The sequence below is a fragment of the Chitinophaga niastensis genome (assembly GCF_003014755.1).
In the GTDB taxonomy this organism is placed as follows: domain Bacteria; phylum Bacteroidota; class Bacteroidia; order Chitinophagales; family Chitinophagaceae; genus Chitinophaga; species Chitinophaga niastensis.
The window spans coordinates 922,273-979,943 of the sequence record NZ_PYAW01000002.1; the positions used below are offsets into that span (position 1 = coordinate 922,273).

46 protein-coding genes (1 of these 46 running past the window's edge) are annotated in these 57,671 nt (G+C 42.6%); 32 read left to right on the plus strand and 14 right to left on the minus strand.

Annotated elements, in window-relative coordinates:
• From CLV51_RS12365 to CLV51_RS12385, 5 genes are all read left to right on the plus strand, one after another.
• Nucleotides 1-585, plus strand: partial view of a phytoene desaturase family protein gene (locus CLV51_RS12365; protein ID WP_106528335.1) — the 3' portion only. It extends 834 nt beyond the left edge of the window; 585 of the gene's 1,419 nt are visible here — the last part of the coding sequence; its start codon lies off the left edge, out of view; it ends in the stop codon at nucleotides 583-585.
• Nucleotides 586-770: 185 nt separating this feature from the next.
• Nucleotides 771-1,385 carry a DUF2975 domain-containing protein gene (locus CLV51_RS12370; RefSeq protein WP_106528336.1) on the plus strand — a complete coding sequence of 205 codons (615 nt, stop codon included), beginning with the start codon at nucleotides 771-773 and terminating at the stop codon, nucleotides 1,383-1,385.
• Nucleotides 1,385-1,591 (plus strand): helix-turn-helix domain-containing protein, encoded by a 207-nt coding sequence (locus CLV51_RS12375; protein WP_106528337.1) that lies wholly within the window; start codon nucleotides 1,385-1,387, stop codon nucleotides 1,589-1,591. Before CLV51_RS12370 ends, CLV51_RS12375 begins: the two co-directional genes overlap by 1 nt.
• 524 nt (nucleotides 1,592-2,115) lie before the next feature.
• Complete coding sequence (locus CLV51_RS12380) at nucleotides 2,116-2,997, plus strand: sugar phosphate isomerase/epimerase family protein (protein WP_106528338.1); 882 nt, start codon at nucleotides 2,116-2,118, stop codon at nucleotides 2,995-2,997.
• Between the two features lie 31 nt (nucleotides 2,998-3,028).
• Nucleotides 3,029-4,393, plus strand: coding sequence for a Gfo/Idh/MocA family protein (locus CLV51_RS12385; RefSeq protein ID WP_106528339.1), 1,365 nt, complete (start codon nucleotides 3,029-3,031; stop codon nucleotides 4,391-4,393).
• 309 nt (nucleotides 4,394-4,702) lie between these two features.
• Here the strand turns inward: CLV51_RS12385 and CLV51_RS12390 are convergent, their stop codons facing one another.
• Nucleotides 4,703-5,476: an ABC transporter permease gene (locus CLV51_RS12390; protein WP_106528340.1), complete on the minus strand. Its 774-nt coding sequence runs from the start codon at nucleotides 5,474-5,476 to the stop codon at nucleotides 4,703-4,705.
• A gap of 204 nt (nucleotides 5,477-5,680) precedes the next feature.
• Here CLV51_RS12390 and CLV51_RS12395 point away from each other — a divergent pair, with 204 nt between their 5' ends.
• The 5 genes from CLV51_RS12395 (at nucleotide 5,681) to CLV51_RS12415 (ending at nucleotide 10,323) form a co-directional block, all read left to right on the plus strand.
• Complete coding sequence (locus tag CLV51_RS12395; protein ID WP_106528341.1) at nucleotides 5,681-6,682, plus strand: sensor histidine kinase; 1,002 nt, start codon at nucleotides 5,681-5,683, stop codon at nucleotides 6,680-6,682.
• A gap of 1 nt (nucleotide 6,683) precedes the next feature.
• Entirely contained in the window at nucleotides 6,684-7,415 is a 732-nt protein-coding gene (locus tag CLV51_RS12400; protein ID WP_106528342.1) for a LytR/AlgR family response regulator transcription factor, read from the plus strand.
• A 104-nt stretch (nucleotides 7,416-7,519) separates the two neighbouring features.
• A complete protein-coding gene (locus CLV51_RS12405; RefSeq protein WP_106528343.1) occupies nucleotides 7,520-8,425 on the plus strand; it encodes an ABC transporter ATP-binding protein in 906 nt (301 codons plus the stop codon).
• A 111-nt stretch (nucleotides 8,426-8,536) separates the two neighbouring features.
• A complete protein-coding gene (locus CLV51_RS12410) occupies nucleotides 8,537-9,604 on the plus strand; it encodes a sensor histidine kinase (protein WP_106528344.1) in 1,068 nt (355 codons plus the stop codon).
• Nucleotides 9,601-10,323, plus strand: a complete 723-nt coding sequence (locus CLV51_RS12415; protein WP_106528345.1) for a LytR/AlgR family response regulator transcription factor — start codon at nucleotides 9,601-9,603, stop codon at nucleotides 10,321-10,323. The genes CLV51_RS12410 and CLV51_RS12415 overlap by 4 nt, the downstream gene beginning before the upstream one ends.
• Nucleotide 10,324: 1 nt before the next feature.
• Here CLV51_RS12415 and CLV51_RS12420 read toward each other — a convergent pair whose 3' ends face one another.
• The 3 genes from CLV51_RS12420 to CLV51_RS12430 form a co-directional block, all read right to left on the minus strand.
• Nucleotides 10,325-12,064, minus strand: a complete 1,740-nt coding sequence (locus CLV51_RS12420) for a hypothetical protein (protein ID WP_106528346.1) — start codon at nucleotides 12,062-12,064, stop codon at nucleotides 10,325-10,327.
• Between the two features lie 176 nt (nucleotides 12,065-12,240).
• Nucleotides 12,241-12,870: a class I SAM-dependent methyltransferase gene (locus CLV51_RS12425; RefSeq protein ID WP_106528347.1), complete on the minus strand. Its 630-nt coding sequence runs from the start codon at nucleotides 12,868-12,870 to the stop codon at nucleotides 12,241-12,243.
• Nucleotides 12,871-13,006: 136 nt separating this feature from the next.
• Complete coding sequence (locus CLV51_RS12430) at nucleotides 13,007-13,993, minus strand: aldo/keto reductase (RefSeq protein WP_106528348.1); 987 nt, start codon at nucleotides 13,991-13,993, stop codon at nucleotides 13,007-13,009.
• Between the two features lie 177 nt (nucleotides 13,994-14,170).
• Here CLV51_RS12430 and CLV51_RS12435 point away from each other — a divergent pair, with 177 nt between their 5' ends.
• From CLV51_RS12435 to CLV51_RS12460, 6 genes are all read left to right on the plus strand, one after another.
• On the plus strand, nucleotides 14,171-15,073 hold the full coding sequence (locus CLV51_RS12435; RefSeq protein ID WP_106528349.1) for a helix-turn-helix domain-containing protein: 903 nt from the start codon (nucleotides 14,171-14,173) through the stop codon (nucleotides 15,071-15,073).
• Nucleotides 15,074-15,132: 59 nt separating this feature from the next.
• On the plus strand, nucleotides 15,133-15,558 hold the full coding sequence (locus CLV51_RS12440) for an SRPBCC family protein (RefSeq protein WP_106528350.1): 426 nt from the start codon (nucleotides 15,133-15,135) through the stop codon (nucleotides 15,556-15,558).
• A 186-nt stretch (nucleotides 15,559-15,744) separates the two neighbouring features.
• Nucleotides 15,745-16,791: a type II asparaginase gene (locus CLV51_RS12445; protein WP_106528351.1), complete on the plus strand. Its 1,047-nt coding sequence runs from the start codon at nucleotides 15,745-15,747 to the stop codon at nucleotides 16,789-16,791.
• Nucleotides 16,792-16,808: 17 nt separating this feature from the next.
• A complete protein-coding gene (gene aspD, locus CLV51_RS12450) occupies nucleotides 16,809-18,452 on the plus strand; it encodes an aspartate 4-decarboxylase (RefSeq protein ID WP_106528352.1) in 1,644 nt (547 codons plus the stop codon).
• Nucleotides 18,453-18,558: 106 nt separating this feature from the next.
• Nucleotides 18,559-19,176, plus strand: coding sequence for a hypothetical protein (locus tag CLV51_RS12455; RefSeq protein ID WP_146151273.1), 618 nt, complete (start codon nucleotides 18,559-18,561; stop codon nucleotides 19,174-19,176).
• Between the two features lie 49 nt (nucleotides 19,177-19,225).
• Nucleotides 19,226-19,792: a YceI family protein gene (locus CLV51_RS12460; protein WP_106528354.1), complete on the plus strand. Its 567-nt coding sequence runs from the start codon at nucleotides 19,226-19,228 to the stop codon at nucleotides 19,790-19,792.
• Between the two features lie 54 nt (nucleotides 19,793-19,846).
• Here CLV51_RS12460 and CLV51_RS12465 read toward each other — a convergent pair whose 3' ends face one another.
• Together CLV51_RS12465 and CLV51_RS12470 are read right to left on the minus strand one after the other, a co-directional pair.
• Complete coding sequence (locus CLV51_RS12465) at nucleotides 19,847-20,278, minus strand: GNAT family N-acetyltransferase (protein WP_106528355.1); 432 nt, start codon at nucleotides 20,276-20,278, stop codon at nucleotides 19,847-19,849.
• 16 nt (nucleotides 20,279-20,294) lie between these two features.
• Nucleotides 20,295-20,735, minus strand: coding sequence for a carboxymuconolactone decarboxylase family protein (locus CLV51_RS12470; RefSeq protein ID WP_106528356.1), 441 nt, complete (start codon nucleotides 20,733-20,735; stop codon nucleotides 20,295-20,297).
• Between the two features lie 99 nt (nucleotides 20,736-20,834).
• On the opposite strand from CLV51_RS12470, the gene CLV51_RS12475 reads away from it, so the two are divergent.
• The 4 genes from CLV51_RS12475 to CLV51_RS12490 all read left to right on the plus strand — a co-directional run bounded on the left by CLV51_RS12475 (nucleotide 20,835) and on the right by CLV51_RS12490 (nucleotide 27,516).
• The gene (locus CLV51_RS12475; protein WP_106528357.1) at nucleotides 20,835-22,325 is read left to right on the plus strand and encodes an aminotransferase-like domain-containing protein; all 1,491 of its coding nucleotides are present in this window, start codon (nucleotides 20,835-20,837) and stop codon (nucleotides 22,323-22,325) included.
• A 91-nt stretch (nucleotides 22,326-22,416) separates the two neighbouring features.
• Nucleotides 22,417-23,229 carry an alpha/beta fold hydrolase gene (locus tag CLV51_RS12480; RefSeq protein ID WP_106528358.1) on the plus strand — a complete coding sequence of 271 codons (813 nt, stop codon included), beginning with the start codon at nucleotides 22,417-22,419 and terminating at the stop codon, nucleotides 23,227-23,229.
• Nucleotides 23,230-23,563: 334 nt separating this feature from the next.
• Complete coding sequence (locus CLV51_RS12485) at nucleotides 23,564-26,278, plus strand: TonB-dependent receptor (protein WP_106528359.1); 2,715 nt, start codon at nucleotides 23,564-23,566, stop codon at nucleotides 26,276-26,278.
• Nucleotides 26,279-26,295: 17 nt separating this feature from the next.
• Nucleotides 26,296-27,516: a right-handed parallel beta-helix repeat-containing protein gene (locus CLV51_RS12490; protein WP_106528360.1), complete on the plus strand. Its 1,221-nt coding sequence runs from the start codon at nucleotides 26,296-26,298 to the stop codon at nucleotides 27,514-27,516.
• Nucleotides 27,517-27,685: 169 nt separating this feature from the next.
• Here CLV51_RS12490 and CLV51_RS12495 read toward each other — a convergent pair whose 3' ends face one another.
• The 5 genes from CLV51_RS12495 to CLV51_RS12515 form a co-directional block, all read right to left on the minus strand.
• Nucleotides 27,686-30,268: a WG repeat-containing protein gene (locus tag CLV51_RS12495; protein WP_106528361.1), complete on the minus strand. Its 2,583-nt coding sequence runs from the start codon at nucleotides 30,266-30,268 to the stop codon at nucleotides 27,686-27,688.
• A 9-nt stretch (nucleotides 30,269-30,277) separates the two neighbouring features.
• Nucleotides 30,278-30,814 carry a hypothetical protein gene (locus tag CLV51_RS12500; RefSeq protein WP_146151274.1) on the minus strand — a complete coding sequence of 179 codons (537 nt, stop codon included), beginning with the start codon at nucleotides 30,812-30,814 and terminating at the stop codon, nucleotides 30,278-30,280.
• Between the two features lie 232 nt (nucleotides 30,815-31,046).
• On the minus strand, nucleotides 31,047-32,180 hold the full coding sequence (locus CLV51_RS12505; protein WP_106528363.1) for a glutathionylspermidine synthase family protein: 1,134 nt from the start codon (nucleotides 32,178-32,180) through the stop codon (nucleotides 31,047-31,049).
• A 35-nt stretch (nucleotides 32,181-32,215) separates the two neighbouring features.
• Nucleotides 32,216-32,569 carry a hypothetical protein gene (locus CLV51_RS12510; RefSeq protein WP_106528364.1) on the minus strand — a complete coding sequence of 118 codons (354 nt, stop codon included), beginning with the start codon at nucleotides 32,567-32,569 and terminating at the stop codon, nucleotides 32,216-32,218.
• Nucleotides 32,553-32,888, minus strand: a complete 336-nt coding sequence (locus tag CLV51_RS12515; protein ID WP_106528365.1) for a hypothetical protein — start codon at nucleotides 32,886-32,888, stop codon at nucleotides 32,553-32,555. Before CLV51_RS12515 ends, CLV51_RS12510 begins: the two co-directional genes overlap by 17 nt.
• A 313-nt stretch (nucleotides 32,889-33,201) precedes the next feature.
• On the opposite strand from CLV51_RS12515, the gene CLV51_RS12520 reads away from it, so the two are divergent.
• From CLV51_RS12520 to CLV51_RS12575, 12 genes are all read left to right on the plus strand, one after another.
• A complete protein-coding gene (locus CLV51_RS12520; protein ID WP_106528366.1) occupies nucleotides 33,202-33,765 on the plus strand; it encodes a sigma-70 family RNA polymerase sigma factor in 564 nt (187 codons plus the stop codon).
• Nucleotides 33,766-33,864: 99 nt separating this feature from the next.
• Nucleotides 33,865-35,019: a FecR family protein gene (locus tag CLV51_RS12525; protein ID WP_158266986.1), complete on the plus strand. Its 1,155-nt coding sequence runs from the start codon at nucleotides 33,865-33,867 to the stop codon at nucleotides 35,017-35,019.
• A gap of 395 nt (nucleotides 35,020-35,414) precedes the next feature.
• Nucleotides 35,415-38,858: a TonB-dependent receptor gene (locus CLV51_RS12530; RefSeq protein ID WP_106528368.1), complete on the plus strand. Its 3,444-nt coding sequence runs from the start codon at nucleotides 35,415-35,417 to the stop codon at nucleotides 38,856-38,858.
• Between the two features lie 18 nt (nucleotides 38,859-38,876).
• Nucleotides 38,877-40,301 (plus strand): RagB/SusD family nutrient uptake outer membrane protein, encoded by a 1,425-nt coding sequence (locus CLV51_RS12535; RefSeq protein ID WP_106528369.1) that lies wholly within the window; start codon nucleotides 38,877-38,879, stop codon nucleotides 40,299-40,301.
• A gap of 36 nt (nucleotides 40,302-40,337) precedes the next feature.
• On the plus strand, nucleotides 40,338-41,423 hold the full coding sequence (locus CLV51_RS12540; RefSeq protein ID WP_106528370.1) for a TlpA disulfide reductase family protein: 1,086 nt from the start codon (nucleotides 40,338-40,340) through the stop codon (nucleotides 41,421-41,423).
• Nucleotides 41,424-41,447: 24 nt separating this feature from the next.
• A complete protein-coding gene (locus tag CLV51_RS12545; protein WP_106528371.1) occupies nucleotides 41,448-42,656 on the plus strand; it encodes a TlpA disulfide reductase family protein in 1,209 nt (402 codons plus the stop codon).
• A gap of 112 nt (nucleotides 42,657-42,768) precedes the next feature.
• Nucleotides 42,769-43,341: an RNA polymerase sigma factor gene (locus CLV51_RS12550; RefSeq protein ID WP_146151275.1), complete on the plus strand. Its 573-nt coding sequence runs from the start codon at nucleotides 42,769-42,771 to the stop codon at nucleotides 43,339-43,341.
• Nucleotides 43,342-43,409: 68 nt separating this feature from the next.
• Entirely contained in the window at nucleotides 43,410-44,465 is a 1,056-nt protein-coding gene (locus tag CLV51_RS12555; RefSeq protein ID WP_106528373.1) for a FecR family protein, read from the plus strand.
• 197 nt (nucleotides 44,466-44,662) lie between these two features.
• On the plus strand, nucleotides 44,663-47,851 hold the full coding sequence (locus CLV51_RS12560; protein ID WP_158266987.1) for a SusC/RagA family TonB-linked outer membrane protein: 3,189 nt from the start codon (nucleotides 44,663-44,665) through the stop codon (nucleotides 47,849-47,851).
• Nucleotides 47,852-47,875: 24 nt separating this feature from the next.
• Nucleotides 47,876-49,279, plus strand: a complete 1,404-nt coding sequence (locus CLV51_RS12565) for a RagB/SusD family nutrient uptake outer membrane protein (RefSeq protein ID WP_106528375.1) — start codon at nucleotides 47,876-47,878, stop codon at nucleotides 49,277-49,279.
• 60 nt (nucleotides 49,280-49,339) lie between these two features.
• On the plus strand, nucleotides 49,340-50,797 hold the full coding sequence (locus CLV51_RS12570) for a glycoside hydrolase family 30 protein (RefSeq protein ID WP_106528376.1): 1,458 nt from the start codon (nucleotides 49,340-49,342) through the stop codon (nucleotides 50,795-50,797).
• Nucleotides 50,798-50,893: 96 nt separating this feature from the next.
• Complete coding sequence (locus CLV51_RS12575) at nucleotides 50,894-52,051, plus strand: metallophosphoesterase family protein (RefSeq protein WP_106528377.1); 1,158 nt, start codon at nucleotides 50,894-50,896, stop codon at nucleotides 52,049-52,051.
• Between the two features lie 54 nt (nucleotides 52,052-52,105).
• Here CLV51_RS12575 and CLV51_RS12580 read toward each other — a convergent pair whose 3' ends face one another.
• The 3 genes from CLV51_RS12580 to CLV51_RS12590 all read right to left on the minus strand — a co-directional run bounded on the left by CLV51_RS12580 (nucleotide 52,106) and on the right by CLV51_RS12590 (nucleotide 57,604).
• Nucleotides 52,106-53,266: an exonuclease/endonuclease/phosphatase family protein gene (locus tag CLV51_RS12580; protein WP_106528378.1), complete on the minus strand. Its 1,161-nt coding sequence runs from the start codon at nucleotides 53,264-53,266 to the stop codon at nucleotides 52,106-52,108.
• Between the two features lie 80 nt (nucleotides 53,267-53,346).
• A complete protein-coding gene (locus tag CLV51_RS12585; protein ID WP_106528379.1) occupies nucleotides 53,347-54,744 on the minus strand; it encodes a hypothetical protein in 1,398 nt (465 codons plus the stop codon).
• A gap of 37 nt (nucleotides 54,745-54,781) precedes the next feature.
• The gene (locus tag CLV51_RS12590) at nucleotides 54,782-57,604 is read right to left on the minus strand and encodes a TonB-dependent receptor (protein ID WP_106528380.1); all 2,823 of its coding nucleotides are present in this window, start codon (nucleotides 57,602-57,604) and stop codon (nucleotides 54,782-54,784) included.
• Nucleotides 57,605-57,671 lie beyond the last annotated feature (67 nt).

Sequence of the window (57,671 nt, forward strand, 5' to 3'; positions counted from 1 at the left end):
TTGTCCCATTACCGTTATGGTCCGGGCGTATTTAAAATTGACTGGGCCCTTAGCGGCCCTATTCCTTTTACTGCGCCGGAATGCAGGCAGGCAGCGACGGTGCACCTGGGTAATACATTCGAAGAGATTGCTTTGTCGGAGCATAATGCCTATGCCGGAAAACATAGCGTGGCACCTTTTGTACTGCTCTCGCAGCAAAGTTTATTTGATGAAAGAGCACCCGCCGGAAAACATACTGCCTGGGCTTATTGTCATGTGCCCAATGGCTCGGAGGTAGATATGACCAATGTTATTGAAAGACAGGTAGAACGTTTTGCACCCGGCTTCCGGGAACTGATCCTGGCAAAACATACCATGAATACCCGGCAAATGGAGGCTTATAATCCAAATTATGTAGGTGGTGATATCAACGGTGGCATCATTGATATCAGGCAACTCTATACGCGTCCTGCATTGCGTGTATCTCCTTACCGTACTTCTGCCAAAGGAATTTATATCTGTTCTTCCGCTACACCTCCTGGTGGTGGCGTACATGGCATGTGCGGGTATCATGCTGCTAAAACAGTACTGAAAGATATTTTTTAGTATTTATTATCCGGGAAAGAGCAACAGCGTTAAGAAGCAGTATGATTTATATTAAAGTACACGGAAAAAATGACGACCGTATATCTTCACAGATATACGGTTTATTTATATTTTTTTACGTAAAACATAAAAAAATAGTTGTTTTGGATAAAATAATTGTCGTAGATTTATAAAAAAATAAAACTATGAACCGTCTGTTTATTAAGATATTGAAGTTCGTGGTGAATGCAGCCTGGTATATATTTATACCATTAATGGGCATTGTGAGTGTAGTAATTGCTGTTAAGATCTGGCAAATGGGTTATCTGATCTGGGATATCCCGGTATACATTAAGCAGGTAAATAATTTACCTGCGATTCAATCATCGGGTGCTTCTTTTCAATACCTGGGACTTAACAATGCGGCAGCTGTATTGAAAGTAAAAGTAAAGCTCACGCCTTTGCTGGTAGCAAATGTGGTGATATTTTTCAGTGCTTCCATGTTCCTGTTATTTGGCATCTTACATCAGCTCCGTAAAATTTTAAATTCCCTGAAGGCCAATACTCCTTTTGCCTTTGAGAATGTAAGACGGCTGCGTTTAATCAGCCTGTTTGTTTTCATGATGACGGTGCTGCAGTTTATTGATAGTGTGCGCAACTATTTCCTGCTGCCACCTGATTTCCCCGGCCTGGCCGATGTTTACCGGATTCAGATCTACTGGGGCTTTCAGCCCATTATAATCAGCATTGTGGTGTTTGTATTGTCTGAGATTTTCAGACAGGGATATCATTTGAAAACGGATAATGAATCTTTTGTATAATGGCTATTATCATTAACCTGGATGTGGAAATGGCAAAGAACAAAATGTCTTTGACAGAACTCGCCACGCGCGTAGGCATCTCTATGACTAATTTATCATTATTAAAAACGGGTAAGGTAAAGGGGATTCGCTTTGAAACGCTGGAAGCTATTTGCAGGGTGTTGAACTGCAAGCCCGGAGATATATTGGATATTACAGCAGAGTAGCGGAAATTGTCTTTCTCCCGATTAGACTGATTATGCTGATTACACTGATTTTATTTTTTTATTTTGAAAGATTTTAAAAGATGAGCGGAGGTTGTCTGAACTGTGATTTTTGTGATTAGAATGATTATTCTGATTAGCGGAGATTTTAGCGGAGGTTGTCTGAACCAGGATTTTTAGGATTGAATGGATTACCCTGATGGATGCCGAAGATCGAAGCAAAGATAGTCGCTGATATCTTCCGGATAAAACAACATAACACCCATCAGGGTAATCCATTCAATCCTAAAAATCCTGGTTCAGACAACCTCCGCTAAAATCTCCGCTAATCAGAATAATCATACTAATCACAAAAATCACAGTTCAGACAACCTCCGCTCATCTTTTAAAATCTTTCAAAATAAAAAAACAAAATCAGTGTAATCAGCATAATCAGTCTAATCGGGAGAAAGACAAAAGTTTTGATTTTCCGGAATTTGATATTATCTTATACCATTCCATTTTCCATTTAAACCGGATCAAACGTTATGAAAACACAGCTGGTACTAGTCTTTTCCCTACTCATTGGTTCTTTTTTGCAATCGAATGCACAATCACGGGAACCTGTACTTCCTGTCATTGGTATTGCCACTTCTTTTGAAAATGATAGTTTAGCCGCGGCGAGTGGTTTTACCTGCCTGGAAGAAACCGTGAAAAAAATTCTGTCGCCCGCTGTGAGTGATTTGCAGTTTAACGCTCAACTGCAAATCATCCGGCATGCCCGTTGTAAAATTCAAACCTGTAATGTATTCATTCCCGGATATATTAAAATTGCCGGCAAAGAGGTGAATGAAGCAAGGGTACTGGGTTATGTAGATTCTGTGATGCAGCGCGCTAAAATAGCCGGTATACGGCTGATTGTATTAGGTAGCGGAGAAGCCCGTAAAATATCTGCAGACGCCGACAAGGCCGTGGTGGTAAAACAATTTGTGTTGCTGGCCCGCAAAATGGCCACCATTGCAGCGCGGTACGATTGCATCATTGCTATGGAAAATCTGAACAGCTCAGAAACAAATTTTGTGAATACCCTCGCGGAAGGCAATGAAATTGTTACCGCCGTAAATCATCCCAACTTCCGGCTCACTGCAGATATCTATCATATGCTGAAAGAAAATGAATCGCCTGCCAGCATCGAAAAGGCAAAAGGCAATTTAGTGCATTGCCATATTGCCGAAAGAGAAACGAGAACGGCACCAGGTGTAACCGGGCAGGATTTCAGGCCTTACTTTGCAGCACTCCGTAAGATCGGCTTTCATGGCCGAATTATGATGGAATGCCGCTGGGATGATCCTGCCAAACAATATAAACAGGCATTTGATTACCTGCAAGGACAGCTGAATGAAGCTTATCAGGCTACCAACAATAAATAAACACACTACTATAAACAAAAACTAATTCCACATGTCAGCATCAAAAAAAACAAGGCGGGAATTCCTGCAACAATCATTACTGGCAGGTGCCGGTATTACTATCAGCGCTATGGGCATGCCGGCCAGCAGTTATGCCCGCATTATGGGCGCTAATGATCGTGTAAACGTAGGACTGGTAGGCTTCTCCGACCGTGCCCGGCAAGCGCTCCTGCCTTCTTTCTTTAATAATAATAAAGAACTGAACTTCGACCTGATAGCGGTGTCTGATATATGGAACAGGAGAAGAGAGGAAGGAAAAGCTTTTTTGCAGGAAAAAACAGGTCATAACGTGCAAGCCTGTATGAATAATGATGAACTGTATAACATCAAAGGACTGGATGCTGTATTTATTGCTTCTGCCGATTTTCAACACGCTTATCACACCATTGAAGCAGTAAAAAATAACTGCGATGTATATAGCGAAAAACCATTTGCAGAAACTATGGAAGAAGCGCGCAATGCGCTGAAAGCGGTGAAAGATTCCAAACGGATCATGCAGGTGGGTACGCAACGCCGCAGTGGTGCCAGCTATCACTCCGCTGCTAACTTTATCAAAGAAGGAAAGTTTGGCCCCATTACGATGGTGGAAATGACCTGGAACGTAAATCAGCCGGGCCGCTGGCGTCGTCCTGACCTGGTAAAATCTATCCGTGAATCCGATACCGACTGGAAACGTTTTCTGGCCGGTCGTCCGCAGGATAGCTGGGACCCGCGCAAATACCTGGAATTCCGTTTATTCTGGCCGTATTCCTCCGGCATCTTTGGGCAGTGGATGACGCATCAGATAGACACGGTGCATTGGTTCAGCGGTCTGAAACATCCACGCAGCGCGGTAGCCAATGGAGGCATTTATATGTGGAAAGACGGCCGTAAAAATCCGGATACCCTCACCGCAGTATTTGATTACGGTCCGGAAAACGACCCCAGTGACGGATTCCAGGTGATGTATAGCAGTCGCTTTCATAATTCTGCCGGAGGCACAAAAGAAATATATTATTCCAATGGCGGTACTATCGACATGTCTACCAACAAAATAAGCGCCACTGGCGGTCTTACTGAAAGAGAAGCGCAGGAAATGGGCATGCACGCCAATCTCTTACCAGACCTCATACTCAGCAATGCAGAAAAAGTTACCACCAGCGCCAACACCGGCGGTGATGCACTCACCAATGCGCATGTACGCAACTGGATGTCGTGTGTGCGTGAACGTAAGCAACCCAATGCACCCATTGAAGCCGCTTACTCACATTCTATTGCCCTGATTATGGGCAACGCTGCCTATCGTACCGGCATGAAAGCCACGTTTGATGAGGCTACACAGGAAGTAATGGTAGGAGGGAAGGTGTTTAGGATGTGATTTTTTTGATTATCCTGATGAGCGAAGATCTCAGCGGATATTGTCTGAACCAGGATTTTAGGATTGAATGGATTACCCTGATGGGTGTTATGTTGTTTTAATTATCAGAGATATACGCGAAAATCTTTCATTTGGTCTTCGGCACCCATCAGGGTAATCCATTCAATCCTAAAATCCTGGTTCAGACAATACCCGCTGAGATCTTCGCTCATCAGGATAATCATACTAATCATAAGAATCACAGTTCAGACAATATCCGCTGAGATCTTCGCTCATCAGGATAATCATACTAATCATAAAAATCACAGTTCAGATAATTTTCCTGCGCGGAACAAACCCCGGCATCAATAGCAGCAAGAAACCTCCCAAACAATAAGTAAATGCCGTTCCTTCCGCATGATTATACCGGTTACCTACAATATTTATCGCAAGCATTATCCGCGGATATACATAAGGATAATAAAGACCATACCCCAGCATATTGACTACCGAACCCGCCGCCAATAGGCCCAGTCCAATAAAAACAGGGACGATGAAATTCCGGAGATGAATGCTCAGCCAATATTGCAGGGTACTTAATGCCAATGCACCAATATAGATCCTGAGGAAGTGCGTGAGCAGTAGCTGCCAGTGAATGTTTTGCCAATACAAAGGAAAAGCTGCATCCATGGCATGTAGCAGGAAGCCTTCTGTAAGACTGGATATAAAGGAGCAAATAAAATACAGCAGCAGATAATATTGTACCACAATAAATTTAGAAAAGTAAATATCCGCATGCGACCGGGGCTGGCTGTACACCTGCTTCCAGGTGTTATTCCGTATTTCTATGGAAGCTATTGTGGCGCTCAGTAAAATACAGAAAACAGGTAAGGTAACGGTGGCTGCATTATCAAGATTTATCATAAATATCAGATCCCATGGATCTCTTTTCATCATTTGGATAAAGCGCTCCCGGTGTTCCATTAACATGAAATAATTTAGTGGAGGCAGCAACGCTGCTACCAGTATGGTTAACCAGATGACCACCGTTTTCCGGCATTTCAAAAATTCTGCGGAAGTATTTAATAAAAAAGATCGGTTCATGTTATTTTTTTAAATTCATCAGATGAAAATATCTGATAAGATAGTTGGGGAGGAATGAATTCAACCAAACAGGCGGATATATCCGTTAACAGGCAATAGTATAAGACCAGAGATTGGTTTGGCAAGAAAAGGAGTTGATAGAAATAATGCCCGCGTTTATTGAAATGGCAATGGACATGTTCCTGATATGATTACTTTTATAACATGGCAAAGAAACTGCTGATAGCAGGACATATTATTTTCTGGATGTTGGTAGCCGTATTTGCTGCGGTGGCACCCGGTTTTATACACGGTAAAATCAGCTTTCTTCCGTGGTGGTTTACTGTTTTTGCTTTATACGTGGGTAATTTTTATGTGAGCCTGCTCATTATTTTTCCCCGCTGGATGAAGAACAGAAAGGTATGGCCCTTGTTGCTTAGCTGGTTAGGCCTGATGATGGTAGACACGCCTTTGATCATTTTTATCAATTACCTGTTTGGCACATATCCTGGTGGCAGCCTGGGATTCAAATTAGTGAAGTTCTTTTTCCATAGTGGCTGGGTTCTCAGTATGGTATTGCCAGTGAGTGTGGCTTACCAGTTTGCGCTCGACTGGTTCCGCAACGACCGGGTTAAACGGCACCTGGAAAATCAGCAACTGAAAACAGAACTGGCATTTCTGAAATCGCAGATCAATCCGCACTTCTTCTTTAATACACTCAACAGTATTTATGTGCTGGCTTATCAGCAATCTCCCAAAACAGCCGATGCTGTGATGCGGCTATCAGATATGATGCAATATATGCTGTATGAAAGTAACAGTGAGCAGGTGCCACTATCAAAAGAAGTAGCCTACATCGAACAACTGATTGCCTTGCAGCATTTAAGAATGTCGAACCCAAACGCATTGCAGTTATCCGTGGAAGGAGATATTTCCCGGACTAACATCTCCCCGTTATTACTCATTCCTTTTGTGGAAAATATTTTCAAACATGCGGTGCTTAATGAAGAAGGAGAACCAGTGATCATGCAGCTGAAAATGGAGCAACAGCAATTATCTTTTTATTGCAGGAACAAGATCAACCGGGAACATAAAGACAGTGCCGGCGGGATAGGACTGGCAAATGTAAAAAGAAGACTGGGATTATTATATCCCGATAAGCACACTTTAGCAATAACAACAGATGATACTTACTATGCCATAAAATTAATGTTAATACCTAACTGATATGCATGTTTTAAAATGTATGATTGTTGATGATGAACCGCTACCACTGGAGTTATTAACAGATTATATAAAAAAAACGCCCTTCCTGGAACTGGTAGCTACCCATAAGAATCCGCTGGAAGCATTGAATACAGTGCAGCAACAAAATATCGACCTGGTTTTTTTAGATATTCAGATGCCGGAACTGAGTGGTATCCAGTTTATTCAACTGGCCGGAGAACAATGCAAAGTGATTTTCACTACCGCTTACCGCGACTTTGCACTGGATGGTTACGACCTCAACGTAGTGGATTATTTGCTGAAACCTATTTCTTTTGAGCGCTTCTTAAAAGCGGCGACCAAAGCATTACATACCATTTATCCGGTTGCTGTTGCCGCCCCGGAACAGCAACCAGTGCCCGCTGCTGCAGCAGCACAGGTATTGTTCGTGAAATCAGATTATAAGCTGGTGAAAATATCAATACCGGATATTTTATATATCGAAGGGCGCAAAGAATACATTGCTATTCATACCACCACAGGCAAAATAATTACCCTGCAAAATGTAAAGAAAATGGAAGAGGTATTGCCGGCAGCAGATTTTGCACGGGTGCACCGGTCCTTTATTGTAGCCATTAACAGGATTGAAGCGATTGAGCGCAATACCATCCGCATCAAAAATGAAATGATACCCATTGGCGAAATGTATAAAGAAGCATTTTTGAAATTAATCAATAGCAACAATTTATTGTAGCGATAAAAGGATAACTATTGGTATAAACAATTGATCGGTTAGTTGAATAACTATTTTATTGCAGGATATTATCTCCAGTTTTATACCGGAATAAATAATATCTCATGTCTACGCCTATCGTTCAGATTGAACATTTATCCTATCATTTCGGGCAGCAACTGGTGCTGGATGATATTACGCTGGAAATTCCCGGTGGCAGCATTTACGGCTTCTTAGGTCCTAATGGCGCCGGTAAAACAACCACACTCCGGCTGCTCCTGGGCTTACTTAGAAAAAGGAATGCCTGCATTCGTTTATTCGGAGCAGATATTGCCACTAACAGGATCGCTATCCTTAAAAGAGTGGGATCGCTGATAGAGCAGCCATCCCTGTACCTGCAACTCACAGGGCGCGAGAACCTGGAAGTATTCCGGCGCAGCTATCAATGTCCGAAGCAACGCATTAATGAGGTGCTGGAAATGGTTGATTTGCTGGATGCAGGCAATAAAAAGGCCGGGTCTTATTCATTGGGAATGAAACAAAGACTGGCCATTGCCGTTGCGCTGTTGCATGATCCGGAATTATTGGTGCTGGATGAGCCTACCAACGGACTGGATCCTAATGGCATCATTGCCACCCGTGCATTGATTCACCACCTGAACACTGCACATGGCAAAACCATCCTCATTTCCAGCCATCTGCTGAGTGAAGTGGAGAAGATGGCCACCCATGTGGGTATCATCCATAAAGGGCGACTACTGTTTAATGGTACATTGTCCGCACTGCAACAATTAAAATCCAATCATGCCCGTATTGAAATTGAAGTAAACGACCCCGATAAAGCAATGCTGTTACTAAAAGATGATTTTGAGCCACTGTATGCCAACGGAAAAATATCAGTGGCATTTGAAAGTCAGCAACGCACCGCGCAGTTGAATGCCTTGCTGCATCAGCAAGGTATTGAAGTGTATAAGATTTTTGTGATAAAAGATGACCTGGAAAATCTTTTTGTTAAGATTATAAATAACTAGCTGATTTTTCCTGCTTTAGTATACTTTCCCGCTGCTTTGGTCTAAAAAATAGGGGAATATGTAGCTGGTTGCTTATTTTTATACTATCAGCACCAAATCACACTAACAGCAATGAATGATGCTCCTATAGACACGCTGCAGGATATTTATAAAAATCCTTTTCTGAATTTTTTGCTGAAGCCCCGGATGCGGATCTATCGGCATTTATGCTATTTTTTTGTGCTATTGATCATTCTGTTTCCCGGTAAAACAGGATTGACACCGTTTGGGACAATATTACTGAAAACAGCCGTCTTCTCTTTATTGGTGATGATTCCTTACATAAACATTTATTACCTGGTGCCACAATTTTTATTCAGGCAGAAATACCTTTTGTATATACTGTGGGTACTGGTGGTTATTATAGGTTGTTTTTGTATCGTACTTCTTTTAAAGCCCATCCTGGCGCAATACCGGCTGGTGCCCGATAAAAATGACAGTACTGCTATGGACATACTTTCTTTCGGTATTATTACCAGCATCTTCATTGCTGCTTCTACAGCGGTAAAGATCTTCCAGCGCTGGGTATTGGACAGTCACAGGATCAACCAGCTGGAAAACGCACGACTCAGTGCTGAATTGGATGAGCTGAAAAGCCAGATCAATCCGCACTTCCTGTTCAATATGCTCAACAACGCGCATGTGCTTACACAGCGGGATCCGGTGAAGGCATCACAGATCCTGCTCAAACTATCAGACCTGCTGCGTTACCAGCTATACGATAGTAACAGAAGCCAGGTGCTGCTGAGTGCCGACATCCATTTTTTGAATGATTTCCTGAACCTGGAAAAGATACGTCGTGATTATTTTGACTTTACAATTTCCTATGATGCTACCAACAGCGACTTGCTGATACCACCATTCCTGTTCATCACTTTTGTAGAAAATGCGGTGAAACACAGTGTTGATTCCATCAAAAAATCGTATGTTCAGTTGGATTTTGAGCGGCAACGGGATAAGCTGATCTTTACCTGTATTAATTCGAAACCCGCTGCTGCACCCGAGCTGATGAAAAAGTATGGCAGACTGGGATTAGCCAATGTGAAACGCAGATTGGATTTGCAGTATCCGCATCGGCATACATTACAGATAGATGATCACAGCGATCATTACAGCATCACTTTAACCATACCCGTATGAACTGCATTATTGTAGATGATGAACCCCTGGCACGGGAAGGCATAGAATTGCTGGTGGCAGCCAATCCGCGGCTGAATCTGAAAGGTTGTTTTAATAATGCGGGGTCTGCTGCGGAATTTTTATCGCTGAATAAAGTGGACCTTGTTTTTTTAGATATTGAAATGCCGGGTATGAACGGACTTGATTTTGCAAAGTCTATTTCTCCGCAAACCCTGGTCATATTTACTACTGCTTATGCTGAATATGCGCTCAACAGCTACGAAGTAGATGCCATCGATTACCTCGTAAAACCCGTTCACCAGCAGCGGTTTGAAAAAGCTGTGAACAAAGCCCTGGTGTACCAGGGATTACTGGACGTACAGCATACCAGCAACAGTACTGCCTCTGTAGCGTCTGATTCTATGTATGTAAAAGCAGACCGTAAATTCTTTCATGTACTGTTTAAAGATATTTTATTTATTGAGGGGCTGAAAGACTATGTAGTGCTGCAGGTACAGGATAAGAAAATAATCACTGCCATGAATATCAAAACTATTTATGATCAGTTGCCATCGCATTTATTTGTGCGGGTAAGTAAATCATATATCATCAATGTAGGCAGTATCACCACTTTCGATAATAATACTATTTATATTAACCAGCATGAGATTTCCATCGGTAATAATTACCGTGCTTATTTTTTTGATGAATTTGTAAAGAAGAAATTATTAAGCAGATAGTTCAAAAGAAAATATCCATCTCCAGTCCTGAATAATAATTAGTGGGTTTATGTGGTGAAAGCACAGCGCAATAGGTGAACTTTAATGGAAGGAAGTATTGCGCCGGTATGCGCAGCCATACAGGCATATTGTAATAGTTCAGGTTAATTAATGATGCCAGCTGAAAACCTATTGCCGGTACAAATACAAAGCTGGCTCTTTTATCAATGAATTGTATCCCTGCTTCTGTATAGTTATACAACCCGATAAATTTTTTATCTGTTACCCAAAGGTCGAAGTTACTTCTGACGCCTGCCCGTACCTGCTGTGTGAGCGGAAGGTCCCGGATACCTTTCTCCGGGCCTGTTTTAGAAAGACTGTAGCTCACCGTATAACCAAGCCAGTAATCGAAAGTACCTTTTTTACCGCCTTTACTGTTGTAGGAATAATTGTTGCTGAAATTACCGATATTAAATCTGAAATCTACTCCCTTGAAATATGCATTGGTAAAGCCATTGCCGTAAGTGCCTATCACCAGCGAATTAGCTACGCGGCTGCGTACAAAGTTGCGGTATGCCAGGGGTTGATTGGCTTTTCGCATGGCAGGGGTAATCTGCTGCTGATCAGCAAATAAAGTAGACAGATCAGAATTGTAAGGTATCGGAACAAGTGCCAGGCTGGGAATATTACTGATCAGGAAATTTGCCTGTTGCTTCTTGTCATCCGGAATGGTATTGATAAACGGGGTATAACGTGTATCTGTATACGATTTGTGGAAAGCCTGCCAGATATCGTCCAGCGATAAGTGTACCGCTTCTATGACCCTTTCTGATTCCTGGGTGTAGGTGGTATATTGTACATTTTGCAGTGATGATTGTCTTGCCCAGCTACTATGGTCGTTGTTAAATTCTCCATCGCCGTAGGCATGCCAGATCTCTGCTTTTTTATTCACCACCACACAACCGTTTTTGCAGTAGAAGTCGTGCAGCGCTTTATTATTGGTGATGGACGCCAGTATTGTTCTGTTTACCACCAGGTGCCCGGCGGCAAAAGCATCTTCCAGAAAATGATCCGCAAATCCATTAAAAAGAAAAGCATAGAACAATAATTTTTTAGCTTCTGCGGGATGTGTTGCTGCCAAACCACCGCTTTGCTCCGCTAAGTCAATGGCCAGCGTATGCAATGTTACATACATATTGATGGCATTGGTCTTGCCCAGTTTCTTAAACACTTCCGCTACCAGCGATGGTGTTTCACATTGTTTAACGATGCTTTTATCAAACAAACGCAGTTGTTCCTGGAATGTTTTTTTATACTCATAAAAATGAGAGATATTAAAGGCTGCCTGCAGGGCGTAATTAAAATCCAGCTTGGTTAGTTTACTATCAGGCGCCGCCGGATTTCCGGTGGCGATATACAGGTTATGTAAAGCGATAATACGTTGAATAACGGAATTCCTGAATCGCAGCTGTTCCTCCAGCACTAAAGGATTACTTTCGTGGTCGCCACTAAGGCCATTTAAAACGCCATAAGAAATCAGGTGGCCGCCTTCGCAGGAGAGCTCCCGGAAATAATAATTCCCCTTAAGACTGTCACTTTCCATGTTCAGGTACTTAAGAAACAACGCTGCATAGGGACTGTTATGTATACCCAGTATAAATTTTTCAAAAGCTTTATCGCCTATTTCCTTATGCTCTCCATACTTGTACGCAAATAAATCAGTGGAAGAAAAGAGTAGTAAAAAGAAAAGGATCTTCTTCATAGTAACTAAGTTGTAAGGCTGTTTTGGGTCAATCCTCTAAATGTACGGGGATCCGGGTGTACAGGGAAGGATTTTATACGAAAGGGGGATGTTTTTATACCAATGGCCATAATCAAACAGGTTGGCGGGCAGTAAACTAATCCAGCTGAATGCTGTCTTTTGGGTGATAGGCTGTTTTATTTTCCTGCTATTATCAATAAATCTGTGGTTTTTGTTCCATCCTGCGATGGATAATCCTTACGCTGTACATCTATAATTTTAAAACCATTTTCTTTGAGGGCACGCGTCAAATAATCTGCCTGATGGTAATTGATGTACATTTGGTCACCGGCAGCTGATCTTTTGAATCCTGATTTGCTATAATCATCCTCCATTGTGCTTAAATAAAGTACACCATTTGATTTTAATAATCCGGCGGCATCACTTATTAGTTTTACAGATTCTTCTTTTGACAGATACGGTAAACAAAAACCGCACATTATCGCATCATATTTTTTATCAATCTTACCAATATCTCTACAATCCATCAACTGAAATTCAGCTGTGGGATTATTAATTTTAGCAAGGCCGATCATATTGGGTGATAGATCAATTCCCAGGATTTTAAAGTCAGGCCGCTTTTTCAGTAGATATTTAGTGATATTACCTGGTCCACAAGCTATCTCCAGAATATGGGCATTCTCTTTTACAATGTTGTTGCAAAACAAATCGAACGTATCATTGTATAAATCTATATCCATAAATTTATCCTGATATTCGTTCGCACATTTATTGAATATACTTATTGCAGTTTTGTTTTTATCCATATGCGGGTATTTTTCAAATGCTGACCAAGGTTTCAGGAAGTCACTGATAGGGCCGGTAACCCGGTTGATGATCTTGCCCCGTGATCATAATATTTAGCTGTTAGCCTGCCGAAAGGCTAACAGCTAACAGCTTTTTTTAACTTCTATCTACCAGTTTATAATGTGATTCGTTGTACCGGTCGCCGGTATCAGGGAAGGCTTGCAATAGTGCTTCAAGGCTTTGCAGGTCTGCCGCATTCAGGGTTACCTCTACGGAGCCTGCGTTATCCAGTAAATATTTTCTTCTTTTGGTGCCCGGAATAGGGATGATGTATTCGCCCTGTGCCAATACCCACGCCAGTGCTAATTGAGCAGGGGTGCAGTTTTTGGAAGCAGCCATATCAGCAAAGCCGGTTATCAGCTGTTTGTTGTTTTCGGCATGTTCTTCCTGGTAACGGGGCAGCGATTTACGGAAATCGTTGTCGCCAAGGTGTGCAATGTCCACTGTATTGGTCACCAGGCCTCTTGCCAGCGGGCTAAATGGTACGAATGAAATGCCCAGTTCCTGGCAGGCAGGTAATATATCTTTCTCTACATCCCGTGTTAACAAAGAGTATTCGCTCTGTAAGGCACTGATGGGATGTATTGCGTGTGCTTTGCGTAAGGTGTTAGCGGATGCTTCGGACAGGCCGAGGTAGCGTACTTTGCCTTCTTTCACTAAATCAGCCATAGCGCCAACCATCTCTTCCACGGGTACGTTAGGATCTATGCGATGTGCGTAATATAAATCGATCACATCAGTTTGTAATCTTTTTAAACTGGCTTCCACGGCCTTTTTCATGTAAGCAGGGGAGCCATCAAAGGCAACACCTTTTTCCGCCGGATTGCTTACAAATCCAAATTTAGTGGCAATGAAAATCTTGCTGCGGTTGGGTTTCAGTACTTTGGCTACCAATTCTTCGTTTTTGCCGTTGGCGTATATGTCGGCGGTATCCCAGAAATTGATGCCTATCTCCAGTGCTTTTTCCAGTGTGGCTATTGATTCTACATCATCCGGCTCGCCATATGCATGACTCATGCCCATACAGCCCAATCCTATGGCTGATAACTGTACACCTGTTTTTCCTAATGTTCTGTATTTCATATAGCAGCTTATTTTTGAATGGTAAAGTTTGATCTGACAAAGGTAGCGCGGGGAAGTGATGGTCACTTGTGAAAATAACAGCAATAATTGTGCATGTCAAAGATTATTAAAGTTAAGCATTATTCCTGCTCCTGTACAATTATTCAGTAATTTTACCTGCTGAAATCAGCTTATTGTATGGATAATAAACAAGCCATTATTACAGATCATTTCACCACTACCATCACCGACTGGTATTGTGATGATATCAGGCTGACCCATACCCTCACCAACTACACCAGGCCTGATCAGCTGACAGCCAGTAATCTAACGGATGTGGTGCGGCTGCATTTCGGATTGAAAGGAGATTATAGGTTTACCTACCGGCAGCTGGACCGGTCGTTTGATTTGATCGGCGGGCACCACAATATCATGTACTCCAACGGTTTTGATATTGTGGTAGATAATAAAACACCGGAGATTGAAACATTTGGTATTCAGTTTCCCAAAGCACTGTTCATCGGGTTTACAAAAGATGGTAACGATTATATGAAACGTTTTTGTGAAGATGTGATGAATGGGAAAAGTGTATTGCTTTCTGAAAACTGGGGACCTATAGATGTTTCCATACAACAGGTGATCAGCCAGATCCTGCATTGCAGGTATAATGATCATCTCAAAAAATTATTCTTATTATCAAAAAGTATCGAACTGCTGGTGTTATCTGTGGAAGCCTATAATTATGCGGCTGACAAGAAGGATATCTTTATAAAAAATAAAACTGATAAAGAGAAGATAATAGCCGTGAGAGATTTAATCAACGGGCGTTTGGATAACCCACCCGGCCTGAGTGAAATAGTACAACTGGTAGGGCTAAACGAATACAAACTAAAGCGTGGCTTTAAGGAAACGTTCCAGACCACCGTCTTTGAATATCTTACCGGGCAGCGGCTGCAGCTGGCTACCCATTATTTGCAGGATACCCGCAAAACCTCGGCAGAAATAGCCTATGAGCTGGGATATTCTACCCCACAGCACTTTAATAATGCCTACAAGAAAAAATTTGGCATCACACCTAATTCTGTTAGAATTAATCCGTAATGTGCAATCGGCATAAAAGCCGGCTGCTTAATATTGTAATCTGTTAAAACAACAATATTATGGATAAACAACTGAAATTAGCGGAATCAATCGGGATCAATGCCCCAGCCTCAAAAGTATGGACCGCTTTAACTGACAAAGCACTCATTAAACAATACTTTTTTGGAACAGATGTAAATACCGATTGGAAAAAGGGAAGCCCTATTACTTTTTCCGGCGAATGGGAAGGAAATACCTATGTGGAGAAAGGGGAAATCCTTGACATAGAAAAGGAAAAATTATTATCATTCAGCTATCTGAGTTCCGGTACGGAAGATCTTCCGCAGAATTATGCCACTATTGTTTATCATCTCGATAACCACAACGGGGAGACCAACCTCACCGTTACGCAGGTGAATTTCAAAAATCAGGAGGCATATGATCATTCTGTTGAGAACTGGAAAAATGTGCTGGCCGGACTGAAAAAAATAGTGGAAGCAAATTAATTGCTGCTGATAGCAGGTATTGATGGAGCAGGAATGGCCGGGCGGCATTTCCTGCTCCATTTTTTATTTATATAACTCCAGGCCTAAACAAAAAAATCAATTATCCTTAACAATCCCATTTCTTTTTTGTTCTTATGATTTGACAAGTCCTACCGTAACAATCTTTTGGCCATAAAAGCAATATATATGAAACCCTTATTTGCGCTCATTATCGTATTATTTGTTTGCTTAACATCGTTTGCCCAGAAGCCCCGTATTATCATACTGGCTACTGGCGGTACCATTGCAGGAGAGGGTGCTTCAGCCGACAGGGCAGCTTATACCGCCGGGAAAGTGCCCATTAAATCGCTGCTGGCTGCGGTGCCAGGTATTGAAAAAATTGCTGATATCACGGGAGAACAAATTGCCAATGTGGGCAGTCAGGATATGACGATAGAGATCTGGATGAAGCTGAACAAAAGGATCAACGAAATATTTACCAATAACGAAGCAGAAGGTATTGTGATTACACATGGTACGGATACACAGGAAGAAACCGCTTATTTTCTGAACCTCACCGTACGTCATGATAAGCCGGTAGTCCTCACGGGTTCTATGCGTCCTTCTACTGCTATCAGTGCTGATGGCCCCAAAAATTTATATGATGCCGTAACGGTGGCTGCTTCTCCCAAATCCAATGGCCGCGGGGTGTTGGTGGTGTTTAATGAAAGTATTTTTGATGGCCGGGATGTGGTAAAAGGAAATACCACCAAGGTAGATGCTTTTAGTTCTCCTAACCTGGGGCCACTTGGACAGGTATATGACGGTAAAGTAATCTACTATTTAAACGCTGTTCGTGCTGCTAATAAAGCTACCCCGTTTGATATTAAAGGATTAACAACACTGCCTAAAGTTGGTATTGCTTATATGGATGCAGATGCTGATGGAGGTGTTGTTGCGCATTTTGTGAAAGAAGGTTACAAAGGTATTATCATAGCGGGTGTTGGGAATGGTAATTTTAATAAAGCCTTTTACGATGCTATTGATGCTGCCGTTAAAAAAGGAGTGATAGTGGTGAGATCTTCTCATGTAGGCTCCGGCAGGGTTACGCTTTATGATGAAGTGGATGACAAAACATTAGGCACCCTTGTGAGTGATGATCTTAATCCGCAGAAAGCAAGGCTATTATTAATGCTCGGGCTTACGCAAACCAGCAATAAAGACATTTTGCAGAGTTACTTCTTCAAGTATTAACCGATCAAAAATAAGTTATGTCACTGTCTTATATAAAAACTACCGTTGCAGAGCAGCTTGCGTTGCAGAAACTGAGCCCTTTTGAATTAAAAAATACGCTGATATCGCTGGCGCAGCACAAAGCAGAAAAAAGCACAGAAATAATGCTGAATGCGGGACGTGGCAATCCCAACTGGGTGGCTACAGTACCCAGAGAAGCATTTTTTTTACTGGGGCAGTTTGGCATTGCAGAATGCCGCAGGAACATGGCGGAAAATAATGGCTTTGCCGGCGTACCGGAAAAGAGCGGGATAGCAGAACGGTTTAAAAGTTTTTTAGCGCTGCATAAAAATGTATCCGGTGCGGCTTTGTTGCAGGAAGCCTATTTATATGGTTTGCAGCAGCATGATTTTGTAGAAGATGAATGGGTATTTGAATTAGCGGAAAGTGTGATCGGGAATGAGTATCCGGTACCGGGACGTATGTTGTCGCACATGGAGGCCATTGTACATGATTACATTGTACAGGAAATGTGTGGCGATAAATCAGTCAAAGGTAAATTTGATTTGTTTGCGGTGGAAGGCGGCACAGCGGCTATGTGCTATATTTTTGATTCGCTGATGCAGAATAAGCTGCTCACGCATGGCTGCAGAATTGCATTGATGGTACCCACTTTTACACCATACCTGGAAATTCCTGAACTGGAACGTTACCAGTTTGAAGTGGTATACATCAACGCGGCGGGTGAAACCAAAGAAGGACGGCATAGCTGGCAATATCCGGATGAAGAACTGGAGAAATTGAAAGATCCGAAGATCAAAGTATTGTTTACGGTGAATCCCAGCAATCCACCGTCAAGGGCGATACAGCCTTCTACTATGACTAAGCTGGCAGACATTGTGAAGCGGGATAACCCTCACCTCATGATTGTAACGGACGACGTTTACGGCACTTTTGTAAACGGATTTCATTCTCTGTTATCAGCCATCCCGTTCAATACTATTTGTGTGTATTCGTTCTCTAAATATTTTGGATGTACCGGTTGGCGTTTAGGCGTGATCGCTATTCACCAGGAAAATATTTATGATCAGCTGATAGCAGCATTGCCAGCTACAGTCAAAAAGGAATTGGCGAAACGTTATAGCACCACTACGCTGCATCCTGAAAAATTGAAGTTCATCGACCGTATGGTAGCCGATAGCAGGCAGGTAGCGCTGAATCATACAGCAGGGTTGTCTTTGCCGCAACAAACACAAATGACTTTATTCAGTTTGTTTGCTTTGCTGGACAAAGAAAATAAATACAAGCATCTCACGCAGGAGCTGGTGCATAAACGCTTAAAGTTATTGTGGGATCAGTTAGAACTGGAGCAGGTAACAGATCCGTTAAACACCGGCTATTATTCAGAAATAGACATTGCGTCCTGGGCCAGTAAGGTTTATGGAGATGACTTTACCCGGTGGCTGAAAAAGAAAATGCAGCCCACTGATATTCTTTTCCGGCTGGCAGAAAAAACAGCGGTGGTATTATTGAACGGTGGCGGCTTTGGTGGGCCGGAATGGTCTATCCGCGTATCACTGGCCAATCTGCCCACAGATACGTATACCCTGATAGGGCAAAGCATCACAGAGATCATGCGCGAATATGTAAGCGCATTTAAAGAAGAAGCTAAAAAACAATAATCAATTATTTCGTGATGATCAGATAATCAGCGGGTTGCTTCACAAGAGCAGTCCGTTGATGCTTTTGGGATTTGGATATTCGTTAATAAATCCTCAACTTGGTGACATGAATCCCTCCGCAAAAATTTTCCCAAAACCAGTCGTTCGGGCTATAGCCGGTGGCATGTTACTAATGGCTCTTTTTACATCGATGTGGGCTGGCATCACAACAGGCGGATTTGAGGGTCGTGATCACCACCTGGTACTGATTATATTTGCGGTCCCCTGCCTGATAATGATTGGTTATGGCAGCTATTTATTCGTCATTTCAAAACGTTTTCCTGATGTGGTTACAGCAGCTGATAAACAGAAAGGAAAACGAATAAGCAAGTGGTATGGGATCATTTTCGGTGCAGAAGGTGTTGCTATTCCAATAGTATTAATTCCACTCTACTTATCAGGCCAGGAAAGGTTTGCTATCCCTGCTGTCGCTTTAATTGTAGGCCTCCATTTTTATCCTATGGGAGTGATTTTTGAAAGGAAAATAGATTATTATGTGGCTACCTGGGCTTGTCTTTTTGCACTGGGCGGCATTATTATGACGCTGTTGCATACTATATCAGATGCCGGTGTATTAATTTTTGTGGGCCTGGGACTTGGCACTACTACTACATTTTACGGGATGTATTTGGTATATCTGGGCTATCATCTGGCAAGACCGGAGCATAACCCAACTTTGCCTTAATTATTTACTGGCATCATTATAGCCGCATAATTGTTATAAACTACCTTATATGAGCATACATTCGTCCATCAGCCGCATACTATTGTTGAGCGTATGCATATTGGCCGCAGTTAAATTATCTGCACAGCACTATATCCCTGCTGATGAGGGCTCAAAAGTGCAGTTCAAAATTGTGAATCATCTTATCTTCAGTACTACCGTTAACGGTTACTTTAAAGGGTTGAAAGGAGATATTAAATTTGATCCGAAGGATCTCAAATCTGCCGCTATTGAAGCCACTGTAGCTGTTAAAACAATCAGTACCGGTATTGATAAGCGGGATAAGGATTTGCAGGCGGAGAAATATTTTAATACAGATAAATATCCTGCTATACATATTTCTTCTACTTCCATCACTGCCACAGATAAGCCGGATACTTACCAACTATTGGGCAGCTTAACGATAAAAGGCATCACAAAAAAGATTGCCTTCCCGTTTACGGCTACTATGTCAAATGGGGGATGCCTTTTTAAGGCAACTTTCACGATCAATCGCAAGGACTTCCAGGTGGGACCTGATAATGCGATTGATGATAAGCTTACTGTGGTATTGGCCATTTTAGGACATAAGCAATAAGCAGGCAACAGACGACCGGCCCGTTGGTCATCCATCGCCCACTATTGGCTTTATTTACAATGGCTGTGTGAAATGATGTGCAGAGATCCGAAACCCCTGCCGGTGATACAGGCGGTGCGCAGGAAACAGCGCATGTCCTGAGTCGAGCTGTACAGAAGATAATCCTTCCGTTTTTGCAAGTGCCTTGATATGGTTCAGCAAGCTGGCTGCATATCCGCGACCCTGATAGTCTGGCAGGCAAGCCAGGTCATCTATATAAATTGTTTTACCGCTGAAGAGCTTTTGCATATGGCGGTAACCCGCGAAGGCTACCACTTTGGAAGGGTCTTCATCTGCGGTGATGTACACAATCCGGTAGTCTTCCTGCTGCATTTCTTTTATTTGCTGTAACAGTTGTTGTTGTTGCAAATGTGGTCGCAGGAAAAGTATTACCTCGCTGCAGGCCAGCAGCGACTTATCATCCAGGGCTGTTTGAACAGATGGCATATCTTTTAGTTTTAGTTTATTCTCCGGCCACCCGGTGTGTGGAAACACCAATCCGGTTCCAGGCGTTAATAATATTGATGGCCATGATCAGCTGTGCTGTACCATTTTTACCAAACTGCTGTATCGCTTTCTGATAGGTTTCTTCTGTTAAACCTTTCTGGTGGATGTACGTAATTTCTTCCGTCATTGCCAGTATGGTTCTTTCTTCTTCACTGAACTGTGGTGCTTCCCGCCATGCACTGAGCAGGTAGATGCGCTGTTCTGTTTCACCCATTTTGCGGGCTTCCTGTGTGTGCATATTGATGCAATAGGCGCAGCCATTCAGCTGTGAGGCTCTTATTTTGATCAGCTCTTTGTGCAATGGCGCTATACCGGTGGTTGATAAATATTTTTCCAATGCTAACATCGCTGAATAAGCACCCGGCTCCACGTCTTTCATTAAAAATCTTTCGGTCATCTTTATCGTTTTGTAACTGTTGAATGAATAATTATATCACAAAAGTAAGATTTGCTGGAGTATCTTAGTAGTCCACATAACAATTGATAAGTAGTCCAGATGTTACCGTATAAAACACTCATACAAGTTGATAAAGCGCTGAAGCTGCCTGTATATCAGCAAATTGCTAACCGGTTAATAGGATTGATCCAGGAAGGCGTTTTGAAGCCCGGTTTATTCCTGCCCGGTAGCCGGGTGCTGGCGGAGCAATTACAGCTGCACCGTAAAACGGTGATTGCTGCTTATGAAGAGCTGATCAGCCAGGACTGGATAGTGCCTATTGCGCGTAAAGGGGTGATGGTAGCCGCTAATTTACCGGTTATCAAGCCGAGATCATTCAGTGTGCTGGCCTCTCCTTATTCGAAGGGGCCAGCCTTTTCATATCCTGCCGTACCATCTTTGAATTTATTACCGCCAGGACCAGTTACCGCCACCAGCCTGGTGATCAATGATGGTTTCCCGGATGCGCGACTGGCGCCACTGAATGCCTGGGTAAGAGAATGCCGGTCTATCATTCAAAGTCCGCGCTACCATAAGATACTGATGTACGGCGATCCTACGGGCAGCGAAACATTGCGGAAGGAGATGGTGAAATACCTTACTGATACCCGTGGATTGAATATTGAAATGGACAATATCATGATTACCCGTGGCGCACAGATGGCTATTTATGTAGCTGCTGCCATGGTAATAAAGAAAGATGATTATGTGATCGTAGGCAGCCCCAATTATTTTTTTGCAGATATGTGTTTTGAGCAACTGGGCGCCAGGTTATTGCGTGTGCCGGTAGATGAGGATGGGATAGACGTAGATGCGGTGGAACAGTTATGTCGCACTAAGAAAATAAGGATGCTCTATATTATTACGCATCATCACCATCCTACCACCGTTACCCTGAGCGCTGCCCGCAGAATGAAGCTGTTGGCTATTATCCGTACCTACAAACTCGCCGTGATAGAGGATGATTACGATTATGATTTTCATTATAGCTCTGCGCCCATCGTTCCGCTGGCCAGTGCTGATCACGGCGGCAACGTTATTTATATAGGATCGTTTACCAAGTCGCTCGGACTATCCATACGTATTGGTTTTATGATTGCGCCGGCGGCATTTATTGCGGAAGCAGCTGCGTTGCGTCGTTTGATAGACTTGCGGGGCGATAACCTGTCGGAAGAAGCACTGGCTAATTTACTGGCTGATGGCACCATTGCACGGCATTTGAAAAAATCCAACAAGGTGTATTTAGAAAGGCGTGACCTGCTGTGTCACCTGTTACAAACACGACTGGGCGCTGCCGTACATTTTACGGTGCCTCCGGGTGGTATGGCTATCTGGCTTCACTTTTCCAAAAAATTCCCTTTGAAAATGATATCCGCTAAGGCTGCTGCATTGGGCCTGCGGATGAATACAGGGGAACAATACCGGTATGGTGCAGTATCACATAATGCTAATGCCTTGCGTTTTGGTTTTGCATCACTTAATAATAAAGAGATCGCCATGGTGGTAAACATCCTGGAGCGTATTATTAAAGGAAAAGATGGATTGTCGTGAAAAGGTAAATGATTGTCGTATAAAGGTAAGTAGTAAAGGTTGTGGGCAAGCTAATTTTACATAAAATATTAATCATCTAAAATTAGTTTTTATGCCTTTTATACAAGCCAATGATCAGACACGTCTTTTTTACACAGACTGGAAAGGTGGTAATCCCATTGTATTTGTACATTCCTGGGCGATGAACTCCGATATGTGGGAGTATCATATGCTTCACTTTCATGATAAAGGCATGCGTTGCATAGCCATGGATCGTCGTGGTCATGGTCGTTCAGACAGGCCGGGACATGGTTATCATTTAGACCAGCACGCAGATGATCTGGCGAGTTTACTGGAAGCGCTGGATCTTCACGAAGTAACGCTGGTAGCTCATTCTATGGGTGGTGCCGAAGTGGCCCGTTATTTTGAGAGATATGGCACTGCACGTATTGCACGGGTCGTATTTATTGCGGCAGCTATTCCGTTCCTTTTACAAACAGCGGACAACCCGGAGGGTATTGAACCGAAGATGCTGGAAGCTACCATCCATGCATTCCGTACAGATTTTCCAAAATGGCTGAATGATGGCGCCGATGCCTTTTATCTGCCGGATACTTTGGGTACTTCACCCGGCATTACACAATGGACCATTAATATGATGTTGCGAACTTCATTGAAAGCTGTAGTAGAGTGCAGCCGCGTGCTTACCAGCAGCGATCTGCGGGAGGGCTTGCGCAAGCTTACCATTCCAACCCTGATCATTCATGGCGATACGGATGCTTCCGTTCCTGTTAAATTTGGACGAATGGCAGCGGCACTTATTCCGGGTTGTATTTATAAAGAGTATGCAGGTGCTCCGCATGGAATATTTTTTACGCATATGGCGGAACTGCAAAAAGATATAGCGGAGTTTATAGCGGAATAAATGTCTGAACCAGGATTAAAGGATGATTGTCTGAACCAGGATTTTTAAGATTGAATGGATTACCCTGATGGATGCCGAAGATCAAAGAGAAGATTTTCGCGGATATCCTCGATATAAAACAACATAACACCCATCAGGGTAATCCATTCAATCTTAAAAATCCTGGTTCAGACAATCATCCTTTAATCCTGGTTCAGACAGTATTTTCATAATAATTACTTAACATTAGCGCCTCAAATGTTAACTAATAATTATGAAATAATTAAGCTTTTGTAATACTGCCAAAACTACAGATTATACTCAGAATTGGCCGATTGTTTTGTCAAAAAAAACAATGATCAACCACCGTTGCTGTCTACTATTTTTTCTGTTGTTTCTTCCTGGTTTATTGTTCGCACAAAGTGCTACCGTAAAAGGGGTAGTGTTTGATGCAAAAAACAACACGCCGTTAGTGGGTGCATATGTTCATCTCGACGGATCTCATCAGCGTGTTACAACAGATGCTGAAGGTAAGTATGAGTTGACCGGTATCAAGCCCGGCGCTTACAAAATGAAAGTTGAGTACATAGGTTATCTGAAGTACGAAAAGAAAGTTCAGATTACCGGTTCTCAGTCGGTAGCGTTAAATATCAGCTTGTCGCCTACCATTGCTGCACTGCACAGTGTGAGCGTATTCGGTAAAATTAATGGTGAAACGGATGCGGCATCCAGGTCTGCTGAAAAAACGGCCAACAACATCACCAATGTAATCGGCGCACATGCCATGGAGCGATCGCCGGATATTAATGCGGCCAATGTATTGCAACGGGTGTCCGGTGTTACTATCGAGCGCAACAGCGGCGCTGATCAGGCGTATGCTATTGTAAGAGGACTGGAACCACGTTATAGCAATACATTAATTAACGGCATCAAAATTTCCAGTCCTGATGAAAAGTCGAGGTACGTTTCATTGGATGTGGTACCATCAGATTTATTGCAACGTATTGAAGTAAGTAAATCACTGTTGCCGGAGATGGAAGGAGATGCCATTGGTGGTACGGTGAATCTTATTTTTAAAGATGCTCCGGATGCTCCTTTATTTAAGGCGATGGCTTCTGTGGGTTACAGTAATATATTTTTCGACAGAAAATATACCAGCTTTTCGAAATCGGATATTCAGAAAAAGAGTATGTACGATAAAAATGGTGCGGCTTATGTAGCCAAACCAGGCGATTTTAGCCGCTCTAACCTCGATTTTAAGGATAAGACGGCACCGCCTACCACAACGGTCGGATTTACCTACGGACGTCGTTTTTTAAAGAACAAGCTGGGCTTGCTCATCGCGGATAATTTTCAGAACCAATATTACGGCACCAATTCGGAGTTTAATATTGTAGCACCGGATAACAAAAATAATTTCAAGCCGGGCATCACCGACGTGGCCAACAGAACTTATTCTACCCAACAGTTGAATAATGGTTTGAGTGCCCACCTGGATTATAATATCAACGACCGGAATAAACTCTCGCTGAATAATGTGTTCCTGTATAGCTACATGGCACAGTCGCGTTTAAGCATTGATACTTCCATTACCGGTGGTAATGGCGGTCGTGTAGGTCCGGGTACCGGATCTGTATTCAATGATAACAGATCGCTGACAAATCATCAGTACCTGGAAAACCTGAAGCTGGAAGGTAAGCACATACTTTCCCGTCACTTCTTATTTGACTGGGCCGGCGTTTATTCCAGTGCTGCTAAAAAATCTCCAGACAGAGCAGACATTGCCATTGATCATAAAATAAATGCGGACTACACCAGTACTCCTTTTTATTTTGATGGTATCAGCCGGATCTGGCAGCATAACACGGATAGGAACGACCAGGTACAGGCCAATCTTACTTATAAACAGAGCATTGGCAGCGCCGTACTGGAATTAAAGGCAGGTGGCTTGTATCGTCATAAGATACGGGAGAATGCGCAGGATCAATACCAGCTGCGTCCTATACTGGGCAGCAGTAACACCAAGCAGCCATTTACAGATATTTATGCTGCACAATGGGAAGTGTATAATCCAAAAGGCACCGCTGATTATGATGTGAATGCTTATCACGCTTTTGAAAATATTTCAGCTGGTTTCGGACAGGCAAAATTGTCTTTCCATAAGCTGGATGTTTTTGGCGGCGTACGTGTGGAAGGCACTTCACAGGGATTTGATTATGCTAACTATATTGCCACACTCGCTAATAATGTCCGGATAAAATACCGCGACTTATTACCCAGCGCCATGTTGAAGTATAAACTGAATGAAAAAACAAATCTGCGGGCATCTTACTATAAATCTATATCCCGCCCTAACTATTTTGAATTAGTACCATATACTATTTTAGGGACAGATTATAACCAGATGGGTAACCCTAATCTGAAACACACCGTGGCAGATAACTATGACATCCGTTATGAGTTATATCCGAAGGAAGATGAAGAATTTTTTATAGGTGGTTTTTATAAGAGCTTAACCAATCCTATTGAAAATGTGTTGCAATCCTTAAGCAGTGGTGATTTAGTGTATCAGCCGCAAAACGCTGCTGCCAAAGCTAAGATTGCAGGTGCGGAACTTGCCTTCACTAAGTTCTGGGGCAATATAGGTATTACCGGCAATTACACTTATATCTATTCAGATGTGTTTGCGCCTAAAATTGATCCGCTGGCACCTACTGTGGATAAACGAACCGTATATCAGCACCGGCCTTTACAGGGACAGGCAAACAACGTATTGAACCTGTCGCTGGAGTATAAAAATACCAGGAAACAAATATTTGCACAACTGGCTTATCAGTATGTGGGTAAAACCTTATCAGATCTGTATTTCAACACGGATTATGATTATTACCAACAGCCACAATCGTTCCTGTCGCTTTCCGCAGATAAAACATTCAACAAACATTTTACTTTATTCGGAAAATTCAATAACCTGTTGAATACCCCCACTATTGTAAGGATCAACGGTATTACTGTTGGTAAGGATATTTACAAGGCCAATTTCAATATCGGCGTGCGTTATTCACATTAATTTTCAAAAATCAGTTTATGAAAGCAATTTCACTTTCTTCAATATATATGGGTATTGTTTTAGCAGTTACCCTGAGTGCCTGTTCAAAGATGGAAGAAGTAACGTTTATACCACCGGATATTCCTACTTCTAATCCTATCACTTCTGATACCATTCCTGCTTTTGCGAAGGGAACTTTATTGGCCAATCATAGTTATACCATCCTGCAGGATGTTACCGTGAAAGCGGGCGATACTTTGCTGGCGCAGCCCGGTGTTACAGTGAAGGTGATGAATAATTCACAGATCATTGTACAGGGCGTATTAAAATCAGTAGGAACAAAAGATCAGCCTGTCAGCTTTAATTCTGATACCAAACAACCCGGTTCATGGGGAGGCTTTAAATGTGATCTGGCGCAGGCCGTAACAATTTTGTGGACGCGTGTGGAAAATACCGGCGGACCAGATCCAACCGGTAGTGCCCGACCTTCATTAACAGTGAAGTCACCTATTGTTGTAGATATCGAAGATTCCTGGTTCAGCAACGGACAGGATGATAATATTCTCGTAACAAGCGGCGCTAAAGTTACCATTGTCAGAAATACCATTACTTCCTCTGGTAAAGCTGATGGAGAAGGGATTAACCTGAAAGGTGCTGTAACAGGAGATGTGGCATACAATGTTGTTTTTAGTCAGGCTGGTACCGGCATTAAATTAGAAACAAGTAAATCTGCTCCTTTACCGCAAACCATTGTGAATATTTATAACAATACGCTGTTGTCCAACGGATGGCGCAGAGGTGCTGCAGAACCGGGCAGGGGAGTGTCTATAGGTTTAAATGCTATTGGTCATATTTACAATAACATCATTGTAAATTGTTACCAGGGGATAGAGATTTTTGGAGATGCGGATGCAGTTAATACCACGTACGGTAATAACCTGTTTTATGCAACTGCTGTCAGTTACACAGATAACACCGTTACACCTACGATTGATATTAATTTAAGACAGAATTTTTATCCGTCTGATGGTGTGGGTAAACCACAGGCATCTGATTTGATATCCACCAGTGTTGGTAATATGGATCCGCTGTTTAAAAGCTTTACAGGTGTATTTGCATCTCCTAATGGTGCACCATTGACGGCTGATCTTACCTTACAGGCCAGTTCGCCGGCTATCGGAAAAGGGAATGCAAAGTATAACGTGGATTTAGGTGCTTATACAACTGATGGTAAAGGAAATCAGCATACAAGTAATTAATGGGTAGGGAAGGCCTTCGGCCTTTGTCTTTTTCAGGATTAGATTGATTAAGATGATTTTTCTGATTTTATTTTTTTCTTATAAAGAACCCAATCTCATTTCAATAATCTTATAGAAATCAGATATAGATATTTTATAAAGAAAGATAAAATCAGAAAAATCATCTTAATCAGTCTAATCCTGAAAAAGACAAAGGCCGAAGGCCTTTAATAGAGCTGATCTTTTTTTGGATTCCTGGATGGAAGATAGCAGAATCATGTACACCGGGGGCTGGTTCAGGTGCTTCCTCAACAGGTATGCCGGCAGCTTCATTTGTGGCCACAAAGAAGTCAGTCACTTCTTTCAGTTTAAGCGGCAATGCTTTTCCGGTAGCAGTAATGTATTGAAAGGTATTTGCTTTAGCACAAAGCAATGGAAAGCGGAAGCTGGTTTTTGTGCTGCCATAATACCTCCTTTCATTCAGCATTATATCGTCGTAGATAGTTGGTATAATACTGTTACCTGCTTTATCCAATACACCGTATTTCCCTTCTTTTTTAACTAAAAAACCATTGCCGGAATCGTCCTGGTATACCTGGTCATATTCAACAGGAATAATGATCTGTCCGTAGTTGGTGGCATAGCCCATGTAGTAATCCAGTTGATTTTCTTTTGCTTTATAGAGGACCAGGAAGGAGTCTGCGCAATAATCATGGCTATTGCTGTTGGGCATGTAATCATATTTTACCGGAACAATTATTTTCCCTGTAGAATCCACAAAACCGTATTGGTACATATCTGTACTATCTTTCTTTTGCATCACCAGTGCGGTGCCGTGATCAAAGGAAAATACCCCGTCATAAACAGCAGGTACAATCACATTTCCTTTAGGATCTATAAAGCCAAATTTATCCTGCTGCTGAAAAGATGCCATTCCACCTGAGAATGTGCTGATATCAACAGGTAATCCCTGTTTTGTATAATCACCGGAAATTACTTTGCCGGTGGCGGCATCATATAGTTGTCGTTTGCCTTGCAGGGAAACAATCAGCAGCGCATCCTGGTCTGCGGGTGTTATGGTATCATAAGGCAGGGGATACAGTTGCCGTGTGATAGTATTGAATACACTGTAAGTGTTTTTGCCGGCATTCAGTGGCTGGCTCAATAACAGGACCTCCGGTGTAACTTTAGTAATGCTGTTAAATTTATCAGGATAAATCAGTTCTCCTTTTGCACTCCTGAGACCATACAACGTAACTGCTCCATGATAATTTGTGGTTTGTAATAATTTAGCAGTATCGTTCAGCTCTTCTATATAATCATATTGTGTCGGAACAATTTCTTTGCGTTCCTGCAAATCAAAATATCCTTTTTTGTTATTTCTTTTTACCTCCAGGTAATTACGGTTGTTGCCATATGCGGAGGAAACCTCATCGTATATAGCAGGCACCACTACTGCACCATTGGCATCAATAACACCATTTTTTCCCAGGTGTTTTACAGCGAAATAACCTTTTGATGCATAGTTGTAATCCGCTGCTTCCAGCTTCGTGTATTGAGGAGGTACTAATTTTTTTGTAAGAGGATTATAAAAGCCATGTAATCCTTTTTTCTGCAATCCCAGGAGTTGATAGTTTCTTTTGCCTTCGTAATTATCTATCGTAATATTGTCAAGCTGATCGTAAAGATCAGGAAAGCCTGGTTGGCCGTTCTTATCAAATACTACGTCTTTATCGTGTAGTTTTCCGGTAAAATACTCACCGGAATAGGAGTAAAGCCAGTCATCATATTTTGGCGGAATAATAATTTTTCCTGTGGTATCGGCTATGCCGTATTTACCGCCCACATTGATGCCTACATGATGATGGTCCTCATCAGTGCTGTCGTAAATGATATAATCATAGCGATAATCCAGTACTACTTTTCCTGCTGCGTTGAGTAAGCCGTATTTGTCTTTTTTTCTATGCATTACAAAACCATTGGCCAACTGTTCATCATCCTCTTCTTCCTCAGCAGGAGCGGTTTTTGCTTCTTTTGTATGGAGATTGATGACCATTTGTTTACCCTCTTTGAATAAACAATATACCCACTCGTCGCTGCGCATTTGTATATGTTGGTGGTCGTATTCAAAGGGTATCAGTATTTCATTATTGAAACTCACCACACCCCATTTGCCATTTTTCTGTGCAAATACATAATCAGATTTTGTTTCGCAGCCACCGCAATAATCGAAGCCTTCATATTCAAAAGGGATAACCACCTGATCTTTTTGATGGTCATAAACGCCCCATTTGCCATCCTGTTCCACATCAAAATAGCGACCATCCAGGTAGCCCACCCCATTAAAACGAAAGGGCATACCCAGCCCCGAAGGCAGGTAAAGTGATTTTTTGCCATTCAGGGAAACGGTCCACATATAATCCCAGCGGGTATCAATGGTATCATAAAGCGGTTGCAGGAGCCATCTTCCCTGGCTACTTAATATGCCCAGTTTGCCTTTCCTGCTTACTACCACGTGGTTTTTATGCAGATAGAGGGTATCGTCATCCTGGTCCTTTTCAGTAAAGTTGCCGGTGCCGTAATCGTTGCTGTTAGGCAGTATATTATCAAAGGCGTATTGGCCGGTACTATCTATATAAAAATGATCATTGCCTTTTGTGATGCGTGCAAATCCTTGTACAAAGCGGGAGCCGCCATCATAAGCAGGTACCTGTGCCCGGGTAATTTTGAACATAAACAGGAATATGGAGGAAACAAGGAAAAGGTGTTTCATATGTTATGATTATTTACCAAAAGTAGCATCGATGCTATTAATGAGCCAGCTGTTATTTTCTTTTACCAGTTTGTAAATTAGTTTGTAATGATCGGAAGTTTTAAAATCGATGGTGACAGTAGCCGCATTGCCGGATATTAACGGCGTTACTTTTTGCAGCCTGGCCAGTACTACTTTGTTATCTGGAGGGTCCTGGCTGAGGGTATACATATCAGCGTCCCTGGCAGTGCCGTAGCCATCTTTTTTGATGTCCTTTTCTATATCCAGGTAATATTCCTTTTGTGCTGATAAGTAAGCGGACGAAAACAGCCCGGTATTTTTGAGGTTATTTAAGTATACTTTTATGTAAGGTTTATTCAGTTTCAGGATATCCATGGCATCCATTGCTGCATAACAGCTATCCTCTTTATTTATAAAGCTGTTAGGCTTGCTTATTAAGGTAAATAGTTTTTTTACTGTTGTAACAGGATCACTTTGTTGGGCATACACTGCACGGGAAACAAATGACATTAAAATAATGGAGATAAATAATACAGACTGTTTCATTTTTTTTGTTTCTTTTTTAATATTGATTAAACCTCCCCAAATCAGCGATCTGCGGAGCCATAGTATCAGCATGCTTTTATTTTCGTTTTAATATCTGTTAAAACGAAAGGGCTGCTAAAATAAATAATAAAGAGGTATAAAAGATTTCCAAAGTTGGGGATGGAGTATCAGTTGTTGTGAGGAGTAAAGTGGTGGTATCACATTTTGTGATACCACTAAAGAATTATTTACATCATCCATCAATCAAATGTGGTACAAAGCGGCTTTTATTATCTGTGATCAGCGTATCGGATTCGCGGATACCAATACCTGCCGGCTGTTGTGCAATGACCCAGCTGCCAATTACAGGATATTTGCCATCATAGCAAGGTAGTTCAAACAGTTCCTGGAAAATATATCCTTCGCGGCCGTAGTTACCTTCGGAGTATTGCAGCAATTTTCCGTTGTCTACCAGGTCAATATTGGCCCCTTCGCGTGACAGGATCGGCTTTTTTACAAAGCGTTGCATGCCGTGCGCATCAAAATAAGCGGGCAGGAGATTGGGATGGTTAGGATACAGTTCCCATAGAATGGGCAACAGTGCCTTGTTTGAGAGCAACATCTTCCAACCTGGTTCTATCCAGAAAGTACGGTTATTATCTTCCGGGATATGCCGGCCAAAATCTTCTCTAACCATCCATTCCCATGGATAAAGTTTGAACATATTTGTGATGGGCTCTTCTTCCATATCTACAAATACGCGGGTATTTTCATTCCAGCCGAGGTCGTCCACGAATACGAGTTTGGTATCCAGACCGGCCTGCATAGCGCAATCGCGTATATACTCTGTATTGGTAAGATCTTCTAATGTTTGTTTAAGACAGGTGAAATGCAGTTTACCCGGATGTAGGTATTCTTTCAGGGTTTTCCAGCCATCGATCAGTTTTTCGTGGATAGAGTTAAACTGGTCTTTTGACTTGTCCATGTCCTGTAGCCAGAACCACTGTACGATGCCGGCTTCATAAAGAGAGGTAGGCGTGTCGGCATTGAACTCCAGTAATTTCAGCTGTCCGTTTTTATAGCAGAAGTCGAAGCGGCCGTAGATAGCCGGATGGTCTTCCTGCCAGCTGGCTTCTATATAGGGGATCACCCATTCAGGGATACCAAAGCGTACATACAGGTTGTTGTCCATGATATGCTGGGCAGCACCCAAACACATTTCCCACAGCTCCTGTGTGGCTTTTTCTATGTTTGTTATTTCACCCATGGTGAAAGAGTAGTAAACGCTTTCGTCCCAGTAAGGTACATCGGTTGTATGAAATCCAAATCCCAGCTTTTCCACCGCGGCCTGCCAGTTGTTGCGGGGCGCTGTTATTATTCTTTGCATGTAATTACGTTAATGGGTATACGTTAATAGCGGCATCAGGAAGATACGCTGAAGCCATTACCACCAAATCCGCCGCGGGAGACAGCGCCTTTTACAGGGTTGCTGCCCATATTGGCATGTTCGCTGATACCGCCGGAATAGTAGCCTGCGCGGTAGTAGTTGCCGCCATAATAAGACCCGTAAGGGCGGAAAGCATAATACCACATAACTGCACCAAGCCCCCCACCATAATGGGTGCGGTTGTACCCGGCGGTGCTATCGCCACGCATATACACCTTACGCTGATGATCAGGTGTGGGTCTGTGGCAGCTGGCCAGTACCGCCGTGATCAGTATCAATTGTATATGTACTGATTTTTTCCTGTTTACTTTTCTATTGGACGGTGACATAGATTTCGTAATCCTTTTGCAGTTTAATTTCTTTGGTATCGCCATGCTCATTTTCCCCTGTTTCGGTACCAATGCCAAGTGCCGGCACGGTATCGCGATGTACCACTGTTTTATACAGGTTGTAGTTAGCCCAGATCTTGTGTGTGGTGATCAGTACATCGTGTGTACTATCGAGGTGATTAGTGGTGATCATGGTTTCCACTGATCCTGCTTTGTTGATAGTAGTGGTAATGTCTTCATTGTCATTTTTATCATTGCAGCTTCCCAGTAGCAGGAAACTTGCAGCGATGCTACTAATCAAGAAAAATTGCCTGTTCATTTACGAATATTGGTTAGGTTCGAGATATAACAACATTATACAAAATTGGCCGGTATTCATTTGTTTGGGTGAAACTATCATGCGTCCCCTGGCAGTCATAAAAGTATTCATTTTTTTGATATCCTATATAGCTATTATGTCTGAATAAGATGCGGATATCTTATTTTGTTATATCCCTGGTTTAAAAGGACATTACCGGCTGGCAACAGTAATCATGAAAATTATAGATAGCTTTATATACCTTTGGAAACAACGATAGGTTTGCTATACTTATTTCAGATTTGGATTCGTTTTATATTGTATATCGTAACAGATGATGACTGATTACTCCAACCTTAGTGACGCTGACTTAGTACAAATGATAAATGCAGATGATCATCACGCGTTTACAGCCATCTATTACCGCTACTGGAAACGTTTGTATGTATTGGCGTATGACCGGTTACGCTCGCGGCAAATGGCGGAAGATGTGGTGCAGGATGTGCTGACTGGTTTGTGGCAGCGCAGGGGGCAAACTGTTATCAGGTCTTTACCTGCCTATCTGGCTACGGCCAATCGTTATGCAGTGTTTACCCAACTTTCCAAAATGATTCCGGTTACCACAGTAGAAGCATTGCCGGAAGCGGTGCAGGCAGTAGCAGATGATACTGCCCAGTTGCATTTTCTGCAGCAGTCTATGCAGGAACAGCTGCAGCAGTTACCAGAGAAATGCCGGCTGGTATTTGATTATAGCCGTAATATGGGCATGTCTAATAAAGAGATTGCCACGGAATTACGGATTTCCGAAAAAGCGGTGGAAAAACATATTACCAAGGCCTTGCAGCGTTTGCGTGTACAATTCCGGAACTATTTTCATATTTTATCTGCCCTTTTCTGACCCATCACTTCCCTGCCAGAAAATTTTTTTTCTTCAGAGGTAGGGTACCCGTCTTAATTTCAGACTCTACTATACAGGGAATATAAATCACTCATGCGGATGGAAATCAAAGAATTGGCCGTTTTATCAAAAAAATATCTTGCCGGCGAAGCCAGTGAAGCAGAAATTGCCCGTTTGCTGCATTGGTATAATGCTTATGATGAGCAAGCGTTAACAGCGCATATAGCCGCGGCTGATGATGAAACAGAAGCCATATTGGAGCAGCGTATGCTGCAGCGCCTGCATGCTGTTACTTCGCCTGTTCGCGTTCGTAAAATGTATTCCCTGCAACACAGTAAATGGTGGGCAGCAGCAGCCGTGCTGGCGCTGCTGGCAGTTGGCAGCATTTATTTCTGGCAACAGGAAAACAATAACACAATCGTTAAAAACCTTTCGCTTCATATAAAACCGGGCAGGGATCAGGCCATACTTACCCTGGCAGATGGGAGAGAGGTGAACCTGGATAGTACGGCCAATGGTTTACTTTCTTTACAGGGGAGTACAAAGGTAAATAAAACAGCAGCAGGACAAATTGTATATGATCACAACAGCGCAGGGGAGCCGGGTACAGCCATTTCCTACAATACATTGCGTACACCACGTGGAGGCCAGTTTAAAGTAACGCTGCCGGATGGTACACAGGTATGGTTAAATGCGGCATCTTCCATTACCTATCCTACTTTATTTACAGGATCAGAAAGAGCAGTGACCATTACCGGAGAGGCTTATTTTGAAGTAGCACAAAGTGCAAAACAACCCTTTTATGTAAAACTGAAGGATATGGAAGTGATGGTGCTGGGCACACATTTTAATATCAATGCCTATACTGATGAAAGTACTATTAATACCACCTTATTGGAAGGAGCGGTGTTGGTAAAAGCGGGAAGCAAAGCGCAGCACATTACACCGGGCCAGCAAACGAGGGTGAAGCGGGGAAGTGAAGACATTGCATTGTTGAAGCAGGTGGATGTAACACAGGCTGTTGCCTGGAAAAATGGTGTTTTTGCTTTTGATAATGCTGATATACCTACTGTAATGCGGCAATTAGCAAGGTGGTATAATATAGAAGTAAAATATACAGATAAAGTACCTCCCGAAACTTTTAATGGAGAAATCGGAAGAAGTTTGAATGAAGAAGAACTACTGAAAGTATTAACAAAAGCTGGAATACACTTTAAAATTGAAGAAGGAAAACGTATTGTCATTTTGCCGTGATTTAAAACCGATTATCAACCATTGCTGATATAGTAGTCAGCACTATTGTGCCGGGAACCACCAACACCTGCACAGATAGCATTCCATCCATGCCTGTAATGAATTTTTTTTGAGGTCCACCGGGCACGGGCATCTCATTTTTATCCATAAAAAAAACCTGGTGGTAAGATTGGCGTCTACACCAGGTTTTGATTAAAGGTTAACCCATTTAGGTAAGCTTTTTTCCGCTTTGATAAGCGGAAGAAAAACAAATAGTCAACCAAAAACCAATCTAAGGTATGAAAATTAATGTTGTTCGCAGCCCGCTTAGGCTTGCTATGCCATTACCAGGGGCTTTCATTACCAGGACATCCTATCAACCAGGGATTCTTTGTACAACCAAAATCAGGAGAGTGATGAAACTGACCGCAATTTTACTGACCATTTTTGCTTTACAGGTGAGCGCCAGGGGATTTTCCCAAACAGTGAGTGTTACCTGTAAAGACATGCCGCTGCCGGAAGTATTTACCGTTATCAAGCAGCAAACCGGTTTCCTGTTTTTTTACCGGAGTAAAGATTTATCGGACATCAGTCCTGTTTCCATTCAGATACGGGAAGTGCCTTTAAAAGTGGCGCTGGAGAAGCTGTTACAGGACCGGCCATTAACTTTCGATATTCAGGGGAACACTATTGTAATATCCCGTAAAATAGCCACTCCTGCAGAGCTTATGCTGTCGCCTGGTATTCCGGTGCCAGCAGATATAACCGGACATGTAGCGGATGAAAAGGGCAATCCGCTGCCGGGCGTTTCTGTGCATGTAAAAGGAAGTACGGCAGCAGCCATTACAGATAAGGATGGCCGGTTTATCCTTAAAAATGCAGATAGCCGCGCGGTGCTCCTCATCACCAGTGTGGGCTTTGAATCGCAAACGATTCTGCTGGATGGTAAAGTGAAAATTGAGGTAGTATTAAAAACGAAAGTAGATGAGCTGGAACAATATGTGGTAGTAGGTTATGGTAGTACCAAAAGAAAAGACCTCACCGGCTCCGTTGCTTCTGTGAATGTAGAAGAAGTAAAGAATGTTCCCTTTGCCAGCATTGACCAGGCGCTGGCCGGCAAGGCAGCCGGTGTGCAGGTAGTTCAGGCTGATGGCTCTCCGGGTGGAGTAGCTAAGATCCGTATTCGTGGCGGCACCTCCTTATTGGGCGGCAATGATCCGTTATACATTGTAGATGGTGTACAGATCACTATACAAAACAGGTACATTCAAAACCAGGCGGAAGCAGTAAATCCGGTAGAGCGTTTTGGTGGCGATGATCCTAACTCCTCTGTGGGTGGTTCCTTTGCAAGAGGACTGAATAGCCTGGCAGGATTGAATATCAGCGATATTGAAACGATCGATATCCTGAAAGATGCTTCTGCTACCGCTATATATGGTTCCAAAGCGGCTAACGGTGTGGTGATCATCACTACCAAAAAAGGAAAGCTGAACCAGAAGCCGGTGCTGGAAGCAAACTATTACACAGGCATGAGTACGCCCATCAAAGAAAAACTGCTGCATGCAGATCAGTACCTTACCCTGTTAAAAGAGGCAGCAAAAAATTTGAATGATGCCAGGGCAGCTGCGGGTAAAGCACCAGATGCGAAAGCCACCAACATTTTGACGAAACCGGATTTTCTGGGTACTGCCAATACAGACTGGCTTGGCCTGGTGTTACGTAACGGCATGTCCCATAATGCAGATATTTCTGTACGTGGCGGTGGAGCCGGTTCCCGTTATTATACCTCTCTCGCCTATACGAAACAGGATGGCGTATTAAGGGGTACCGATTTTTCCCGTATCTCCGGAAAGACTAGCCTGGATAATGAAATTACACATCGCTTCCGCGTAATTACAAATCTTGATTACGGGTTTACCAAAAACAATATAACCAACGGCATTTATGCACAGGGATTGTATGCGCCGCCTACATTGCCGGCGTATAATCCGGATGGCAGCGTTCATCAATTTCTGGGATCACAGATAGGCGGGGATGACTACCAGGGCTTCCAGAATCCCATGGCGCTGCTGAGTGGTATCAATGAAGGTAAAACAGCTTCACTCATAGGATCGTTGTCGGGTGAATATGATATCCTGAAAGATCTGAAATTCAGGAGTACGGCTTCTGTTAACTATAATAATTATCATCAGCTGAACTATGTGCCGAGTACAGCGGTGATTGCTTCTCCTTATGGTGTTGGCACCTCCAATGGCGGAACAGCTACCCAGGCGCAATCAGAGGATATCAATGTTTTTTATGAAAACACACTTACCTGGGATAAACAGTTCAGTGAAAATCACCGGGTGAACGTAGTGGCCGGAACTTCCTGGCAGAAGTACCGTTTTAATTCTTTCTCTGCCAGCGGACAAGGATTTCCGGATGATAAATATCTTAATAATATTTCCTCTGCTGCTGTTACGCTTCCGGCAACGGGCGTTTCCGGGCAGAACTCTTTGCTGAGTTTTTATATGCGCGCTAACTATGCCCTGAAAGAAAAATACCTGTTCACTTTTACCGGTCGCTCTGATGCATCTTCCAAATTTCCGGCTAATAACAGGGTCGGTTATTTTCCTTCCGGTGGTATTGCCTGGCGTATCTCTGAAGAACCATTTATGAAAAAAGCAAAATGGGTAAATGAACTAAAATTAAGAGCCAGTGCAGGTTATACCGGTACGCAAAATTTTGGGGATAACCTTTTTTATACACTGTATACACCCGGATCATATGGAGGTACCAATGCATTGGTGCCTACGCAGTTAGGCAATGATAAAATCAAGTGGGAGTCTACATTACAAAAAGACCTGGGGCTTGATTTCGCACTCTTCGGATCACACCTGCGCGGTGTAATCGGGTATTACGAAAAAAACACCACGGGACTGTTACTGACGGCTACTCTTGCACCCAGTTCTTCTTACAGCAGCGTAATTTCCAATATTGCTACCATCAATAATAAAGGTCTGGAGCTGGATCTGCGTGCCGATTTTATCAATCATAAAAATTTCCAGTGGTCAGGTGCATTGAATATTTCCGGCAACCGGGCCATTGTTCAGGATATTAATTATGATTTTACCAATCCTGCTGATGATGCAGCAACAGCGCAATATAATCTGGGCAACAGTATTGTAAGAAAAGGACAACCGCTGGGATTATTGTATGGACGGCAGTTTACAGGCATCATCCGCACCGAAAAGGAACTGGCAGATTATAAAAAGGCCTTTGTGTATGCTAAATATTTTGCGCCCTACCTGGGTATCGGTGATCCTATGTATAAACTGGACAGCACCGGATATTTTGCAAATGATGTGATTGGACATGCACAGCCTAAATTTTACGGTGGATTCACCAATACGTTCACGTTTAAGAATTTCAGCCTGATTACTTTGATGACCTTCTCTTACGGCGGACAAATATTTTACCTCGCAGATGGACAAAATAAATTTATCAGCGGATATACAAATAAAGGGGTAAGGATTTTAGACAGATGGACACCGGAAAATTCCACATCAGAAAGACCCAGACTGATATTGGGTCAAAACGGTACTGCTTATTCTGCCAGCAATGATGTATATGATGGCTCTTACCTAAAATTAAAATCCATCACACTTACTTATCAGTTACCAGCTAGGGTAGCCACCAGGATGCATATCAAAGATGCTTCCCTATACGTATCGGCCACTAACCTGTTTACCATTACCAGGTATCCGGGACCTGATCCTGAAGTAAGTAACAACCCGTATAGCCTGATCAATAGCAGTAATGATGTGAGCACTTTTCCTACTGTGAAGCAATATAGTGTAGGTCTGCGTTTCGGATTTTAAACAGCAAAAGAAATTATTATGAAAAGGATCATATATATAGTTATCAGCGCATTGTTATTAACAGGCGCTTCCTGCAAAAAGGATCTTGGCAAACTGCCGGAGAATGCAAAAGTAGATGGTAATACTATCCTGGATCAGCGTACAGCTGAGATTGCGCTAAATGGTGTTTATTATCGTTTTGCCAATGTAAGCACCAACAACAATAATACTACCAGCTGGTTTGAGCATGAAGTAGTACCCGGTATGTTTGCCGGTTATCTCGGATATGGCTACGGCCCTGATCCTGCAGAAGATAATGACTATGCCAATTCCGGTTACAGTGATATTTACTGGAGTTCTTCCTATGCGCTTATCAATGCTGCCAATGGCATCATTAAAGGTGTAACAGCATTGGAGGACAAACAATTTACCGGCAACCGTAAAAAAGAAATATTGAGCGAAGCACGCTTTATGCGGGCATATGCACATTTTAAATTATTAAGTTATTATGGAGAATGGTATGATCTCAGCAGCCCGCATGGCGCTTTATTACGCAACGAGTTTGTAACATTGGCAAATATTGCAAAGAAACGCAGTACAGTAAATGAGAGCTATGCATTTATCCTGCAAGACCTGGATGATGCTATTGCCAATGCAGCTGCAGACCGTCCTGATTATTATGCAACGAGGTGGACAGCGATGGCTTTAAAGATGCGGGTGATGATGAGTCATGGGCAACCTGCTGATTATACAACCGCTATTAATCTTGCTGATAGTATTATACTGAATAGCCATTATGCACTGGAACCTAAAGCACAGGATATTTTTTATACAAAAGGGCTGGGCAGCAAAGAAGTAATACTGGGCATTCAACCGCAGCAGAACCAGGAAACTTACTACTATAACCTCAGCAGTCAGTACTGGCCGGGTGCCTCTGCTTTGTATGTAGCCAAACAGGCCTTGAAAGATTTGCTGAAGAATGATCCCCGTGAAAGCTGGTTGACAGGAAGTGCCAATCCAAGTACAGACGGCACTTATTATTTCCTTAAATACATTGCTGAAGGCACCAAGGCAACGCCGCTTTCTGAAACTGCTTATGCCTTCCGCTTAACGGAAGTATACCTGTTGAAAGCAGAAGCCATTGTACGTTCCGGTGGCAGCCTGGCGGCCGCCCGCGATATCCTGAAAAATATTATGGGGCATGCAGGCGTGGCAGATTTTACCGCAGTGGATAATGCCGTTAGCCAGGACCAACTATTGAAACAGATCTATTTTGAAATTGCAAAGAACCTGGTAGGAGAAGACGGACAGGAATGGATGGCTTTACTACGTTTGCCTTTTGCCACCGTACAGCAACTACGCCCGTCTATCACCGATAAGATCCGGTACATATTACCTATTCCACATGCAGAGTTTGTAAGTAATCCTGCGATCGGTGATCAGAATACCGGCTATCAGAAATGAGTACACCTATTTTATTAAAACCATAAAACTTCATTCATGACGATCCACACAAAAACAATGATTGCAGCCCTGTTACTGACTGGTGGCTGTAAGCCGGCTAACAGCAACCAGGCTTCCATTACCGCAGACCTTTCCGGACTGAAAGACTCCGTTGTTTATGTTTCCATACCCGTAGCCGATTCCGCTAAAACGGATACGGTGAAAGTAAAGGATGGCAAATTCACCTGGAGCGGACAAATAACGGAACCGCAAAAAATATTTATCGGTACCTCTGCCCGGTACATAGAACTGTTCATGGAGAATGCAGCTGTGCAGATCAAAGGCAACATCGATTCTGTTGACCAGTTAAAGATCACCGGCTCTGCTATTCAGGATGCTTATAAAATATTCGAAACATCCATTGCAGATATCACCGGCAAAGAAAATGTATTGTATAACAGGTATGACGAAGTAAAAGGGAATGATACCGCAAAAGCCGCTCTGGAAGGACAACTGGAAACGCTGCGTGCACAAAGGCATGAACGTACCAAAGCATATATCCTGGCGCATCCGGAGAGCGCAATAAGTGTGAGTATGATTGCAGATATGGCTGTTATTGGTGAATATGCACCGCTGGACAGCCTTTACCGGCAACTGACACCTGCTGCACAGCAAACCGCTACCGGTCAGCGTTTGGCAAACAGGTTAGCCATATTGAAGAAAAGTGCTATCGGTCAGCCAATGATTGATTTTACGCAGGCGGATGTAAACGGTAAACCCGTGCGCTTATCCGACTACAAGGGAAAGTATGTGCTGCTGGACTTCTGGGCCAGTTGGTGCGGCCCTTGCCGCGCAGAAAATCCTAATGTACTGAAAGCCTACAACACATTTAAAGATAAAAACTTCACAGTAGTAGGCGTTTCCCTGGATGAGAAAGCCGATAAATGGAAAGAGGCCATTACACAGGATGGGATGCCCTGGATGCAGGTATCAGACCTCAAAGGCTTCCGTAATGAAGTGGCGCAGCAATACGGTATCCAGGCTATTCCCTGTTCTTTCCTGATGGACCCGCAAGGTATCATCATTGCAAAGGAATTAAGAGGAACAGCACTCCATACCAAACTGGCAGAAATACTGAAATAATCATCATTCATAAAAATTACAGCGATGAAGTATTGCATTTTCACATGTAGCATCTTCCTGCTCCACCTTAATTTGCAGGCACAGGAAACCAAACCATTCACCCTTACAGGACAGGTAGCGGGCCTGCAAAACGGGTATATCTACCTCAGCTACAGTGAGGGAGAAAATAAGTATCATACAGATAGTGTGTTGTCTAAAACCGGGCAGTTTAGCTTTCATGGACAATTATCGCAGCCGCTAACGGGAAGGCTTTATCTCAACTCAAAAGCTGCCATGTATGGGGAAGGTGACGTAGCCTCTTTTTTTATGGAGCCAGCCAACATGCAACTGAAAGTACAGAAAGGACATTTCAGTGAAGCAAAACTCACCGGCTCAAAAGTACAGCTGGAGCAGGAAGAACTGGAAGCGGAGCGGGCGCCTGTAATGAAAAAGCTGAAACCATTATCAAAGGCCTTTGATAAACTTAATAAGGAATATATAGCCGGGCATAGGGCAAAAAAAGGGGACGCTGCACTGGAGCCATTGAAAACAAAATTAGATAAGCTGAAGGAACAGATGGAGCCTTATTATGATGAAATGGAAAAGGCAGATAAAGTATTTATGGATAAACATCCCAACTCTTATGTTACAGCCGACCTGCTTCGTTACCGCGTTAGTAATATGCCTTTACAGGAAGGAGAAGGTTATTACGCCAGGATGTCGCCGGAGTTGCAGCAAAGCATGGACGGCAAAAACCTGAGGAAAGAGCTGGATGCTTTGCGTGCCGGCTCTCCCGGTAACCCTGCGTATGTTTTCAGTAAAACTGATATCAACGGGCAGCCGCTTAGTTTGTCTGATTTTAAAGGGAAATATGTCATCGTTGATTTCTGGGCAAGCTGGTGTGGTCCCTGCCGCAAAGGCAATCCGCATCTGAAAGAATTATATACCCGATACAAGAGTAAAGGTTTTGAAGTGATTGGTGTATCAGACGACGATAGCAATACAGCTGCCTGGAAAAAGGCCGTAGAACAGGATGGAATTGGTATCTGGAAACATGTGCTCAGAGGATTGGACTGGAATAAGAGAAAGACGGGCGTGGAGAATCCGGAAGATTTGAGTGATCATTTCGGTATTCATTCTTTGCCTACCAAAATACTCATTGATCCGCAGGGCATGATCATTGGGCGCTATGGCGGCGGTGGCGAAGATGATGACGCCATGAATAAAAAATTGCTGGAGATATTTGGTGCATAAGGTTATCTGCCAACTGAAAAATAAGGAAAGTTGCCGGCATACTGGCAACTTTCCTTATTTTGGACCATCCGATAAAAACCGTTATTTTGGCTTTTACGTTTGGCAATGCAATATGAGAGACGATAGTAGTAATTATTCCCTGTATGAAGATGATGATTTAGTAAAGGCATTTCAGCTAAATGCTGATATCCGCGCGTTTGAAGAGATCTATAAACGTTTCTGGTTCAAACTATATAATGCTGCGCTCAAAAGAACCACCTCCCGGCAGGAAGCAGAAGAATTAATACAAACTATTTTTGAAAGACTCTGGGCCAACAGGCAGAAAGCAGTGATTAATAACGTGGGGGCCTACCTGGCAGTTTCTCTGAGAAATATCTTAAATGACTTTCAACGGAGAAAAATTACGGCAGAGAAGTTCAGGCAATCGCTGCACACCCCGCCGGTGTCCAATAGTACAGAGGAGGATGTGAACCGGGACCTGTTGCTGAAAGCTATTGACAGCACCCTCAAAGAACTGCCGGAGAAAACCCGGACCGTTTTCCTCCTGAGCCGTTTTGAAAATAAGTCTGTCCGGGAAATAGCCGGCAACCTGGATCTGACCGAAAAGGCGGTTGAATACCATATCACCAAAGCCATTAAACTGCTCCGGCAGCGCCTCAAAGGCTACCTGCCTTTTTTCTTCTGAAAAAATTTTTCAAATCTTTTAGGGATTTCTTTCACTACTGCGTCAGTATAATCAGACAAACTGATTGCATGAGCCAATACGAATTTGACGATTTACTGGAAAAATACCTCGCAGGACTGTGTTCTCCACAGGAAGAAAAGGTAGTATTGGAATGGTACAAATCATTTATTAATGAAAGTGAGATAGCACTTTCTTCCGAAGAAAAGCAGGATATAGAAAGTAAAATATGGTCAAATGTATACGCTACTGTTAACAGGGAGCCGGTAACCACTGAAACGCCTGTCATACCATTACGGCCACGAAAGTTGTACCGCCTGGCTATTGCAGGGTGTGCCGCGCTGTTAGTAGCCGCTGGCTGGTATTGGGCCTCGCACCGGTCTGCCGTACAGCCACGGGTACTGTTTACACAGGAAGCTATTCCCAAAAATTATTCTTTTTTTTATAATGAAGAAAACAAGAACAGGGAGGTAACATTAAACGACGGATCTATCGTGCAGCTGCAGCCGGGCGGTGCGGTATATTATCCTGAAATGTTCAGCGGCAAAACGCGGGATGTTTATCTCTCCGGAAATGCATTTTTTCAGATCACACATGATAGTACCAAACATTTTATAGTTCATACAGAGGAAGGTATTGTAGCCGAAGTACTGGGCACCAGCTTTTACGTGATCCATGATAAAAAGACCAGCAAAGTAGAGGTATCGGTAGTAACGGGTAAAGTATCTGTATACGAACGGAAAAAGAAGAATGATTCAATCGCCGGTTTGCCAGCCAACAGCATCATTATCACTCCTAATCAGAAAGTAACTTTTAAGCCGGAGAACAACCAGTTTGTAACATCACTGGTGGATGATCCTAAACCGGTAATATCCGCCACTAACGGGGTGCCGCCGGCACGATTTATATTTGAGGAAACCTCCCTCGATGACGTATTAGCTACATTGGAAGGGACGTACGCCATTACGATAGAAACAGATAATCAACACTTCAGTAATTGCCACTTTACAGGAGATATAACAAAACAAAATCTATATGAGAAACTGGATATTATTTGTGAATCTATCCAGGCGTCTTACGAAGTAAAAGGAACAACTATTTATATCAAAGGGAAAGGATGTAATTAACCCGGCGATCGTAATAATATTGCCTATGTAAATACGAATGTTATAAAGAAAAGCTGGTAATGTAGGGCATTACCAGCTTTATGAAAATTAACCGTTTGCAGCGGTTAAGATGCCTCATGTCCGCAAACTATCATTAACGAACCAAAGCCACTCAAGTTATGAAAAAAAAGCGATTTGCTGTCGTAATCTACTACGTTATGAGAATAACTGCTATTCAAATTATTCTTGCTACTATTTTTTCACTGTCCACCTACGCAAACAAGGCCCGGTCCCAGTCTGTGCTGGAAAAGCCGATCAGTATTTCTGCGGATCAGACATCCGTACGAAAGCTGCTCAGCCAGATCAGGAACCAGATCGGCGTAAAGTTTACCTATAGTAGCGATATTGTTGATGTAAACAGGAAAGTATCCTGTAAGCTGGAATCAAAAAAGCTGAAAGAATTTTTTGATAATGTATTAAAGCCGTTGGGCATTGATTTTAAGGTGATAGATAATGAGCAGATACTGCTCTATCTTTCTCCGTCAGATCACCTGTCTGATAACGGAATTAATAACGTTACGGTCACCGGTAGGGTAATGAGTGATGGTAATGAACCTATGCCCGGCGTATCCGTAAGGATTAAGGGCAGCAATGTGGGTACCACCACAGACGTGGACGGAAAATTTACATTGACGGTACCAGACAAACATGCAGTGCTGGTGGTTTCTTTCATCGGATTTCAGCAACAGGAAATTGCCATCAACGACCAGGTATTTATTCCTATAAAACTCGTTACGGAAAACAGCAAACTGAATGAAGTAGTGGTAGTGGGTTACGGTACCCAACGTAAAAAAGATATTACCGGTGCGGTGTCTGTAGTAAGGGCAGATGCTTTTGACAGCAGGCCCATTGTGAGTGCTGCCGCAGGTTTACAGGGACAGGCAGCCGGTGTAAATGTATCTGCTCCTTCCGGCAAACCCGGATCAGGATTGAGTATCAGCATCCGCGGTAATACTTCCCTGAATGCTAAAAATGATCCGCTGTTTGTAGTGGACGGCGTAATAGTAGAAAACATCGACTTCCTGAATCCCAGTGATATTGAAAGTTTTTCTGTATTAAAAGATGCTTCCTCCGCCGCCATTTATGGCGCCAGCGGTGCGAATGGCGTGGTGCTGGTAACGACTAAAAAAGGGATCGCCGGAAAATCAAAGATATTTGTTAATACCTACACAGGCACGTCTTCTTTCGCAAAAAAAGTAGGTGTACTGAACACCACAGACTACAAGGTACTGATGACAGAAATGGGATATACCGATCCTAATAATAACAATACCGACTGGCAGAAAGAAACCTTTAAAACAGGCAGGGAACAAAACGTACAGGTAGGTGTGTCCGGCGGTACTGAAAGCGGCCATTATTATATCTCCGGTGGTTATCAGAAACAGAAAGGTGTAGTAGCACCTGCCGATTATGATCGTTATTCTGTACGTGCCAACCTGGATAATAAGGTAAAGAACTGGTTAACAGTAGGCGCTAACCTGGCATTTACAAGAGCTGTATTTGTAGATGTACCGGATAACATGGGTGTAGCAAAAGGCGGTACTATCTTATCTGCGTTAACATCTCCACCAACACTGGGCATCTATAATCCTGATGGTACCTACACCAATAATGTGAATCAGCAGAGCTGGCAAAACCCTATTGCATATGCGTTTGCGCCGGATCAAAAAAGTGTTGACAACCGCTTCCTGGGAAATGTAAATGCTGATTTTACCATCTTGCCGGAGCTGCATTTCCGCTCCAACCTGGGGGTGGAATCACAGGGCAACCGTTATGATTATTTCCTGGACCCTTATTCCACTGACTTTGGCAGATCGAAAAAAGGATATGGTAAATCACAATCCAAAGAACGTTTTGTATGGCTTTGGGAAAATACCCTCAACTACACCAAACAGATCGGCAAACATAATATCACGGCATTGATTGGTCATACGATGCAGGAATCTGATTATAACTACACCAACGATGTGGCCAGGGGATATAGTGATGGTGCAGTAGGTACACTCAATGCCTCCAGTATCAGGGAAACACAGGAAACCACCAAATCTCAGTGGTCCAAACGTTCTTACCTGAGCAGGGTAAATTATGGTTATGCAGATAAATATTTATTAACGGCCAATCTCCGTTATGATGGCTCTTCCCGGTTCCCTTCTAATTCAAGATATGGCTGGTTCCCCTCTGTTGCAGGTGCATGGCGGATCAGCAATGAAAGCTTTTTCAACCAAAATGTTTTTTCTGATTTAAAGCTGCGTGCAGGCTGGGGTAAAACAGGTAATGATGGTATCGGTGATTACGATTACTATGCTACTTTTTCTCCTAACGGAACAGGTGGATTTAATTTTAATAACTTACCGAAAGATCGTTTAACCTGGGAAACCACTACACAAACAAATATTGGTGTAGATGCCGCTTTGCTGAAAGGTCGTATCACCGTTACCGCAGATGCATATCTCAAGAAAACCAGTAACATGCTGGTATTTGTACAAACACCTCCTTCTTCCGGTTTCGGTGAGCAGCGATATAACGTGGGCAATATTGAAAACAAAGGAGTAGAATTAGGTATAACAGCATTGGCCATTGACAAGGAGTTGAAATGGAATATCAACGGCAACATTTCCTTTAATCGTAATGAAGTAACCAGTCTGGGTGCGTTTTCTAAAAACCTGAGCTATGGTGATGTATATGAAAGAGGTAAAGCAATCCGTGTAGAACCGGGCAAACCACTGGGTTCTTTCTATGGCTATAAATCTGAAGGGGTAGATCCTGCTACCGGTAATATTAAATATGCAGATCTGGATGGTAGCAAAACCCTTTCTGATGGCGACCGCACCTGGATTGGCAATGCACAGCCTGATTTTATTTATGGGTTAACAAACACTTTCAGCTACAAAAATTTTGAACTCAGCTTTTTTGTGCAGGGAGTTCATGGTAATGATATTTTTAATGCTTCCCGCATAGAACTGGAAGGATTGTATGATTCTAAAAACCAAAGTACGGCAGTGTTAAGACGCTGGAAAAATGCGGGAGATGTAACAGATATTCCCAAAGCCACCAAAGGTAATACCGACAACAGCCTGGTGTCCTCGCGCTTTGTAGAGAACGGTGCCTATGTAAGAATGAAATCCGCCACTTTAAGTTATAAATTCACCGGCGCTATTGTAAAAAAAGCAGGCTTCAGCCGTCTTAATTTATATGTAACCGGACAAAACCTTTTCACGATCACCAAATACAGTGGTATTGACCCGGAAGTAAGCCAGAATAGCCCGAACGGACCGGGAATGGGTATTGATTACGGTACTTATCCACAAGCCCGTGCTTTTATTTTTGGTTTGAATGCTGAGTTTTGATTTTTACAATAAAATATTCCATTTATGAAACAATTTACTGTCTATATAACAACCGGATTAATCAGCATGGCCTTGTTTGCCTCCTGTACAAAGGATTTCCTGGATAAAAAACCTGTTTCGGATGCATTGCCTGAAAAAATGAAATCTGCGGAAGCCCTGTTACAGGGCGCTTACGACAACCTGTACGATGAATATTATACTTCCGATTTTGTGGTGAACGGTGATGTGATGTCAGATAATTGTTATGCGGGAGGAGATAATGCAGCGAATTTTTCTATAGATAAATATACCGTTAATTCTGCCAACGGGAATTTAAAAAGAGATTGGAATTATCTGTATACAGATATCAAAAACTGTAATCTTGTACTCAGTTTTGTGCCCACTATGAAGGACCCTAAACTGACAGATGAACGCATGCAGCAAATATTGGGAGAGGCTTCCTTTCTACGTGCCTGGCATTATTTTAACCTGATCAGAACATGGAAAGAAGTGCCTGTTGTAATGAGCCTGCCTACTGATGTAACCGGTATGTTTTCTTCAAAAAAATCAGCCGGTGAAGTATATGCATTCATCATAAAAGATCTGGAATTTGCTTTGTCACGTGTACGTGCTACCGTTCCAGATAAAGGCCAGGTATCAAAAGGATGTGTAAATGCGTTACTGGCCAAAGTGTATGCACAGCAGCCAACTCCTGATTGGAATAAGGTAGTTACCTATTGCGATGCCGTTACTGCATTGGGTTACGACCTGGTACCCGATTTCGCCAGCCTGTTCCAGGTATCCGGTAAAAATAGTATTGAATCCATCTGGGAAACACAAAACGATGGTGTTATACATCAGAACTGGCTAACGGGCATGACTACACCGTGGATGTGGGGCAACTGGAAAAAATTCCATATCCCTGCCCATGCTTTGGTAAACGCCTGGGATGCAGAAGGTGACGCGATCAGAAAAAATGCCAGCATACAATATGTTACTACTCCCTGGACAGACGACTACTGGCCACAACCAGTACCGGTTATCAACAAGTATCCAGATGGAGATGGTAAAAGCGATACCTATCGTTTACGTTATGCAGATATCCTGTTGCTGAAAGCAGAAGCATTAACAGCATTAAATAAACTGGATAATAGTGTCAACGGCGCACAGTACTATATTAATAAAATCAGGAATCGTGCTAAATTAGGTAATACACCTGCTAACACACAAGCTGCACTACAACTGGCTGTTGAAAAAGAAAGACAGCTGGAACTGGCATTTGAAGGCCATCGCATGTATGACCTGATCCGCACTAACCGTGCAGTAGCCGTGATGAATGCGGTAAAGGATGGTAATGGCAATTTGCTGAATTATAATGTAACAGCCGATAAACTCTATTTCCCGATATCACAGGATGAAATAGATAATAACCCGAATATTAATAAGTGACCTGAAATTAACACCTCCTCCTGTCTGACAAGGAGGGGGGAGGTGTTTAAATAACCACACATGAAAACAACGCTCGCTATCATCATACTTTTTGGGAATATTATTTTTTCATGTAGCAGTTGCTCCGGCGGTAAAGTAGCCAGCCAACCAGCGCCTGCTGACACTTCGCGTCAAACCACCATCAAGGCAGACTACTGGCTCACAAAAGGTGATCAGCAAAGTTTACTGCAACAACAAACAGGTAGCCTGTTGTTTGGCAATACCAACAATAACGGTTATGCTACGATTGAAGTAGACAGTACACAGGCCTTCCAGGAAATAGATGGATTTGGTTACACCCTCACCGGCGGTAGCGCGCAGCTGCTGAATGCCATGAATGGAGCAGATAAAAAGCAGTTGTTGCAGGAGCTGTTTGGGAATGGCAGCAACGGCATCGGTATCAGCTATCTGCGGATCAGTATCGGCGCATCAGATTTAAACGCGACCACGTTTTCTTATGATGATATTCCTGCAGGACAAACAGATCTGCCTTTAGCGCATTTTTCGTTGGATGCAGACCAGGCCGGCGGAACAGGATTAATTCCTTTGTTAAAAGAAATCGGATTGATTAATCCGCAGATAAAAATTTTAGCTACGCCCTGGAGTGCGCCAGTATGGATGAAAGACAACGGAAGCTTTAAAGGGGGCAGTTTACAAAAACAATACTATGATGTATATGCCCAATATTTTGTAAAATATATTCAGCAGATGAAGGCAGCTGGTATTACCATTGATGCCATTACGCCGCAAAATGAACCATTGAATCCTGATAATAATCCCAGCCTGAAAATGGCGGCAGAAGACCAGCGCGACTTCATCAAAAATAACCTGGGACCCGCTTTTACTGCAGCAGGATTATCTACCAAAGTTATTACCTATGATCATAACTGCGACCATCCTGATTATCCACAGACGATTCTCGCCGATGCCGCTGCCGCAAAATTTGTAGATGGCAGCGCTTTTCATTTATATGCAGGAGATATCAGTGCTTTGTCTGCCGTACATAATGCGGCACCTGGTAAAGCTGTTTACTTCACGGAACAATGGACTAGCTCAAAAGGCGGATTTGAAGGCGACCTAAGATGGCATACTAAGAATGTGATCATCGGTGCCATGCGCAACTGGAGCCGGGTAGCGCTGGAATGGAATCTGGCAAATGATCCTAATTATGGTCCGCATACACCGGGTGGTTGTACGGAATGCAAAGGCGCTTTAACTATTAGTGGCTCCACAGTGACCCGTAATGTGGCCTATTATATCATTGCACAGGCATCTAAATTTGTACCGGCCGGTTCAGTGAGGATCAGCAGCAGCAATAGTGGCAACTTAGCCGGCGTGGCCTTTAAAAGGCCCGATGGAAAGAAAGTATTGATTGTATTGAATGATGATAATGCCGCCGTTTCCTTTAATCTGAAGTACCAGGGTAATTGGACAACGCCGGTATTACCTGCAGGGAGTGTGGGCACATTTGTTTGGTAAGGAGCGCCGCTTATCATTAATGATTAAAAGTTAACAGTGTGGGTTAGTTCCCTGCACAAAATCGTTTAGTTTTACGGCTTGCTAAACAATCATTCAATGAAGATCAGTCATTTACTGCTATTACTGTTATTATTCCCTTTTACCAATAGAACAAACGCACAGGCTAAAGACAGCCAAAAAATTTTACAAATAGTATATACCTCTGATCAACATTATGGCATTACCCGGAAAAATTTTCAGGGAGCAGAAAATGTAAACAGCCGTATAGTAAACAAGGTCCTGGTAGCTAAAATAAACTCCCTGCCCGGACTTAGTTTGCCGCAGGATAACGGCGTTGGCGCCGGAAAGAAGATTGGTTATATTGACTACCTTGCCCAAACCGGCGACATTGCCAACAGGCAGGAGGTACCCCTGCAAAGCGCCACTGTATCATGGCATGAGTTTGCGCATGATTATTTGAAGGGGCTGACCACTAAAGATCATCGTAACAAGAAAACAAGGTTTTTAATTGTTCCGGGTAACCACGATGTTTCCAATGCTATTGGTCACTATAAATCTTTACAGCCATTAACTGATGCTACTGCTATGGTGAGCATTTATAACCTGATGATGCATCCTGCGGTGCCTAAAACCAATGCTACTTTTAATTATGCTACCGACAAGGTGAACTATTCCAGGGATATTTCGGGTATTCATTTTATGTTCATCACTATATGGCCTGATTCTCTTACGCGGATATGGATGGAACGTGACTTGCAGCAGGTAAGTACAGCAACACCGGTGATCATTTTTGCACATGATCCGCCGGATGGTGATCCGAAGCATTTCATGAACCCTGTTGCACCTTATACCATCAATGCAAAAGATAAGTTTGAGAATTTACTGACAGAAAAATTTAAAGATTCAGTTACCGTTAAGAAAGATTTAAACGATAAGATAGAACAAAGGGGTTTTGTTGCATTTATTAAAAAGCATCCGAATATTAAAGCCTATTTCCACGGACATAGTAATGCCAACGAATATTATTATTACAAAGGCCCGGATAATGACATCAATCTGCCTGCGTTCCGTGTTGATTCTCCGATGAAAGGAAAATCCTCTTCCACTGATGAAACGAAACTTTCTTTTCAGTTTATTGCCATAGATACCCGTTCTAAAACAATGACAGTGCGTGAATGCCTTTGGGATACCGCTCCCGATGCTCCTGCGTCGCCGCTGGTGTGGGGTGAAAGCAGCACTATATCTCTTAAATAATAATATCGGTAAAAAAAGTGCCTGTAGTCCGTATGATGACAGGCACTTTTTTTATTAGTTTATTTCCGCCGGATCAGCAGGACTATTCGCGTTTCTGTTTGCTTTTACAGCCAGCTTAATTGTAACCGGGTATTTATTGGACAACTGAAATAAGGCATTGATAACAGGAGCCGGAGCAGCGTTGTTAGCAGCCGGGCTATTGCTGTTAATATCTGCTCCCAAACGATTACCATCATTGCCGGTTGTTTGGTAGGAGTTGGGAATATATTTTATATAATTGGCGCCGTTCACCAGCCATGGTGAAATAAAAATATGATCATACCAGGACTTTGCACCACCACTTGTACCACAGGTATTAGGGATGCTGGCCGACATTCTTGTTGACGTAGTAAGATAAGATGGAAATAAAGCGGGGTTTACATCCCAGTTGGCCGGGTAGTGTACATTGCCATCCGGGTAAAACGGCGGATCACTCATCATGGTGGCACTGTCTTTTGAGGAGATGATAGCCTGGTATCCATCTTCAAAACTATTCCTGGTATTAAAATCGCCCATATTAATTAAGTTGGGCAGGTAGCGGAATTTATTCCTCAATGCCTGCATCTCCATTGTTACCTGCTGATCGCGGGTAGTACTGGAAGAACCCGATTGTGTATGATTCACTACCACATATAAAAATGTAGTATCGTGTGTGATGGATAAGTTTACATCATTGTAATACAGTTTGTATAAGTCGAAATCAGTAATGGCAGCCACTAATGTTTTGGTATACACATAGGTTAGCTTTTGTTTATTGTAAAATAAAACAGACATATTACCTGCAAATACCGTGTTGGTGGGCATTGCGTACGCATACTGATCAGGAAAAACAATATTCAGTACATGATTGGTTATTTCATCTGCCAGGTTGCCCGCTGCTCCTGGTGCAGGCGCAAACGAATTCATTTTTTCGCAGCTGAGTAAATCCGGTTGGGTGTATTGAATGATGGTTTTAAAGTATGCATTTAATGTACTGATATTACCCTGACAGCCGTCTCCATAGTTCAGCACATTGTAAGCCATTACTTTTAAAGTATCTGTTTTATTAACCGTATTAGCCAAAGGCATTGTGTCTTTAGCTACTGGTGTAGTGGTTATTACATCCTTAGCGCCTTTAGTGCAGGAGGCCACTGCAAAAGCATAACCGATAAGGAAAAGCGAATAATGTAGTTTCATTACACGGATGGTATTGTATGGTAAATAAAAATGGGAAGCTATTGAGGCTTCCCATTTTTTATTGCGAAAGAATATATTGATTAGTGCTGGTTGCCTGATCCGTTGCTTTGGAAACATCCGAGATCCACACTAGGAGGGGTTATTTCTGAAGCGCCGTAAACAGCATCCACCGGTACCACTACAAATGGCCGTATTCCAGTATACCCCTTGCCCACTAATGGAGAACCCGGTTGTATATGGAAATTGTAATTTCCTATGGAAGTAAGTCCCCATGGTGAATAAGGGCTTGGCAAAGGATAATTGACAAATAACGGATTCAGTTTTTGCACAACAGGTGTACCATCATACTGTGGATTTGTGTAGTTGAAGTTGGCCGGTAAATAAGTAGATGGCTTAGGAAGGTCTGTAGGCTGAGGCTTGGTGCATACCGTACCACTTGTAAAGAAGTTGTTGGCAATCACTAAAGAATCGGCGTATTGGTAGTTATTACCGTAAGTAAGGTTAGCAGTATCAGCGGCCGGGTTATTTACCACACGGAAGCCTACCCTGCAATTTACTGCTACGTTATTGTAGAATGCGCCTCTTGCACCTTCTTCAAAATTTACGGTAGAACCTCTTTGGCCGGGTACTACGCCTCTTCCGCCATTTACAAAAGTGCTGTTGTACATCACTACATTTGTTTGTGGTGCACCGATGCCCTGTCCTTTATTAGACGCTTTCTGTCCGTTATAAGCAGTGCCGATAAAAAAGTTGTAAGCCATAGTGCCTGTGGTGCCTCCTTTTACATTCACAATATCTCCACCGGAACCTCCGTTTTTCTCAAAAGTATTTCTGAAGATATGTATTTTACCACTGGATATTCTGATAGCGTCATCTGTACCGCCCCACAGCCAGGAATCTTCCATAATAAAGTAGCCATTGGGATTTTGGAAAACCAGGTTGAAAGAAGTACCTGGTTTTTGCTGCACAGCAGGTCCAAAAGATTTACCATAACTGTTTCCTGCAAAATCAATATGTGTCCATTTTAACACCAGCATAGGGCAGGAAGTGTCGCAGGCAATACCTTTCCATAAGCGGTTGCTGCTGTGTGCAGAATCTGCTGCATAAGCAAGACCGGGTGTGTTGTCTTTTACCAGTCCCGGAACAGTCATTGTAACAGGCTGGGATTTGGTACCTAAGCTTACCAGTATACCACGTACTGCAATACCTGCGCCATTGGTTACATTAATGGTTACACCCTGTTGTATCAACAATGTATCTCCTTTGTTTACGTATACATCACAACCAATTGTATACGTTTTTCCTGCCAGCATTACGCCTTTAATAGAGCCACATAAAGGAGTAGCATCACTTACCGGTTGCCCTGCTGCAGGCGTGTATTTATAAATATCTGTCTTATCCTCCGCCCATTTTTTGCATCCTGTAATCAGTATGAGTGCGGAAAGTATGGTAATCGCGGGAATTAGTATTTTTCTCATTATTGCTATTATTTTGATGTGTTATGAGTTGAATGAATTAAAATTTATATTTAATTCCTCCTAAGAAACTGAGATAAACAACTTCTTTTTGCATAGTGATGATATTGCTACCAGCCACCTGGTTAGGCAATCCTTGTGTAATAAAGTTGTCTAACACGCCAGGATCAACTTTTATATACAGTTTGTTAGCTGAGTTAGTGAGATTATTGATTTTGGTAAAGAAGTAAAAGTGTTTGGACAAACTCTTCTCTAACGAAAAGTCTAATTGGGTATATGGTTTTTGCCAGATATCTAAATTATTCCATGCTGATACCTGTGTTATCCTGTCGCCGGTGTAAGAAAAGGCTATCTGAATGTCTAACCCGATCTTTGGATTTTTGTATAATAAGGAAACGTTACCCACGTGGTTAGCCTGACCTTGTAATGGTCTGGTTTGTGTAGTGCTTCCTGTTTGTGTTTGTGCTAAAGCTTTGTCGTAATATTTCGTGAATTTAGGCGTAGTCACCTCAGAGTGTGTATAAGTATAGTTAGCTGAAATGCCGAACTTACCTATGTATTTGGTGTATACCGCTTCAAAACCAAAATTAGTAGCCTTATTGGTATTTTGTGCCTCTATGACAAGCGCACTGGGACCACCCTGGTTAATTACAAAGTATTCAATCGGATTTTGCAGTTGTTTGTAAAAACCACCTAACAATAACTGACCTGCTCCACCCGGGAACAGTTCATAACGAACGTCTATATTATCGGCGCGAACGTGTTTCAAATCAGGGTTTCCCTGTTCAGTAAATTGTTCACCCCGAATAGGAGCAGGGATAAGGTCACCAAATCCTGGTCTGCTGATTGATTTAAAATAGGACAAGCGAAGATTTTCTTTGCTGCTCAGCAGGTATTTGAAGTGTACGCTGGGCAATACATCTGTATAATGAATGGTGCCGTTCTTTTGACTAAAATCGAAACCCATTACAGTGGTATAGTCTTGCTGCGTATTTTCTATCCTTACACCGCCTAGTACCTGTAATGCAGGCAGCAGCATAAATCTGGCCTGTACATAACCAGCGGTAATGTGTTCGTGTGCGGTATAGTTATTGGGCACTAATGCAGTAACATTACCAGTGCCATTCTGTGTTGGGTTAAAGGCAAGCGATAATGTATCGATGGTATGAAATGCCTGGCTGGTGCCATAAGATGGCTTCAATGTATAATCGTTGTAGTAATTATCCCTTGTTTTATAACGATACAATCCACCGCCCTGCAGCTCTACTTCCTGGTGGAAAATACGGGGCTTATACATGATGTTGGCATAACCTGCAAGATCCTGGTCGGAGTTATGTTGCCATGTATGCCCTACACTGGTTCCATAAGTAGAAGAATCTGTTTTTGTTGCTTTCCCATTGCCATCAAAAAGCACATTGCCGTTAAAATTATAAATGGACATATCCGGTACATTGCTCTTGGCAATAGAATATACCCCGCTCCAATCAAACGTTACTTTATTGCTTAACTGATGTTCTCCATGCAAGGTAGCGTTGTAGATGTCCTGTATTTGCCATCTGCTCCTGTATTCTATGTCAACTGATTTTTGAACAGCAGAGGAGTTGGTACCAAAAGTAGTATCGTTGGTATATCTTGTTTGATACTCATTCTGATGTACATAAAAATTGTATAGGGATATTTTATTACGATCGTTAAATGCGTAATCAATTTTGTTGTGCAGGGCTATCCTGTTGGTTTGGGTAGAATATCTTCTGTCTAAAACATCTGTAATCATTAGTGTAGTAGGAACAGGGTGTATATCAGTATTTGCACTTGGGGTGATCATGGTAGAATTGGAACCTCTGAAAAAATTCTGATAACTGGCCGAAATAATTACGCCTAATTTTTTATTAAGAAAACGATCGCCGATAGTTAAACCGACAGTAGTATTAACAGGAGCGGATTTATCAGAATAATGAAAATGATTCAGCGAAAAATCTGCTGCTGTAGCCTGATAATTATTCCCTTTCAATTCGGCAGGAGATGCGTTCTTCATTCCTGCATGATCGAAAGAACTAAACGGTCTGTCAGAAAATAAAGTAGAATAACCACCTGCAACATTTGCATTTAATAAAAACTTATCCGGAGCGCTTTTCATTACCAGGTTCATGGTACCACCAATCGCATCACCTTCCATGTTAGGGGTTAAAGCTTTAATTACTTCCAATCTTTCCAGCATATCAGAAGGGAACAGGTCCATGGGAACAAAACGATATTTATCATCAGGACTGGGTATTTTAACGCCATTCACCAATGTACTGTTATATCGCTGTGCCATACCGCGAATAATTGCGTAACGGCCTTCACCACTGTTGTCGCGTTGGATGGTTACACCGCTGATACGTTGTAATGCGTTTGCCACCGTAACATCCGGCAATAGCTGTATGGTTTTTTCAGATAAGATATTTTGTACCATATCTGCATTCTTTTCTATGCTTCTTACATAACTGTCGCTTTGTTTATTACCGCCGCTTATGTTTACAGCTACCAGTTCTGTGACATCATTCTTTAATTCAATGTTACCTAACGTTTGAATATCTTTCAGATCTTTTACCGTTACTTTAAATTCTTCGGATACTTTGTATCCCATCGACTTGATCTTTATTCCATAGTTACCCTCCGGTAAATTTTTGAAAATGAAGCTGCCATCCAGATTAACAACAGTCTTATATTTCGCATTCCCGTTTTCTGCTTCAACTACAGCACCAACCAATGGTTCATGTGTTTTTGAATCAGAGACTTTTCCTTTTATAATACCGGCTGAGGCAGAGAGAGAAAAACAAATACCAACTAGTAGTGAAAGTAGTTTGTAGATAGAGGACATAACAATTTTGGTTTAATGGCTGCAAAGCTCTTTAAAAAAGGAGAGGGTGTTTAGTGCTGTATGTTCA

Bases quoted from the DNA above. Each gene is read 5' to 3' on its own strand.
- CLV51_RS12420 (WP_106528346.1), bottom strand. From the start codon at position 12,064: ATGAAGAAGATCCTTTTCTTTTTACTACTCTTTTCTTCCACTGATTTA.
- CLV51_RS12575 (WP_106528377.1), top strand. From the start codon at position 50,894: ATGAAGATCAGTCATTTACTGCTATTACTGTTATTATTCCCTTTTACC.
- CLV51_RS12505 (WP_106528363.1), bottom strand. From the start codon at position 32,180: ATGCAAAGAATAATAACAGCGCCCCGCAACAACTGGCAGGCCGCGGTG.
- CLV51_RS12475 (WP_106528357.1), top strand. From the start codon at position 20,835: ATGTTACCGTATAAAACACTCATACAAGTTGATAAAGCGCTGAAGCTG.
- CLV51_RS12435 (WP_106528349.1), top strand. From the start codon at position 14,171: ATGGATAATAAACAAGCCATTATTACAGATCATTTCACCACTACCATC.
- CLV51_RS12540 (WP_106528370.1), top strand. From the start codon at position 40,338: ATGACGATCCACACAAAAACAATGATTGCAGCCCTGTTACTGACTGGT.
- CLV51_RS12415 (WP_106528345.1), top strand. From the start codon at position 9,601: ATGAACTGCATTATTGTAGATGATGAACCCCTGGCACGGGAAGGCATA.
- CLV51_RS12480 (WP_106528358.1), top strand. From the start codon at position 22,417: ATGCCTTTTATACAAGCCAATGATCAGACACGTCTTTTTTACACAGAC.
- CLV51_RS12565 (WP_106528375.1), top strand. From the start codon at position 47,876: ATGAAACAATTTACTGTCTATATAACAACCGGATTAATCAGCATGGCC.
- CLV51_RS12520 (WP_106528366.1), top strand. From the start codon at position 33,202: ATGATGACTGATTACTCCAACCTTAGTGACGCTGACTTAGTACAAATG.
- CLV51_RS12445 (WP_106528351.1), top strand. From the start codon at position 15,745: ATGAAACCCTTATTTGCGCTCATTATCGTATTATTTGTTTGCTTAACA.
- CLV51_RS12535 (WP_106528369.1), top strand. From the start codon at position 38,877: ATGAAAAGGATCATATATATAGTTATCAGCGCATTGTTATTAACAGGC.
- CLV51_RS12390 (WP_106528340.1), bottom strand. From the start codon at position 5,476: ATGAACCGATCTTTTTTATTAAATACTTCCGCAGAATTTTTGAAATGC.
- CLV51_RS12430 (WP_106528348.1), bottom strand. From the start codon at position 13,993: ATGAAATACAGAACATTAGGAAAAACAGGTGTACAGTTATCAGCCATA.
- CLV51_RS12405 (WP_106528343.1), top strand. From the start codon at position 7,520: ATGTCTACGCCTATCGTTCAGATTGAACATTTATCCTATCATTTCGGG.
- CLV51_RS12465 (WP_106528355.1), bottom strand. From the start codon at position 20,278: ATGCCATCTGTTCAAACAGCCCTGGATGATAAGTCGCTGCTGGCCTGC.
- CLV51_RS12550 (WP_146151275.1), top strand. From the start codon at position 42,769: ATGAGAGACGATAGTAGTAATTATTCCCTGTATGAAGATGATGATTTA.
- CLV51_RS12515 (WP_106528365.1), bottom strand. From the start codon at position 32,888: ATGAACAGGCAATTTTTCTTGATTAGTAGCATCGCTGCAAGTTTCCTG.
- CLV51_RS12440 (WP_106528350.1), top strand. From the start codon at position 15,133: ATGGATAAACAACTGAAATTAGCGGAATCAATCGGGATCAATGCCCCA.
- CLV51_RS12495 (WP_106528361.1), bottom strand. From the start codon at position 30,268: ATGAAACACCTTTTCCTTGTTTCCTCCATATTCCTGTTTATGTTCAAA.
- CLV51_RS12425 (WP_106528347.1), bottom strand. From the start codon at position 12,870: ATGGATAAAAACAAAACTGCAATAAGTATATTCAATAAATGTGCGAAC.
- CLV51_RS12580 (WP_106528378.1), bottom strand. From the start codon at position 53,266: ATGAAACTACATTATTCGCTTTTCCTTATCGGTTATGCTTTTGCAGTG.
- CLV51_RS12395 (WP_106528341.1), top strand. From the start codon at position 5,681: ATGGCAAAGAAACTGCTGATAGCAGGACATATTATTTTCTGGATGTTG.
- CLV51_RS12490 (WP_106528360.1), top strand. From the start codon at position 26,296: ATGAAAGCAATTTCACTTTCTTCAATATATATGGGTATTGTTTTAGCA.
- CLV51_RS12400 (WP_106528342.1), top strand. From the start codon at position 6,684: ATGCATGTTTTAAAATGTATGATTGTTGATGATGAACCGCTACCACTG.
- CLV51_RS12525 (WP_158266986.1), top strand. From the start codon at position 33,865: ATGGAAATCAAAGAATTGGCCGTTTTATCAAAAAAATATCTTGCCGGC.
- CLV51_RS12500 (WP_146151274.1), bottom strand. From the start codon at position 30,814: ATGAAACAGTCTGTATTATTTATCTCCATTATTTTAATGTCATTTGTT.
- CLV51_RS12555 (WP_106528373.1), top strand. From the start codon at position 43,410: ATGAGCCAATACGAATTTGACGATTTACTGGAAAAATACCTCGCAGGA.
- CLV51_RS12410 (WP_106528344.1), top strand. From the start codon at position 8,537: ATGAATGATGCTCCTATAGACACGCTGCAGGATATTTATAAAAATCCT.
- CLV51_RS12385 (WP_106528339.1), top strand. From the start codon at position 3,029: ATGTCAGCATCAAAAAAAACAAGGCGGGAATTCCTGCAACAATCATTA.
- CLV51_RS12460 (WP_106528354.1), top strand. From the start codon at position 19,226: ATGAGCATACATTCGTCCATCAGCCGCATACTATTGTTGAGCGTATGC.
- CLV51_RS12485 (WP_106528359.1), top strand. From the start codon at position 23,564: ATGATCAACCACCGTTGCTGTCTACTATTTTTTCTGTTGTTTCTTCCT.
- CLV51_RS12570 (WP_106528376.1), top strand. From the start codon at position 49,340: ATGAAAACAACGCTCGCTATCATCATACTTTTTGGGAATATTATTTTT.
- CLV51_RS12380 (WP_106528338.1), top strand. From the start codon at position 2,116: ATGAAAACACAGCTGGTACTAGTCTTTTCCCTACTCATTGGTTCTTTT.
- CLV51_RS12590 (WP_106528380.1), bottom strand. From the start codon at position 57,604: ATGTCCTCTATCTACAAACTACTTTCACTACTAGTTGGTATTTGTTTT.
- CLV51_RS12545 (WP_106528371.1), top strand. From the start codon at position 41,448: ATGAAGTATTGCATTTTCACATGTAGCATCTTCCTGCTCCACCTTAAT.
- CLV51_RS12560 (WP_158266987.1), top strand. From the start codon at position 44,663: ATGAGAATAACTGCTATTCAAATTATTCTTGCTACTATTTTTTCACTG.
- CLV51_RS12585 (WP_106528379.1), bottom strand. From the start codon at position 54,744: ATGAGAAAAATACTAATTCCCGCGATTACCATACTTTCCGCACTCATA.
- CLV51_RS12530 (WP_106528368.1), top strand. From the start codon at position 35,415: ATGAAACTGACCGCAATTTTACTGACCATTTTTGCTTTACAGGTGAGC.
- CLV51_RS12455 (WP_146151273.1), top strand. From the start codon at position 18,559: ATGAATCCCTCCGCAAAAATTTTCCCAAAACCAGTCGTTCGGGCTATA.
- CLV51_RS12375 (WP_106528337.1), top strand. From the start codon at position 1,385: ATGGCTATTATCATTAACCTGGATGTGGAAATGGCAAAGAACAAAATG.
- CLV51_RS12370 (WP_106528336.1), top strand. From the start codon at position 771: ATGAACCGTCTGTTTATTAAGATATTGAAGTTCGTGGTGAATGCAGCC.
- CLV51_RS12470 (WP_106528356.1), bottom strand. From the start codon at position 20,735: ATGACCGAAAGATTTTTAATGAAAGACGTGGAGCCGGGTGCTTATTCA.
- aspD (WP_106528352.1), top strand. From the start codon at position 16,809: ATGTCACTGTCTTATATAAAAACTACCGTTGCAGAGCAGCTTGCGTTG.
- CLV51_RS12510 (WP_106528364.1), bottom strand. From the start codon at position 32,569: ATGTCACCGTCCAATAGAAAAGTAAACAGGAAAAAATCAGTACATATA.